This window comes from Paludibacter propionicigenes WB4, from assembly GCF_000183135.1.
In the GTDB taxonomy this organism is placed as follows: Bacteria; Bacteroidota; Bacteroidia; order Bacteroidales; family Paludibacteraceae; genus Paludibacter; species Paludibacter propionicigenes.
In genome coordinates this window covers 2,941,240-2,998,601 of record NC_014734.1, presented here as the reverse complement: position 1 = coordinate 2,998,601, position 57,362 = coordinate 2,941,240, and the positions used below count along the sequence as shown (strand labels likewise).

65 protein-coding genes and 2 tRNA genes (1 of these 67 running past the window's edge) are annotated in these 57,362 nt (G+C 38.7%); 6 read left to right on the top strand and 61 right to left on the bottom strand.

Annotated elements, in window-relative coordinates; genetic code table 11:
* Positions 1-751: the 3' portion of a hypothetical protein gene (locus PALPR_RS12450; protein WP_013445992.1), read on the top strand. The gene continues 392 nt to the left of window position 1, outside the view; 751 of the gene's 1,143 nt are visible here — the last part of the coding sequence; its start codon lies off the left edge, out of view; the stop codon is at positions 749-751.
* Between the two features lie 96 nt (positions 752-847).
* On the opposite strand, the gene PALPR_RS12445 is transcribed toward PALPR_RS12450, so the two are convergent.
* From PALPR_RS12445 to lepA, 53 genes are all read right to left on the bottom strand, one after another.
* Positions 848-1,351, bottom strand: a complete 504-nt coding sequence (locus PALPR_RS12445; protein WP_013445991.1) for an Lrp/AsnC family transcriptional regulator — start codon at positions 1,349-1,351, stop codon at positions 848-850.
* Positions 1,352-1,483: 132 nt separating this feature from the next.
* Positions 1,484-2,407, bottom strand: coding sequence for a ribosome small subunit-dependent GTPase A (rsgA, locus tag PALPR_RS12440; protein WP_013445990.1), 924 nt, complete (start codon positions 2,405-2,407; stop codon positions 1,484-1,486).
* A gap of 77 nt (positions 2,408-2,484) precedes the next feature.
* Positions 2,485-3,045 (bottom strand): ribosome recycling factor, encoded by a 561-nt coding sequence (gene frr / locus PALPR_RS12435; RefSeq protein ID WP_013445989.1) that lies wholly within the window; start codon positions 3,043-3,045, stop codon positions 2,485-2,487.
* 105 nt (positions 3,046-3,150) lie between these two features.
* A complete protein-coding gene (gene pyrH, locus PALPR_RS12430; RefSeq protein WP_013445988.1) occupies positions 3,151-3,861 on the bottom strand; it encodes a UMP kinase in 711 nt (236 codons plus the stop codon).
* A 228-nt stretch (positions 3,862-4,089) separates the two neighbouring features.
* Positions 4,090-5,724 carry an aromatic hydrocarbon degradation membrane protein gene (locus tag PALPR_RS12425; protein ID WP_013445987.1) on the bottom strand — a complete coding sequence of 545 codons (1,635 nt, stop codon included), beginning with the start codon at positions 5,722-5,724 and terminating at the stop codon, positions 4,090-4,092.
* A gap of 232 nt (positions 5,725-5,956) precedes the next feature.
* Positions 5,957-6,463, bottom strand: coding sequence for a 50S ribosomal protein L17 (gene rplQ, locus PALPR_RS12420; protein ID WP_013445986.1), 507 nt, complete (start codon positions 6,461-6,463; stop codon positions 5,957-5,959).
* Positions 6,464-6,467: 4 nt separating this feature from the next.
* Entirely contained in the window at positions 6,468-7,460 is a 993-nt protein-coding gene (locus PALPR_RS12415; protein ID WP_013445985.1) for a DNA-directed RNA polymerase subunit alpha, read from the bottom strand.
* Between the two features lie 11 nt (positions 7,461-7,471).
* Positions 7,472-8,077, bottom strand: coding sequence for a 30S ribosomal protein S4 (gene rpsD, locus PALPR_RS12410; protein ID WP_013445984.1), 606 nt, complete (start codon positions 8,075-8,077; stop codon positions 7,472-7,474).
* Positions 8,078-8,223: 146 nt separating this feature from the next.
* Positions 8,224-8,613: a 30S ribosomal protein S11 gene (rpsK, locus tag PALPR_RS12405; protein WP_013445983.1), complete on the bottom strand. Its 390-nt coding sequence runs from the start codon at positions 8,611-8,613 to the stop codon at positions 8,224-8,226.
* Positions 8,614-8,662: 49 nt separating this feature from the next.
* Positions 8,663-9,043 (bottom strand): 30S ribosomal protein S13, encoded by a 381-nt coding sequence (gene rpsM, locus PALPR_RS12400; RefSeq protein ID WP_013445982.1) that lies wholly within the window; start codon positions 9,041-9,043, stop codon positions 8,663-8,665.
* A gap of 28 nt (positions 9,044-9,071) precedes the next feature.
* Complete coding sequence (gene ykgO / locus PALPR_RS15710) at positions 9,072-9,188, bottom strand: type B 50S ribosomal protein L36 (RefSeq protein WP_013445981.1); 117 nt, start codon at positions 9,186-9,188, stop codon at positions 9,072-9,074.
* A gap of 17 nt (positions 9,189-9,205) precedes the next feature.
* Complete coding sequence (gene infA / locus PALPR_RS12395; RefSeq protein ID WP_013445980.1) at positions 9,206-9,424, bottom strand: translation initiation factor IF-1; 219 nt, start codon at positions 9,422-9,424, stop codon at positions 9,206-9,208.
* A gap of 3 nt (positions 9,425-9,427) precedes the next feature.
* On the bottom strand, positions 9,428-10,213 hold the full coding sequence (gene map, locus PALPR_RS12390) for a type I methionyl aminopeptidase (protein ID WP_013445979.1): 786 nt from the start codon (positions 10,211-10,213) through the stop codon (positions 9,428-9,430).
* Positions 10,214-10,225: 12 nt separating this feature from the next.
* On the bottom strand, positions 10,226-11,566 hold the full coding sequence (secY, locus tag PALPR_RS12385; RefSeq protein WP_013445978.1) for a preprotein translocase subunit SecY: 1,341 nt from the start codon (positions 11,564-11,566) through the stop codon (positions 10,226-10,228).
* A gap of 4 nt (positions 11,567-11,570) precedes the next feature.
* The gene (rplO, locus tag PALPR_RS12380) at positions 11,571-12,017 is read right to left on the bottom strand and encodes a 50S ribosomal protein L15 (protein ID WP_013445977.1); all 447 of its coding nucleotides are present in this window, start codon (positions 12,015-12,017) and stop codon (positions 11,571-11,573) included.
* Positions 12,018-12,048: 31 nt separating this feature from the next.
* Positions 12,049-12,225 carry a 50S ribosomal protein L30 gene (gene rpmD / locus PALPR_RS12375; protein WP_013445976.1) on the bottom strand — a complete coding sequence of 59 codons (177 nt, stop codon included), beginning with the start codon at positions 12,223-12,225 and terminating at the stop codon, positions 12,049-12,051.
* A 10-nt stretch (positions 12,226-12,235) separates the two neighbouring features.
* Complete coding sequence (gene rpsE / locus PALPR_RS12370) at positions 12,236-12,754, bottom strand: 30S ribosomal protein S5 (protein WP_013445975.1); 519 nt, start codon at positions 12,752-12,754, stop codon at positions 12,236-12,238.
* 6 nt (positions 12,755-12,760) lie between these two features.
* On the bottom strand, positions 12,761-13,105 hold the full coding sequence (gene rplR, locus PALPR_RS12365; RefSeq protein WP_013445974.1) for a 50S ribosomal protein L18: 345 nt from the start codon (positions 13,103-13,105) through the stop codon (positions 12,761-12,763).
* Between the two features lie 21 nt (positions 13,106-13,126).
* The gene (gene rplF, locus PALPR_RS12360; protein WP_013445973.1) at positions 13,127-13,678 is read right to left on the bottom strand and encodes a 50S ribosomal protein L6; all 552 of its coding nucleotides are present in this window, start codon (positions 13,676-13,678) and stop codon (positions 13,127-13,129) included.
* Positions 13,679-13,693: 15 nt separating this feature from the next.
* Positions 13,694-14,089, bottom strand: a complete 396-nt coding sequence (rpsH, locus tag PALPR_RS12355) for a 30S ribosomal protein S8 (protein ID WP_013445972.1) — start codon at positions 14,087-14,089, stop codon at positions 13,694-13,696.
* A gap of 71 nt (positions 14,090-14,160) precedes the next feature.
* Positions 14,161-14,430 (bottom strand): 30S ribosomal protein S14, encoded by a 270-nt coding sequence (gene rpsN, locus PALPR_RS12350; RefSeq protein WP_013445971.1) that lies wholly within the window; start codon positions 14,428-14,430, stop codon positions 14,161-14,163.
* Between the two features lie 7 nt (positions 14,431-14,437).
* On the bottom strand, positions 14,438-14,983 hold the full coding sequence (gene rplE, locus PALPR_RS12345) for a 50S ribosomal protein L5 (RefSeq protein WP_013445970.1): 546 nt from the start codon (positions 14,981-14,983) through the stop codon (positions 14,438-14,440).
* Between the two features lie 2 nt (positions 14,984-14,985).
* The gene (gene rplX / locus PALPR_RS12340) at positions 14,986-15,297 is read right to left on the bottom strand and encodes a 50S ribosomal protein L24 (protein WP_013445969.1); all 312 of its coding nucleotides are present in this window, start codon (positions 15,295-15,297) and stop codon (positions 14,986-14,988) included.
* 21 nt (positions 15,298-15,318) lie between these two features.
* Complete coding sequence (rplN, locus tag PALPR_RS12335; RefSeq protein WP_013445968.1) at positions 15,319-15,684, bottom strand: 50S ribosomal protein L14; 366 nt, start codon at positions 15,682-15,684, stop codon at positions 15,319-15,321.
* 2 nt (positions 15,685-15,686) lie between these two features.
* Positions 15,687-15,956 (bottom strand): 30S ribosomal protein S17, encoded by a 270-nt coding sequence (gene rpsQ / locus PALPR_RS12330; RefSeq protein ID WP_272867152.1) that lies wholly within the window; start codon positions 15,954-15,956, stop codon positions 15,687-15,689.
* Complete coding sequence (gene rpmC / locus PALPR_RS12325) at positions 15,957-16,151, bottom strand: 50S ribosomal protein L29 (RefSeq protein ID WP_013445966.1); 195 nt, start codon at positions 16,149-16,151, stop codon at positions 15,957-15,959.
* A gap of 5 nt (positions 16,152-16,156) precedes the next feature.
* A complete protein-coding gene (rplP, locus tag PALPR_RS12320; protein WP_013445965.1) occupies positions 16,157-16,591 on the bottom strand; it encodes a 50S ribosomal protein L16 in 435 nt (144 codons plus the stop codon).
* Positions 16,592-16,622: 31 nt separating this feature from the next.
* Positions 16,623-17,384, bottom strand: coding sequence for a 30S ribosomal protein S3 (gene rpsC, locus PALPR_RS12315; RefSeq protein ID WP_013445964.1), 762 nt, complete (start codon positions 17,382-17,384; stop codon positions 16,623-16,625).
* Positions 17,385-17,391: 7 nt separating this feature from the next.
* Entirely contained in the window at positions 17,392-17,802 is a 411-nt protein-coding gene (gene rplV, locus PALPR_RS12310) for a 50S ribosomal protein L22 (RefSeq protein WP_013445963.1), read from the bottom strand.
* Positions 17,803-17,845: 43 nt separating this feature from the next.
* Positions 17,846-18,112 (bottom strand): 30S ribosomal protein S19, encoded by a 267-nt coding sequence (rpsS, locus tag PALPR_RS12305; RefSeq protein ID WP_013445962.1) that lies wholly within the window; start codon positions 18,110-18,112, stop codon positions 17,846-17,848.
* Between the two features lie 22 nt (positions 18,113-18,134).
* A complete protein-coding gene (rplB, locus tag PALPR_RS12300; RefSeq protein ID WP_013445961.1) occupies positions 18,135-18,959 on the bottom strand; it encodes a 50S ribosomal protein L2 in 825 nt (274 codons plus the stop codon).
* An 8-nt stretch (positions 18,960-18,967) separates the two neighbouring features.
* Positions 18,968-19,258: a 50S ribosomal protein L23 gene (rplW, locus tag PALPR_RS12295; protein ID WP_013445960.1), complete on the bottom strand. Its 291-nt coding sequence runs from the start codon at positions 19,256-19,258 to the stop codon at positions 18,968-18,970.
* Positions 19,259-19,269: 11 nt separating this feature from the next.
* Positions 19,270-19,899 (bottom strand): 50S ribosomal protein L4, encoded by a 630-nt coding sequence (rplD, locus tag PALPR_RS12290; RefSeq protein ID WP_013445959.1) that lies wholly within the window; start codon positions 19,897-19,899, stop codon positions 19,270-19,272.
* A gap of 2 nt (positions 19,900-19,901) precedes the next feature.
* Complete coding sequence (rplC, locus tag PALPR_RS12285) at positions 19,902-20,519, bottom strand: 50S ribosomal protein L3 (RefSeq protein WP_013445958.1); 618 nt, start codon at positions 20,517-20,519, stop codon at positions 19,902-19,904.
* Between the two features lie 159 nt (positions 20,520-20,678).
* The gene (gene rpsJ / locus PALPR_RS12280) at positions 20,679-20,984 is read right to left on the bottom strand and encodes a 30S ribosomal protein S10 (RefSeq protein ID WP_013445957.1); all 306 of its coding nucleotides are present in this window, start codon (positions 20,982-20,984) and stop codon (positions 20,679-20,681) included.
* Positions 20,985-21,090: 106 nt separating this feature from the next.
* Positions 21,091-23,211 carry an elongation factor G gene (gene fusA, locus PALPR_RS12275; protein ID WP_013445956.1) on the bottom strand — a complete coding sequence of 707 codons (2,121 nt, stop codon included), beginning with the start codon at positions 23,209-23,211 and terminating at the stop codon, positions 21,091-21,093.
* Positions 23,212-23,253: 42 nt separating this feature from the next.
* Positions 23,254-23,730 (bottom strand): 30S ribosomal protein S7, encoded by a 477-nt coding sequence (gene rpsG, locus PALPR_RS12270; RefSeq protein ID WP_013445955.1) that lies wholly within the window; start codon positions 23,728-23,730, stop codon positions 23,254-23,256.
* Positions 23,731-23,937: 207 nt separating this feature from the next.
* The gene (gene rpsL, locus PALPR_RS12265; RefSeq protein WP_013445954.1) at positions 23,938-24,357 is read right to left on the bottom strand and encodes a 30S ribosomal protein S12; all 420 of its coding nucleotides are present in this window, start codon (positions 24,355-24,357) and stop codon (positions 23,938-23,940) included.
* A 363-nt stretch (positions 24,358-24,720) separates the two neighbouring features.
* On the bottom strand, positions 24,721-25,554 hold the full coding sequence (locus PALPR_RS12260; protein ID WP_013445953.1) for a BT1926 family outer membrane beta-barrel protein: 834 nt from the start codon (positions 25,552-25,554) through the stop codon (positions 24,721-24,723).
* 93 nt (positions 25,555-25,647) lie between these two features.
* Complete coding sequence (locus PALPR_RS12255) at positions 25,648-26,892, bottom strand: hypothetical protein (protein ID WP_013445952.1); 1,245 nt, start codon at positions 26,890-26,892, stop codon at positions 25,648-25,650.
* A 186-nt stretch (positions 26,893-27,078) separates the two neighbouring features.
* The gene (locus PALPR_RS15830; RefSeq protein WP_148226479.1) at positions 27,079-27,258 is read right to left on the bottom strand and encodes a hypothetical protein; all 180 of its coding nucleotides are present in this window, start codon (positions 27,256-27,258) and stop codon (positions 27,079-27,081) included.
* 638 nt (positions 27,259-27,896) lie between these two features.
* A complete protein-coding gene (locus PALPR_RS12250) occupies positions 27,897-28,661 on the bottom strand; it encodes a LytR/AlgR family response regulator transcription factor (protein WP_013445950.1) in 765 nt (254 codons plus the stop codon).
* A gap of 114 nt (positions 28,662-28,775) precedes the next feature.
* On the bottom strand, positions 28,776-31,226 hold the full coding sequence (locus tag PALPR_RS15525) for a tetratricopeptide repeat protein (protein ID WP_013445949.1): 2,451 nt from the start codon (positions 31,224-31,226) through the stop codon (positions 28,776-28,778).
* A gap of 299 nt (positions 31,227-31,525) precedes the next feature.
* Complete coding sequence (locus PALPR_RS12240; protein WP_013445948.1) at positions 31,526-32,392, bottom strand: F0F1 ATP synthase subunit gamma; 867 nt, start codon at positions 32,390-32,392, stop codon at positions 31,526-31,528.
* A 67-nt stretch (positions 32,393-32,459) separates the two neighbouring features.
* A complete protein-coding gene (atpA, locus tag PALPR_RS12235; RefSeq protein WP_013445947.1) occupies positions 32,460-34,052 on the bottom strand; it encodes a F0F1 ATP synthase subunit alpha in 1,593 nt (530 codons plus the stop codon).
* A gap of 61 nt (positions 34,053-34,113) precedes the next feature.
* Positions 34,114-34,668: a F0F1 ATP synthase subunit delta gene (locus tag PALPR_RS12230; protein WP_013445946.1), complete on the bottom strand. Its 555-nt coding sequence runs from the start codon at positions 34,666-34,668 to the stop codon at positions 34,114-34,116.
* Between the two features lie 94 nt (positions 34,669-34,762).
* Positions 34,763-35,263, bottom strand: coding sequence for a F0F1 ATP synthase subunit B (gene atpF, locus PALPR_RS12225; RefSeq protein ID WP_013445945.1), 501 nt, complete (start codon positions 35,261-35,263; stop codon positions 34,763-34,765).
* A gap of 107 nt (positions 35,264-35,370) precedes the next feature.
* A complete protein-coding gene (atpE, locus tag PALPR_RS12220; RefSeq protein WP_013445944.1) occupies positions 35,371-35,619 on the bottom strand; it encodes an ATP synthase F0 subunit C in 249 nt (82 codons plus the stop codon).
* 119 nt (positions 35,620-35,738) lie between these two features.
* Positions 35,739-36,827, bottom strand: a complete 1,089-nt coding sequence (atpB, locus tag PALPR_RS12215) for a F0F1 ATP synthase subunit A (protein WP_013445943.1) — start codon at positions 36,825-36,827, stop codon at positions 35,739-35,741.
* Positions 36,820-37,224, bottom strand: coding sequence for a hypothetical protein (locus PALPR_RS12210; protein WP_013445942.1), 405 nt, complete (start codon positions 37,222-37,224; stop codon positions 36,820-36,822). Before PALPR_RS12210 ends, atpB begins: the two co-directional genes overlap by 8 nt.
* 3 nt (positions 37,225-37,227) lie before the next feature.
* Entirely contained in the window at positions 37,228-37,473 is a 246-nt protein-coding gene (locus tag PALPR_RS12205; RefSeq protein WP_013445941.1) for a F0F1 ATP synthase subunit delta/epsilon, read from the bottom strand.
* A 72-nt stretch (positions 37,474-37,545) separates the two neighbouring features.
* Positions 37,546-39,066, bottom strand: a complete 1,521-nt coding sequence (atpD, locus tag PALPR_RS12200; RefSeq protein WP_013445940.1) for a F0F1 ATP synthase subunit beta — start codon at positions 39,064-39,066, stop codon at positions 37,546-37,548.
* A 262-nt stretch (positions 39,067-39,328) separates the two neighbouring features.
* Positions 39,329-41,116: a translation elongation factor 4 gene (gene lepA / locus PALPR_RS12195; RefSeq protein ID WP_013445939.1), complete on the bottom strand. Its 1,788-nt coding sequence runs from the start codon at positions 41,114-41,116 to the stop codon at positions 39,329-39,331.
* Between the two features lie 402 nt (positions 41,117-41,518).
* On the opposite strand from lepA, the gene PALPR_RS12190 reads away from it, so the two are divergent.
* Positions 41,519-41,591, top strand: a tRNA-Phe gene (locus PALPR_RS12190).
* A 146-nt stretch (positions 41,592-41,737) separates the two neighbouring features.
* Here PALPR_RS12190 and PALPR_RS12185 read toward each other — a convergent pair.
* Both PALPR_RS12185 and rnr read right to left on the bottom strand, forming a co-directional pair.
* Positions 41,738-41,811, bottom strand: a tRNA-Arg gene (locus tag PALPR_RS12185).
* A gap of 175 nt (positions 41,812-41,986) precedes the next feature.
* Positions 41,987-44,125, bottom strand: a complete 2,139-nt coding sequence (gene rnr, locus PALPR_RS12180) for a ribonuclease R (protein WP_013445938.1) — start codon at positions 44,123-44,125, stop codon at positions 41,987-41,989.
* Between the two features lie 246 nt (positions 44,126-44,371).
* Here rnr and PALPR_RS12175 point away from each other — a divergent pair, with 246 nt between their 5' ends.
* Positions 44,372-45,256, top strand: a complete 885-nt coding sequence (locus PALPR_RS12175; protein ID WP_013445937.1) for a diacylglycerol/lipid kinase family protein — start codon at positions 44,372-44,374, stop codon at positions 45,254-45,256.
* 73 nt (positions 45,257-45,329) lie between these two features.
* On the opposite strand, the gene PALPR_RS15520 is transcribed toward PALPR_RS12175, so the two are convergent.
* The gene (locus PALPR_RS15520; RefSeq protein ID WP_013445936.1) at positions 45,330-46,364 is read right to left on the bottom strand and encodes a DUF4831 family protein; all 1,035 of its coding nucleotides are present in this window, start codon (positions 46,362-46,364) and stop codon (positions 45,330-45,332) included.
* Positions 46,365-46,464: 100 nt separating this feature from the next.
* Positions 46,465-48,876 carry a type I DNA topoisomerase gene (topA, locus tag PALPR_RS12165; protein ID WP_013445935.1) on the bottom strand — a complete coding sequence of 804 codons (2,412 nt, stop codon included), beginning with the start codon at positions 48,874-48,876 and terminating at the stop codon, positions 46,465-46,467.
* Positions 48,877-49,181: 305 nt separating this feature from the next.
* Between topA and PALPR_RS12160 the strand changes: the two genes are divergently transcribed.
* The 3 genes from PALPR_RS12160 to PALPR_RS12150 all read left to right on the top strand — a co-directional run bounded on the left by PALPR_RS12160 (position 49,182) and on the right by PALPR_RS12150 (position 51,558).
* On the top strand, positions 49,182-49,757 hold the full coding sequence (locus PALPR_RS12160) for a Crp/Fnr family transcriptional regulator (RefSeq protein WP_245544416.1): 576 nt from the start codon (positions 49,182-49,184) through the stop codon (positions 49,755-49,757).
* Positions 49,758-49,844: 87 nt separating this feature from the next.
* Complete coding sequence (locus tag PALPR_RS12155; RefSeq protein ID WP_041620405.1) at positions 49,845-50,456, top strand: hypothetical protein; 612 nt, start codon at positions 49,845-49,847, stop codon at positions 50,454-50,456.
* Between the two features lie 10 nt (positions 50,457-50,466).
* Positions 50,467-51,558 (top strand): Acg family FMN-binding oxidoreductase, encoded by a 1,092-nt coding sequence (locus PALPR_RS12150; protein WP_013445932.1) that lies wholly within the window; start codon positions 50,467-50,469, stop codon positions 51,556-51,558.
* Here PALPR_RS12150 and PALPR_RS12145 read toward each other — a convergent pair.
* The 4 genes from PALPR_RS12145 to lpxA form a co-directional block, all read right to left on the bottom strand.
* On the bottom strand, positions 51,548-53,833 hold the full coding sequence (locus tag PALPR_RS12145; RefSeq protein WP_041620947.1) for a patatin-like phospholipase family protein: 2,286 nt from the start codon (positions 53,831-53,833) through the stop codon (positions 51,548-51,550). The genes PALPR_RS12150 and PALPR_RS12145 overlap by 11 nt on opposite strands.
* Before the next feature lie 50 nt (positions 53,834-53,883).
* On the bottom strand, positions 53,884-54,567 hold the full coding sequence (locus tag PALPR_RS12140) for a response regulator transcription factor (protein ID WP_013445930.1): 684 nt from the start codon (positions 54,565-54,567) through the stop codon (positions 53,884-53,886).
* 164 nt (positions 54,568-54,731) lie between these two features.
* The gene (locus PALPR_RS12135; RefSeq protein WP_013445929.1) at positions 54,732-56,420 is read right to left on the bottom strand and encodes a glutamine--tRNA ligase/YqeY domain fusion protein; all 1,689 of its coding nucleotides are present in this window, start codon (positions 56,418-56,420) and stop codon (positions 54,732-54,734) included.
* 101 nt (positions 56,421-56,521) lie between these two features.
* On the bottom strand, positions 56,522-57,301 hold the full coding sequence (lpxA, locus tag PALPR_RS12130; RefSeq protein ID WP_013445928.1) for an acyl-ACP--UDP-N-acetylglucosamine O-acyltransferase: 780 nt from the start codon (positions 57,299-57,301) through the stop codon (positions 56,522-56,524).
* Positions 57,302-57,362 lie beyond the last annotated feature (61 nt).

The following is a 57,362-nucleotide window of genomic DNA, read 5'->3' as shown; positions in this document are numbered from 1 at the left end:
TTATGCGGCAGGCGTGAAAGCACTGAACTACGGCACGCTGGATCAAGCCAGAGCTGCTTATCAATACTTCCAAAACGCCAACAGGTATGTGCCCGGATACAAGGACGTATTGAATAAAATAAGTGATGCACGGTATTTCGCAACACTCAGAGTTATTGTTCAAAAACCATTCACCAACGCAAATTTCCAGTATTCAGCGGATTTCTTTTTCAATAATTTATTGGCTGAAATTCGTCAGAATGCCCAAAACCGATTTATAAGATATTATACACAGGAAGAGGCTCGAAAAGAAAACATGAGAAACCCTCATCAGTACATTGTACTGAATTTCGAAGATTTTTCGGTGGGGAATGTTCGGGAGTCATCCGAAACTACCGAAGAAAAACGGGATAGTGTTATTGTGGGAACTGTAAAAGTAGAAGGTAAAACTTACAATTCGTACAATACGGTTAAAGCCACACTCACTACATTTCGGCGAGAAATTAGCTCCGGAGGCGTTCTAAGCTTGCGAATTATTGACGCTGGAAACAATCAGGAATTACAACGACAGAATTTTGAAGGCACCTATGTTTGGAATACAAGTTGGGCTAACTTCAAAGGTGATGACAGAGCTTTAAATGCCGAGCAAAGGAAAATGTGCAACAGGGAGCCTCAAATGCCTCCTTCGCAACAAGATTTATTTATAGAGTTCACCAAACCTATTTACTCACAAGCCGTTTCATACGTTCGATCTGCTTATAGCAGATATTGATTATCTGGACACAATACTTCTCTTGACAAAAAAACAAAACGTCCAACAGAAATTATCTGTTGGACGTTTTGTTTTTTCGTTTAAACTGAATCTGTTTTACTCTTCCTCATCAATAACATCAATTGTCGATTCAATTTCAAATACAGAAAGCTGGCGACGGAAAATTTCATCCAACGAAATCTGGAATGTTTCGGTGTGCGCTATGCCAGGAATCAATGTCAGATGTTCCAGAATTATTTGCAACAAATGACGATTGTCTTTTGCATAGATTTTCACGAACATAGAGTATTTGCCTGTTGCGTAATGACATTCTACGACTTCAGGAACCTTTTTCAACTCCTCTACCACTGCGTTAAACATTTTAATATCACTCAACGTGATTCCAATATAAGCACAAGTCTGAAAACCTACTTTGTACGTATCTACAACGAATTCAGAACCTTTTATAATACCTGTATTCCGAAGTTTTTGAATGCGTTGATGAATAGCAGCTCCTGAAACATTACATTCGCGTGCCACTTCCAAAAAAGGAATACGTGCATCCTGCGAAATGAGCTGAAGAATTTTTTTGTCTAATCTGTCTATTTGATGTTGTGCCATGATGCGTTATTTTTCTTCAATATTAATCGTTTAGTTTTAATTATAGCTTTTTTTTGCAAATGTATTTAATAATTTCGTATTTCCGTCAAATTTTCCAATAAATTGATAGCAATTAGTGCAAAAATATTCATTTTAACGATATTTTCCTTCATTACAATCTTTCAGCACACTCAGGTAGCTTTGATAACGAGAGGTACTGATATATTGTTTGTCAACTGCATGGAGTACTGCACAATCAGGTTCGTGCACATGGGTGCAATTGGCAAACTTACAATCTTTTGAAAATTCAAATATTTCTTTAAAATAATGCCCAATTTCAGCTACTTCCATATCTATCGTTCCAAAACCTTTAATACCGGGAGTGTCAATAATATGTCCTCCGGACAGAAGCTCAAACATTTCCGAAAAAGTTGTGGTATGCATACCTTTGTTATGATAGGAAGAAATTTCACCCGTTTTGGCCAGAGAATGAGGAGCAATAGCATTTATCAACGTTGATTTTCCAACACCTGAATTACCTGAAAACAATGTAGTCTTTCCACTCAGGAAGGTTATCAGTTCCTCGATGTTCTCAGACAAAAGTGCCGAAATCTTAAACACCGGATATCTCAACAAATGATAAAGATTCTCTAAACCAACGAGATATTCCATTTCCGACTCGGAATACCGGTCAATTTTGTTGAACACGATACAGGCAGGAACTCGATATGCCTCGGCTGTAGCCAAGAACCTGTCAATAAACACAGTGGAAGTTTCAGGATAATTTATCGTAACAACCAAGGTTACCAAATCAAGGTTAGCAGCCAAAATCTGGGAGTGTTTGGATAAGTTGGAGGAACGCCGAACTATATAATTCTTACGGTCGGAAATGGCATGAATCATTGCTGTTCCATCATCATTCTTCTCAAATTCCACATAGTCGCCCACTGCAATAGGATTGGTGCTACGAATCTCCTGCATGCGAAAATGACCTTTGATCTTGCACTCAAACAATTCGCCCATATCAGTTTTTACCTGATACCAACTGCCTGTGTTTTTTACGACTAATCCAACCATGAGAGTTATTAAAAAGCTTCAGTCATCCCAATAATATGAGATGACTGAAATAGTATGAAGTATGAATCACTGTTACCTTAAACGGTCATAATTTCTTTTTCTTTCGCCAAGTATTGGTCTTCAATTCGTTTGATATATTTATCATGAATTTTCTGAACGCTGACTTCTGCGTCTTTTTCCATATCCTCGGGCAATCCTTCTTTAATCATTTTCTTCAGATGTTCAATAGCATCACGACGGGCGTTTCTAACCGAAATCTTAGCATCTTCACATTCTGCTTTTGATTGTTTAGCCAGTTGACGACGACGATCTTCTGTCAGAGGTGGTATCCCCAAACGAATTGTCTCACCATTGTTCATAGGTGTTATACCAATATCTGAGTTCAAAAGAGCTTTCTCAATAATGGGAATTAATGCTTTTTCCCAAGGTTGAATGGTAATAGTCTTTGCATCAGGGGTAGTAACAGTTGCAACACCCGATATCGGTACAATCTGACCATAATATTCTACTCGAACGCCATCAAGGATTCGAGGATTAGCTTTGCCTGCACGGATATGCGCCAATGATTCATCCAAAAATAATAAGGTCGCTTCCATGCTATCTTCGGCTTGTTTCAGAATTGGTTTGATGTCTTGCATAATTTTTATTTTGTTTTCATCCCCTCAATCACGATGATCATAAGGGGCAGTTAATTATATATTTATCTTTAGTTTCTATTGTTTCATTCTATCACGACACCATATCTAGTTTCTTACCAGAGTGCCGATTTTCTCGCCAGTGATAACCTTTTTCAGGTTACCCACCGTATCCATGTCAAAGACATAAATCGGCATATTGTTTTCCTTACACATAGTAGTAGCTGTAAGATCCATCACTTTAAGATTCCTGTTATAAATCTCATCATATGTAATCTCATCAAACTTGGTTGCAGTTTTATCTTTCTCTGGATCGGCAGTATAAATTCCATCAACGCGGGTTCCTTTGAGCATAACATCAGCTTCAATTTCGATAGCACGAAGCGAAGAACCTGTGTCAGTCGTAAAAAACGGATTACCTGTTCCGGCCGAAAGAATTACCACCTCACCCTGCTCTAAGCTGCTTATGGCTTTTTGTTTACTATAAAACTCACCAATCGGCTCCATACGAATCGCTGTAAGAACGCGTGATTTCACTCCTGCCGCCTGCAAAGCCGAATTTAAAGCCAAGCTATTGATAACTGTAGCCAACATGCCCATTTGGTCGCCCTGAACACGATCAAAGCCCTTAGAGGTACCAGTTAATCCGCGAAAGATATTTCCACCGCCTATTACAATACCAACCTGCACGCCCAATGCTGCTATTTCAGCAATTTGAGAAGCGTATTCGCTCAATCTTTTTTCATCTATGCCATATTGCTTTTCGCCCATAAGCGATTCACCGCTCAATTTCAACAAAATGCGTTTAAATGCTGCCATACCATTATTTTTTAGCAAAAGTAGATAATTTGATTTGAATCTGCAAACAATTCGCAATTCTTAATATATACAGAGAGTTGAAAAATAGCGTCTCACTTATGAGAAAATACTCTTCACGCTTACTAACTCCTTTCTCTGAGTTGAAACACGAAAAGAGGAATAAGTATGTCTACTTATTCCTCTTTTCTAAAAATTCATTATCTATGTTTTGGACAATAAGCCATGAAATCAAAACTTATATTCAAGTCCGATACCAAACACTTTGTTAGTTCTGTTATACACATCAGTTCCCGCCAATGTAGTTCCGTTATAATTTGTCGAAGCTTTTGTCCACTTATCATAATTGGTGAAGAAATAAGACAGGTTGAGGCGTAAATCCGGAGTAATCCTGATAGCACCACCAAAACCAATTGAATACGAGTTTAAGCTGTAGCTCATGTCCGTCTGATAAGCATCTGTAACTCCGGTGCGTGTAATTTGTCCTCCTGCACTAATCAGAAATATATCATTCAGTTGATATTCAGAACCCAGAAGATATTCACTTACTCCGCCATTAATATATTGCTGTTTGTTATTAGCCATTTTAGCATCTGAATCGAAGAAATGGTGATAACCCCCTGAAACTTTCCATTTATCACACAACTGATACTCTGCACCCAGTGTCAATAAAGCCGGAATATCATGAGGAGTATTTACACCATCAGCATATAAACCGGTATCATCAATTACAGTATTATTCTGAACGTTCAGGGTACTCTTGAATTCATATTTAGCAGCTAGATTTAAGCCTGCCACGTGATAGTTTAAACTCAATATTGGTGTAACCCCCCACCCGGTTTGTGTACAATCCAATTGTTTGTCAGCAGTAGATCCTGCATTTGTTGTCATAGCAGCGGCTTTTCCTGCAAAAACAGGAGCAGCTGCAGCTAATGTGCCCTGAGCTGTCTGAATATTAACGGCAGCTATTTGCGCTTGAGTTAAACCTGCCGCTCCCAACAATCCCTGAATCTGAGCAATTTGAGTTGTAGTCAAACCAGCAGACGTACCATTTGCCAATAATACTGTGCCGCCACCTCCTGTGACAATCGGCTGTAAGCCGGCTGCATAACTTGTTGCACCTGCAGACCAACCACTTAAAGCTGTTGCGGCATCTGTAAAGAATTTTGGTGCTGAAACCATTGCCGATCCAGTGTATAAAGGTCCAAAAGCAGGTTGATTTGGATTAATCATTATATTCTTCAAGTGACCTACATACGCATTGCTCACAATGTTTAGACGCATACCTAATGCAGCCGACAAAGCATCGTTTATTTTATATGTACCATTCAGCTGAACTCCGAAAATAAACTGTTTACCTTCCATATAACTGTCTACAGTATATTTTGAGGTAGGAACTCCCTTAGACGAAAGCGATAAAGGTAACATCGAAATTGGAGCTTCAAATGACGGCAAACCTTTATTAAAAACAGCTTTTCCACCACCGCCCGAAATGGCAAAACCGGCAGAAATAGCATAGCGGTCTTTCTTGTAAGCGAACTGAAAACTTGGAACCAAAGGCGCTGATGCTGTTCCTTTGAATATTTTAGTTTGATCTCCGTCATTATTTACGGCAAACGGAGCGAAGGTAGAAGTAATTGTACGTGTTTGATATACACTTTGATTACTCAGAGAAAGGTGAAAACCGTTAGTCAGAAAAATTAATCCTGCAGGATTAGTGTACACAGCATCAATTTCAGTAGAAGCATCAAGTGCCGGATTACGCAAAAAATGTGCACTTTGATTGGTATTAGTCAACAAACCACCTGCAAATGCAGAACCTGCTGCCAATGATAAAAGTGTAATGATTAAGAATTTCTTCGTCATAAAGTGTTTTTTAGTTTTTATAAATGAAGTACTTTTTCGAGCTGCAAAATTACACATTTTTTTTATAAATGTGCAATTTCTTCATAAATAATGCACATTTCATTTATAAGTGTGCGATTTTTCACTGACAAATACAACATTTCAGCAGAGTATTATCCATTTTCTTGCACAAAAAAAAGGAACAAGCCGTGGCTTATTCCTCTTTTCAATACAAGTTGTATTTTATTTTGAATTACTCTGCAGACGCTGGAGTTTCTTCAGCTGCAGCAACAGGAGCTTCAACAGCTGGAGCTACTTCAGTAGCAGCTTCGGCTTTCTTGGCAGACCCGGCACGACGAGTACGTGCAGCTTTCTTAGCAACTTTTTCTTTCAACATGTTTTCGTTATAATCAACTAACTCAATAATACACATTTCTGCATTATCACCTAAACGGAAACCTGTACGTAAAATACGGGTATAACCACCTGGACGGTTAGCAATTTTTACTGATACATTTTGAAATAGTTCTGTTACCATTTCTTTATTTTGCAAGTGACTGAATACCATACGACGTGAGTGAGTGGTATCTTCTTTCGATTTTGTCAAAAGCGGTTCTACATAAACTTGTAAAGCTTTAGCTTTAGCAAGCGTAGTAGCAATTCTCTTATGTTGAATAAGAGAAGAAGCCATATTAGACAACATTGCCTTTCTGTGAGATGTTGTACGGCCTAAGTGGTTGAATTTTTTATTATGTCTCATCTCTTTACTCTTTATCTAATTTATATTTGGCAATATCCATTCCGAAGGACAGATTCAAACTTTCTAATTTTTCTTCTAACTCAGTGAGTGATTTTTTACCGAAATTACGGAACTTCAGCAAATCATGCTTATGATAACCGGCCAATTGACCTAATGTATCAACATCAGCTGCTTTCAAGCAATTAAGAGCACGAACAGAAAGTTCGAGATCTGTAAGTTTTGTTTTAAGCAATTGACGCATGTGCAGAATTTCTTCATCAAACTCATCGCTGCCTTCACCTTCTGTTACTTCTAATGAAATTTTTTCATCAGAGAATAGCATAAAGTGGTGAATCAAAATTTTAGCTGATTCTTTCAAAGCCTCTTTCGGGTGAATAGAACCATCGGTACTGATTTCCAACACCAATTTTTCGTAGTCGGTAACCTGTTCTACACGATAATTTTCGATAGAATATTTTACGTTACGAATTGGTGTAAAGATAGCATCAATCGGAATTAATCCTATTTCGGCATTAGCCGGTTTGTTTTCTTCCGAAGGTGCGTAACCACGACCTTTATTCACTGTTATATCAATCTGGAAACTAGCTGAAGGATCAAGTTCACAAATAACCAATTTTGGATTAAGCACCTCAAATCCGGTAAAATACTTTCCTATATCACCAGCTTTGAATGAAGTTGTTCCAGAAACATTAATTGTTACTTTCTCGTTTTCGATATCTTCCACTATTTGTTTGAAACGAACCTGTTTCAAGTTCAAAATAATGTTGGTAACATCGTCAATTACTCCCGGAATTGTAGAATACTCGTGGTCAATTCCTTCAATTTTGATGGAAGTAATAGCGAAACCTTCCAATGAAGATAAAAGGATACGGCGTAAAGCATTACCTATTGTAATACCGTAACCGGGTTCCAACGGACGAAATTCAAACTTTCCTTGAAAAGCGTCAGCTTCCAACATGATTACCTTTTCAGGCTTTTGAAATGCTAATATAGCCATGGTTTCACTTATTATTTAGAGTACAACTCAACGATTAATTGTTCTTTGATATTTTCCGGAATATCTTCACGTTCAGGGATATGTAAATAAACACCTGATAAAGAAGCTGCATTCCATTCAATCCAAGGATATTTGCTGTGATTAAATCCATTCAATGAAGCAGCAATTACTTCCATAGATTTATCTTTTTCGCGTACAGCAATAACCTGACCGGCACGTACATGATAAGAAGCAATGTTCACAACTTTACCATCAACGGTAATGTGCTTGTGGCTAACCAACTGACGAGCACCTGAACGTGTAGGAGCAAATCCTAAACGATAAACGATGTTGTCCAATCTTGATTCCAATAATTGCAACAATACTTCACCGGTAACACCTTTGGTACGTTGAGCTTTCTCGTACATGTTACGGAATTGTTTTTCCAATACACCATAAGTATATTTGGCTTTTTGTTTTTCACGTAACTGAATACCGTATTCCGAAGTTTTTTTACGACGTCCCTGACCATGTTGTCCTGGAGGATAATTCTTTTTAGCCAACACCTTATCTGGTCCGAAAATAGCTTCACCAAATTTACGAGCTATTCTTGACTTTGGTCCAATATATCTTGCCATTTTTTATTATTTAAATTTAAAATTATTTATGTGTTCCACGTACACAAATGGGTCGAAACTTTTTACAGCCGCGATTGCAGAGAGGTTTAAATGCAATCTTTTTCTTTAGTTCACCTATTCGACTACCGAGGAAACCCTTTTAAGAATTACACTCTACGACGTTTAGGAGGACGACAACCGTTGTGTGGAAGTGGAGTAACATCTATAATTTCAGTTACTTCAATACCTGCACCATGTACAGTACGAATAGCTGATTCACGTCCGTTACCTGGTCCTTTTACATAGGCTTTTACTTTTCTTAAACCTAAGTCCAATGCAATTTTTGAGCAATCCTGAGCAGCCATCTGAGCAGCATAAGGAGTGTTTTTCTTTGAGCCACGGAATCCCATCTTACCTGCAGAAGACCAAGAAATTACCTGACCATCGCTGTTTGTAAGAGTAACAATAATGTTATTAAAAGATGAGTGTACATGTAATTGACCTACACCATCAACTTTAACGACTCTTTTCTTGGCTGCAACTGTTTTCTTTGCCATATTATTCTAATATTATTTAGCTTTTCTAAAATTCGCTAACAGTTAAACCTTATTTAGTTGCTTTTTTCTTGTTAGCAACTGTTTTCTTTTTACCTTTACGAGTACGAGCGTTGTTCTTCGTACTTTGACCTCTCAATGGAAGACCAATACGGTGACGTACACCGCGGTAACAACCGATATCCATCAATCGTTTGATGTTGGTTTGTACCTCAGAGCGAAGGTCACCCTCCACTTTGAATCCTGCTCCAATGATTTCGCGGATTTTAGCTGCTTGGTCGTCAGTCCAATCTTTCACCTTGATGTCAATATCAACACCGGCTGATTCTAAAATCTTTTTTGCACTACTGCGACCTATTCCGTAGATATAAGTCAATCCAACTTCCCCTCTTTTGTTTTGGGGTAAATCTACTCCGACAATTCTTATAGCCATAAACTATTCTTTTTCTAAAATAAATTAATTACCCTTGGCGTTGTTTAAACTTAGGATTTTTTTTGTTGATAACATACAAGCGACCTTTTCTACGAACGATTTTACAATCGTCTGTACGCTTTTTTACAGATGCTCTTACTTTCATGTTGAAAATATTTTTTTTTATTTATATCTAAAAGAAATTCTTCCTTTTGACAAATCATAAGGCGACATTTCGACTTTTACTTTATCGCCCGGTAAAATTTTAATATAATGCATGCGCATTTTACCGGAAATATGAGCCGTAATAACGTGACCGTTTTCCAGTTCTACACGAAACATGGCATTAGATAATGCTTCGATTATCTTCCCATCTTGTTCAATTGCTGTTTGTTTGGCCATAAATTATATTGCTTTGTTACCTAAAACTTGTTCTATATATTCAAAACTCGATAAAATATCGGCTTTGCCACGTCGTATTGCCACCGAATGTTCAAAGTGAGCTGATGGTTTCCGATCCAATGTTCGGGTTGTCCAACCGTCTTTTTCAAACACTAAGTGCCGGCTTCCTAAGTTTATCATGGGTTCAATGGCTATGGTCATGCCTGATTTGAGCATTATACCATTACCTTTTCTTCCATAATTGGGAACTTCAGGCGCTTCGTGTAGTTTACGTCCTACTCCGTGTCCGATCATTTCACGTACCACTGAGTATCCGCGATCTTCACAATGACGTTGAATAGCATTCCCAATATCACCTAGCCGACGACCTTCCTCAGCCTGCTCTATACCTTTGTATAAAGATTCCTTTGTAGTTCGCAATAAATCCTTCACTTCCTGTTTTACATCACCTACACAAAAAGTGTAAGCTGAATCTCCATGAAAGCCATTGATCAAAGCTCCACAATCTACCGAAATAATATCACCATCTTCCAAAAATACTTTGTCTGATGGTATTCCGTGAACAACCTGCTCATTCACTGACGCACATATTGAATTTGGGTACCCTCCATAATTAAGAAAATTTGGAACGGCTCCGTGATCCCGGATAAATTCGTCGGCTATTTTATCTAATTGCATCGTGCTTACGCCCGGTGCAATTATTTTAGCAAGTTCGGCTAACGTTTTAGCTACTATTTGATTACTGATACGAAGCAGTTCAATTTCTTCGTCAGATTTCAAGAAAATCATTCGATTCGTTTTTTAATAAGCTGAAGCGCCACCGGTACGTCCTTTAATACGTCCCGATTTTAGCAAACCATCATAGTGACGCATCAATAAATGGCTTTCAATTTGTTGAAGAGTGTCAAGAACAACACCTACTAAAATCAACAAAGATGTACCACCAAAGAATGCTGCAAAAGCCTGATCAATACCTGCAACTTTTGCAAAAGCAGGTAAAATAGCAACTATAGCCAAAAATATAGAACCAGGCAATGTAATGCGCGACATAATCAAGTCTAAATATTCAGCGGTTCTTTTTCCTGGTTTAATACCTGGAATAAAACCGTTATTACGTTTCATTTCCTCTGCCATTTGGGTTGGATTAATTGTGATCGCGGTATAGAAATACGTAAACACAACAATCAAAAGGCCAAATACTAAGTTGTACCAAAATCCGTTATTATCCAGAAATGCACCCATAAATCCCTTTATTGATTCGGATTTAGAATAACTTACCAGTGTCAATGGGATAAACATGATTGCCTGGGCAAAAATGATTGGCATAACACCAGCTGCATTTATTTTCAATGGGATATATTGACGAACACCACCATATTGTTTGTTTCCAACAACTCGTTTCGCATATTGTACAGGAATTTTTCTTGTTCCCTGTACCAATAAGATACTAGCTGCAATAACTATTAATAAGAAGATAAGCTCACCAATAAACATAACCAAACCTCCACCTGCATTTAAGCGAGATGCAAACTCTTTGATAATTGCACCTGGGAAACGAGCGATAATACCTACAAGAATGATAAATGATATACCATTACCAATTCCTTTATCGGTTATACGCTCACCCAACCACATTACAAACATACTTCCACCACACAAAATTATAGTTGAAGAAACTGTAAACCAAAATCCGCTAGGAAATGCAGCTCCTGCGTGTCCTAATTGCACACTTAAATTGATTAAGTATGAAGGACCTTGCAATAGCAGAATAGCAACAGTCAGATAACGGGTTAACTGATTCATTTTGCGTCTTCCACTTTCGCCTTCGCGTTGCATTTTTTGGAAATATGGAACAGCTATGGTCAATAACTGAATAACAATAGATGCAGAAATGTACGGCATGATACCTAATGCAAACACCGAAGCATTTGCAAAAGCACCACCCGAGAACATATCAAGCAAAGCCAAAAGACCGCCACTAGTTTGAGATTTTAATGCAGATAAAGCAGTTGGGTCAATACCGGGAAGAACTATATATGATCCGAACCTATAAATCAACACAAATAAAAATGTTGTCAATAATCTCGAACGGAGATCTTCAATTTTCCAGATATTTTTGATTGTCTCTATGAGTTTCTTCATGGGATTATAGTTTTACTACAGTTCCACCTGCGGCAACGATTGCTTCTTCTGCCGATTTAGAAAATCCATTTGCTTCAACTTCAATTTTTACAGTCAAAACACCATTGCCCAAAATCTTAACTAAGGCTGTTTTAGAAAGAAAACCAGCTTCTCTCAATTCAACTAAACCAATTTTAGACAGTTTTTTTGTTTCTGCAAGAATTTGCAAAGTATCAAGGTTGATAGCTTTATATTCAACACGGTTAACGTTTTTGAAACCAAATTTAGGTAAACGACGTTGAATTGGCATCTGACCACCTTCGAAACCGATTTTTTTAGAATAACCTGAGCGTGATTTCTGTCCTTTGTGCCCTTTTGTAGAAGTTCCACCTAATCCAGAACCGGTACCACGACCGATTCTTTTTCTGGTTTTAACGGAGCCTGCTGCAGGGGTTAAATTACTTAAATTCATATCTTTTTATTTAAAGAGTCTTAGAATAATATTATTTGATCACTTCTACCAAGTGTTTCACTTTAGCCACCATTCCCAAAATTTGAGGAGTGGCTTCGTGTTCAACTACGGCATTCATTTTTTTCAAACCCAATGCCTCTAAAGTAAGTTTTTGAACTTTAGGAGATTTGATTTTACTTCTAACTTGTTTAATTTTTATCGTTGCCATAATTTTCGTTTTATCCGTTAAACACTGTATCAAGTGAAACACCTCTGTTTTGAGCAACAGTGTGCGCATCACGAAGTTCACCCAAAGCCACAATAGTAGCTTTTACCAAGTTGTGAGGATTTGATGAACCTTTAGATTTTGCTAATACGTCGGTTACACCAACACTTTCAAGTACAGCACGCATAGCACCACCGGCTTTTACTCCGGTACCATGCGATGCAGGGCTAATGAATACTTGAGCACCACCAAATTTCGCAATTTGTTCGTGAGGGATAGTTCCATTCAAAACCGGTACCTTAATCAAGTTTTTCTTAGCAGCTTCAGTTCCTTTGGCAATAGCAGCTGTAACTTCACCTGCTTTTCCAAGTCCCCAACCTACAATTCCATCTTCATTCCCAACTACTACGATTGCTGAAAAGCTGAAGGTACGTCCACCTTTAGTAACTTTAGTTACACGGTTAACAGCTACCAATCTATCTTTCAATTCTAAATCGTTAGTTGATTTAACTTTATTCATATTTGTCGCCATACTTGATTAAAATTTAAGACCAGCTTCACGAGCAGCGTCAGCTAATTGTTTAACTCTACCATGATATAAATAACCGTTACGGTCAAATACCACTTCTGTAATTCCGGCTTCCTGAGCAACTTTAGCTACTAACGCGCCTACCTTAGCAGCTTGTTCTATTTTAGTTACTTTTTCTTTAAGACCAAGTGATGAAGCTGAAGCTAAAGTAACACCGTTTACGTCGTCAATAAGCTGAGCGTAAATTTGAGTATTACTTCTGAATACGGTCATACGTGGTTTTTGAGCAGTTCCTGTCACTTTGTGACGGATATGTGCTTTTATTCTTGTTCTTCTATTTAAATTTGTTATCATGATCTCACAAGTTTACGTAAATTATTTACCAGCAGATTTACCTGCTTTGCGACGAAGTACTTCACCCGCGAATTTAACACCTTTCCCTTTGTATGGTTCCGGTTTACGGAATGAACGGATTTTTGCGCAAACTTGCCCAATCAGTTGTTTGTCGCAACTTTCCAAAATAACTACAGGATTCTGGTTACGCTCACTTTTAGTTTCGATTTTGATTTCGGCAGGTAAACTCAAAAAGATATTGTGAGTGTAGCCTAAAGCAAACTCCAATACCTGACCCTGATTGGATACACGGTAACCAACACCAACTAATTCCAATGTTTTCTTGTAACCTTCAGATACACCAACAACCATGTTGCTGATTAATGAACGATACAAACCGTGGAATGCGCGATTTTGTTTTTCATCATTTTGGCGTGTTACAATACATTCGCCACCTTCAACTGTTACAGTAATATTTGGATCAATCTCTTGAGTCAAAACTCCTTTTGGTCCTTTCACAGTAACCAAGGTATCTTGCACGGTGATAGTTACACCTGCAGGTACGCTAATGGGTAATTTTCCTATTCTTGACATTCTTCTTTCCTCCTATTAATAAATGTAACAAATAACTTCACCACCCACTTTCAAGTCGAGTGCTTCTTTGTTGGTCATAACACCTTTAGAAGTAGAAAGAATTGCTATACCCAATCCGTTCAATACGCGTGGCATATCTTTGTAGCCTACATACTGACGAAGACCCGGAGTAGAAACTCTGATCATTTTTTTGATTGAGTTAACTTTATTAACCGAATCGTACTTCAAAGCAATTTTAATTGTACCTTGTGGACCTTCTTCTACAAATTTGTAGTTAAGGATATAGCCTTTCTCATGCAATATCCTGGTCAATTCTTTTTTTAAGTTCGATGCTGGAACTTCAACCACACGGTGGTTTGCCTTAATGGCATTCCGCAGTCTGGTTAGATAATCTGCTATTGGATCTGTCATATAATTGTTTTTAAATTGATCCCGACCATCGGGACAATATTTAATTTTTCTCTATTTTGCATGCCGATTGATTACCAGCTTGCCTTTTTAACTCCGGGGATTAAACCGTTTGATGCCATTTCACGAAATTGAATACGAGAAATTCCGAATTGACGCATATATCCTTTTGGACGTCCTGTGAGTTTGCAACGATTGTGCAAACGTACAGGTGAAGCGTTTTTTGGAATTGCTTGCAGGCCATCATAATTACCTTCGGCTATTAATTTTGCTCTTTTATCTGCAAATTTAGCTACCAGTTTGGCTCTTTTCACCTCGCGGGCTTTCATTGATTCTTTTGCCATATCTTGTTTAGTTTTTCTTAAATGGTAATCCGAATTCTTTCAATAAAGCATAACCTTCTTCGTCGGTTTGGGCAGTAGTTACAAACGTAATGTTCATACCTAACAAACGAGTAATACCATCGATATTGATTTCAGGGAAAATAATCTGCTCGGTGATACCCAGCGTATAGTTTCCGCGTCCATCCAATTTGTTTTCAATACCTTTAAAGTCACGTACACGAGGTAAAGCAACACGGATAAGGCGTTCTAAAAATTCGTACATTCTGTCTCCACGCAACGTAACACGAACACCGATAGGCATTTTCTTACGTAATTTGAAGTTAGAAATATCTTTTTTAGAAATAGTAGCAACGGCTTTCTGACCAGTAATAGTAGTCATTTCGTTGATTGCAACCTCGATAATTTTTTTATCAGCAACTGCAATTCCAAGTCCTTGGTTAAGAACAATTTTTTCGAGTTTTGGCGCTTGCATTACTGAGCTATAACCAAACTCTTTCAGTAAGATAGGAACGATACGTTCTCTGTAATCTTGTTTTAAACTTGCTGTATTCATTCTTAAATCTCTCCTCCTGATTTTTTAGAAATGCGCACCAATTTACCTTCTGCATTTAATTTGCGACCTACGCGAACTGGCTTTCCGCCTTCTACCGGGTTCAAATTTGAGATATGAATTGTAGCTTCTTTCTTGATTATTCCACCCTGAGGGCTTTTCGCGTTAGGCTTGGTACTCTTTGAGACCATATTAACACCTTCTACAATAGCGCGTTGTTCTTTCACAAGAACTTCCAACACGCGACCGGTTTTGCCTTTGTCAACTCCGGTATTAACGTAAACGGTATCACCTTTTTTTATGTGTAATTTACTCATCACTGTTTTATTTTTCGAAGATTAAAGCACTTCAGGTGCAAGTGATATGATTTTCATATTTGTATTACGCAATTCACGTGCTACAGGACCGAAAATACGGCTTCCACGGATTTCACCGGCATTGTTTAACAACACACAGGCGTTATCATCAAAGCGAATATAAGATCCGTCTGCACGACGAACTTCTTTTTTCGTACGAACGACAACTGCTTTTGATACGATACCTTTTTTGATGTCGCTAGAAGGTATTACACTCTTAACGGCAACAACAATGATATCACCCAAGGTGGCGTAACGTTTGCTGGTTCCTCCTAATACACGAATACAAAGAGCTGTTTTCGCTCCACTGTTATCGGCTACTATGAGTCTTGATTCTTGTTGTATCATAATTACTTAACTCTTTCGATAATTTCGGTTAATCTCCATCTTTTTAATTTACTCAGCGGGCGAGTTTCCATAATGCGTACAGTGTCACCAATGTTGCAATCATTTTTCTCGTCATGAGCATGATATTTCTTCGTTTTATTTACGAATTTTCCGTAAATAGGGTGTTTTTCTTTCCATTTTACAGCAATAGTTATGGTTTTATCCATCTTGTTGCTAAAAACGACACCTGTTCTTTCTTTTCTTAAATTTCTTGTTTCCATCAGGGTCATAATTTATTGATTAATTTCTCTCTGACGTAACTCAGTAGCAAAGCGTGCGATAGTTCTACGAACCTCTTTGATTTGCAACGGATTATCAAGAGGAGAAATGGAGTGATTCAATTTTAAACGTACCAAGTGCTCTTTTTCAGCATCCATGCGTTCTTGAATTTCCTTATTGTTTAATTCTTTTATTTCTCTTGTTTTCATTTTCCTTATACATTTAAAGAGGTGAAATCATAATCTCGTCTTACTACAAATTTTGTAGTTACGGGTAGTTTTTGAGCAGCTAAGCGTAATGCTTCTTTTGCAATTTCATAAGAAACGCCTTCTACTTCAAACAACATACGTCCCGGAGTAATTGGGGCAACAAATCCTTCTGGAGCTCCCTTTCCTTTACCCATACGTACTTCAGCAGGTTTCTTAGTGATAGGTTTATCAGGAAACACACGAATCCAGATTTGACCTTGACGTTGCATATAACGGGTTACAGCAATACGGGCGGCTTCAATTTGACGACCAGTTAACCATTTAGACTCTAACGATTTTATTCCAAAAGATCCGAACGCCAACTGATTACCTCTTTGGGCATTTCCTTTCATGCGCCCTTTTTGCTGTCTCCTGAACTTTGTTTTTTTAGGTTGTAACATAACTTTCTTAAATCAAATTCATTTATAACAGTTAATTTTTTCTCTTTTTAAACCCTCCTTTACCACCACGGTCGTTGCGATCTTTGCGATCTCCACGGTCGTTGTTGTAACGGTCACCACCGCGAGAAGCCTCTTTGGTAGCTGTAAAGTTTGGAGCCAAGTCTTTTTTACCGTAGATTTCACCACGACAAATCCATACTTTAATACCGATAAGCCCTACTTTAGTCAAAGCTTCAGCATGAGCATAATCAATATCAGCTCTTAGGGTATGCAGAGGAGTTCTTCCTTCTTTATACATTTCCGAACGTGCCATCTCAGCACCATTCAGACGACCTGAACACATAATTTTGATTCCTTCAGCTCCCATGCGCATAGTAGAGGCAATAGCCATCTTGGTAGCACGACGGTAAGCGATCTTTCCTTCAACCTGACGCGCAACGTTGTTAGCAACGATTACAGCATCCAATTCCGGACGTTTTACTTCGAAGATATTGATTTGTACTTCTTTATCAGTAATTTTTTTCAGTTCTTCTTTCAATTTATCAACTTCTTGTCCACCTTTACCGATAATGATACCGGGACGAGCTGTACAAACAGTGATAGTAACAAGTTTCAACGTACGTTCAATAACGATACGTGAAATACTTGCTTTTGCTAGACGGGCATTGAGATATTTTCTGATTTTGCTGTCCTCAAGAATGGTATCACCATAATTGTTTCCACCATACCAGTTTGAATCCCATCCACGAATGATACCTAAGCGGTTACTTATTGGATTAATTTTTTGTCCCATCGAGCAATTAAATTTGATTATCGTTAGTATTCTTTGTATCGACAAACAATGTAACGTGGTTTGAACGTTTGCGGATACGATAGCCGCGTCCCTGAGGAGCAGTACGTAGTCTTTTTAGCATTGTTGCTGAATCCACTGAAATTCCACTTACATATAAGTTTGCGTTATCGGCTTTTTGCTCTGTTTTATTTTCCCAGTTGGCAATAGCTGATTTTAGCAATTTTTCTAATCTTCCCGAAGCTTCTTTAGACGAAAACTTCAGTACACTCAAAGCTTTGTTTACCTCCATGCCACGAATCATATCGGCCACAAGGCGCATTTTGCGTGGTGATGTTGGTACTCCGTTGAGCTTGGCAAAGTAAAGAGTCTTATTGGCTTCTTTTCTTTCTTCGGCTGATATTTTTTTTCTTGCACCCATTTTTATGAAATGTTTATTTTTTCTGATTTAAAATTTCAATGGATTATTTTTTCTTACCACCGTGACCGCGGAAGTTACGAGTAGGTGAAAATTCGCCTAACTTGTGTCCTACCATATTTTCGGTTATATATACGGGGATAAACTTATTACCATTGTGAACTGCAATTGTGTGACCTACAAAATCAGGTGATATCATTGAAGCGCGAGCCCATGTTTTGATTACGGTTTTTTTACCGCTTTCATTCATGGCTAAAACTTTATTCTCGAGTTTCAGATAGATGTATGGTCCTTTTTTTAATGAACGGCTCATATTATTTACTTAATTTTTTCGATTATTTTTTCTTTCTTTCAATAATATATTGACTTGATTGCTTTTTAGGAGCACGTGTTTTGTATCCCTTAGCTAACAAGCCTTTGCGAGAACGTGGGTGTCCTCCAGAAGCGCGGCCTTCTCCACCACCCATGGGGTGATCAACCGGGTTCATAGCAACACCACGAACGCGTGGGCGACGTCCAAGCCAACGTGAGCGACCTGCTTTTCCTGATCTTTCCAATCCGTGATCAGAGTTTCCTACACTACCAATTGTTGCTTTACAAGTTGCAAGAATCTTGCGAACTTCACCTGAAGGTAATTTGATAATGGCATATTTTTCCTCACGTGAAGTGAGCTGAGCAAATGTTCCGGCCGAACGTACCATCGCGGCACCTTGACCCGGGCGTAATTCAATACTATGAATTATGGTACCCAATGGAATATTTTGCAAAGGTAATGTATTACCAACTTCAGGAGCTGCATCAGCTCCTGAAACAACTGTCTGACCAACTTGCAATCCGTTTGGTGCAAGAATGTATGTTTTTTCCCCATCAGCATAATACAACAATGCAATACGTGCCGAACGATTCGGATCGTATTCAATTGATTTTACTGTTGCGGGAACACCGTCTTTGTTGCGTTTAAAGTCAATTACTCTATATTTCTTCTTGTGTCCGCCACCTAAGTAGCGCATGGTCATTTTACCATCGTGGTTACGACCTCCGGATTTTGATCCGCCTACAACAAGAGATTTCTCTGGTGCACTCGCAGTAATTGTGTCGAATGTACCAATAATCTTGTGTCTTTGCCCCGGTGTTGTGGGTCTTAATTTACGTACAGCCATTTTTCTGTTTAAATATTGCTATAAAAATCAATTTTTTCTCCTTCTTTCACTGTAACGATTGCTTTTTTATAAGCTGAAGTCTTACCTGCGATAACACCACCTTTAGTAAAGCGGCTTTTCTTTTTAGGTGCAACAATCAAGGTATTCACCTCATCTACAGTTACATTATACATAGCTTCTACAGCTTGTTTGATCTCAATCTTGTTAGCATCTTTTTGAACTCTAAAGCCATAGCGATTCAGTTTGTCGCCCAGTTGAGTCATCTTTTCTGTAACGATTGGTTTTATAATAATTCCCATATTCTGCCTCCTTATGCTTTAAAAATTTGTTCTACTGCTACAACAGCATCTTCAGTAAGCACAAGAGATTTCGCATTAAGAACTACATAAGTGCTTAATTCCGAAACCGTTATAACTTTAGACGATGCTAAATTACGAGCCGACAAATATACGTTTTTATTTGCATTTGCTAAAACAATTAACGGCTTTTTATCAGCAACTTGTAAACTTTTTGTCATTGAAACGAAATCTTTCGTTTTTGGTGCTTCAAAGTTGAAGTTTTCTACAACAGTAATCAGGTTGTTCAACGCTTTATACGACAAAGCCGATTTACGTGCCAACTGTTTTACTTTTTTATTTAATTTGAAGCTATAGTCGCGTGGTGTTGGACCAAACATACGACCTCCACCCACACGTACACCAGATTTGATGTCGCCCGGACGAGCGCCGCCGCCGCCTTTTTGCTTACCTAATTTACGTGTACTACCTGACAATTGGCTACGGCCTTTTGACGAGTGAGTTCCCTGACGTTGATTAGCCAAATATTGTTTCACATCTAAATAAATAGCATGGTCATTTGGCTCAATACCGAAGATTGTATCGTTAAGCGATACCACTCTTCCTGTGTCTTCTCCTTTAGTGTTTACTACTTTAACTTCCATGGTTATTTATTGATGATTACGATTGAACCTTTAGCACCCGGAACAGATCCTTTGATCAAAATCAAATTGTGTTCTGGAATAACTTTTAATACTTGCAGGTTTTGCATGGTAACTTTGTCACCACCGGTGCGGCCTGCCATACGCATACCTTTAAATACGCGTGAAGGATACGATGAAGCTCCTAACGAACCCGGTGCACGCAGACGGTTGTGTTGTCCGTGTGTAGCCTGTCCTACCCCACCAAAACCATGACGTTTTACAACGCCCTGAAATCCTTTACCTTTTGAAGTTCCAACTACGTCGACAAACGTATCAGCTTCAAATAATTCTACGGTGATAGCATCACCTAATTTGAATTCAGTTTCGAATCCTTTGAACTCAACCAAGTGTCTTTGAGGTGCTACTCCGGCTGCTTTGAAAATTCCGGCTTCAGCTTTGTTGGTGTGTTTTTCAGTTTTAGTCTGAAAACCTACCTGTACAGCTTCGTAACCGTCAGTTTCTACAGTTTTAATTTGAGTAACAACACAAGGACCTGCTTCGATAACGGTGCATGGTACATTTTTACCATCGGCACTGAAAACGGATGTCATTCCGATTTTTTTTCCTAATAATCCTGGCATTTCAATTGTTGTTTAAAGACCCCTAACCCCAATGCGGGGGATCGGCCTGTTTATTTATTTATTACAAGTTACGAGTTACGAGTTACAAGAACTCTAAAACGCAACAATTTATTTACTTTCCGAATTACTTGTAACTAAATACTCGTAACTCGAACTAAATTAGACTTTGATTTCTACTTCTACTCCACTTGGCAATTCAAGTTTCATCAACGCGTCAACAGTTTTGCTTGTTGAGCTGTAAATGTCGATAAGACGTTTGTAAGATGAAAGTTCGAATTGTTCGCGTGACTTTTTGTTTACGAAAGTAGCACGGTTTACTGTAAAGATACGTTTGTGTGTAGGTAATGGAATTGGACCACTTACTACTGCACCGGTAGCTTTTACTGTCTTTACGATTTTTTCAGCTGACTTGTCAACCAAGTTGTGATCGTAAGATTTTAATTTGATACGGATTTTTTGACTCATTGTCGTTTATTTATTTATAATTTATTAATTGCTTGAGTTTTCGGATAAGAGTCATTCACTATCCGAAAACCCAGCAATTCTCATTTTTATTTTGTCAGTTGACTAATTATAGCAATTCAACTTTACCCTTAGCTTCTGCAACAACCTCTTTCGCGATTGAATTAGTAACTTCAGCATAGTGATCAAACTCCATTGAAGAAGTAGCACGTCCTGAAGAAATAGTACGCAAAGCTGTTACATATCCGAATGTTTCAGATAACGGAACTTTAGCTTTTACGATTCTTGCTCCTGTACGGCTTGATTCCATACCTTCAACCTGTCCGCGACGTTTGTTCAAGTCACCAATTACATCACCCATATTTTCTTCTGGTGTTACCACTTCCATTTTCATGATTGGTTCCAAAAGTACAGGTTTTGCTTTAGCACAAGCCGATTTATATGCAAGTGAAGCACAAATTTCGAATGACAATTGATCCGAGTCAACCGCGTGGAACGAACCATCAATTACAGTTACTTTCAGATTATCCAATGGGAAACCGGCTAAAACACCATTCTTCATAGCATTTTGGAATCCTTTCTGGATAGAAGGAATAAATTCTTTTGGAATGTTACCACCTTTTACCTGATCGATAAATTGTAATGGTCCGCCTTCGAAATCTTTATCCATTGGCTCAACTTTCACAATCATATCAGCAAACTTACCACGTCCACCCGATTGTTTCTTATATGTTTCACGCAATTGAACTGCCTGAGTAATGGCTTCTTTATAGTTTACTTGTGGACGTCCTTGATTACATTCTACTTTAAACTCACGTTTCAAACGATCAATAATGATTTCGAGGTGAAGCTCACCCATACCACTAATAATAGTCTGTCCTGATTGTTCCTGAGTATGCACTGTAAACGTTGGATCTTCTTCAGCAAGTTTTGACAAACCAAGACCTAACTTATCCAAGTCTTTTTGAGTTTTAGGCTCAATAGAGATACCAATAACCGGTGCAGGGAAGTCCATTGATTCCAACGTAATTGGATGAGCTTCGTCACACAATGTATCACCGGTACGAATATCTTTAAAACCAACTCCGGCACCAATATCACCTGCTGAAATCAATTCAACGGCATTTTGTTTGTTAGAGTGCATTTGGAAAATACGCGAAATACGCTCTTTCTTTTCGGAACGTGTATTGTATACGTATGAACCTGCTTCAAGTTTACCTGAATAAACTCTGAAGAAACACAAACGACCTACATAAGGGTCAGTTGCAATCTTAAATGCTAAAGCACACAATGGTTCAGAAGCATTCGGATGACGTACAACTTTCTTTTCAGCGTCACGAGGATCGAAGCCTACAGTTTCGGGAGTATCCAGTGGGCTTGGAAGGTAAGCACAAACAGCATCAAGCATAGTTTGTACACCTTTATTTTTAAATGCCGAACCACAAATCATAGGATTGATCTCCATTGAAAGTGTAGCTTTGCGGATAGCTACCTGAATTTCTTCTATTGTAATAGTAGAAGGATCATCAAAGTATTTTTCCATCAAAACATCATCGTACTCGGCAACAATTTCGAGCATTTTATCTCTCCACTCCTGTGCTTCAGCCAATAAGTCTGCCGGAATCTCTTCCACATCATATTGTGCGCCCATAGTTTCGTCGTGCCACAAAATCGCTTTCATTTTCACTAAATCGATAACGCCTTTGAATTTTTCTTCAGCACCGATAGGAATTTGAATTGGACATGGTTTAGCACCTAAAACATCTTTCACCTGACGAACTACTTCAAAGAAGTCAGCTCCAGAGCGGTCCATTTTATTTACAAAGCCAATACGTGGTACGTTATATTTGTCAGCCTGACGCCAAACAGTTTCAGACTGAGGCTCAACACCACCTACAGCACAAAAAGTAGCAACAGCACCATCAAGAATACGAAGTGAACGCTCAACCTCTACTGTAAAGTCAACGTGTCCCGGAGTGTCAATAAGATTGATTTTATATTTATCACCTAAATAATCCCAAGAAGTTGTTGTTGCAGCAGAAGTGATAGTAATACCACGTTCTTGTTCTTGTTCCATCCAGTCCATGGTAGCAGCACCATCATGTACTTCACCGATTTTATGAGTCAAACCGGTGTAAAACAAAATACGCTCGGAAGTTGTAGTCTTTCCGGCGTCGATATGCGCCATGATACCGATATTTCTATTATAACTTAAATCTCCTTTAGCCATTTGATAACTATGATTTTCTTTTTATAATTGTTTATTGTTCAATTAAAATCTAAAGTGAGCAAATGCGCGGTTAGCTTCAGCCATACGGTGCATATCTTCCTTACGTTTGAAAGCACCACCCTGGTTATTGAATGCGTCAACAATTTCGGCAGCCAATTTATCAGCCATCGAACGTCCTCCGCGTTTGCGAGAGTATAATATAAGATTTTTCATTGAAATGGATTCCTTGCGATCAGCACGGATTTCCGTTGGGACTTGGAATGTAGCACCACCAACACGACGAGATTTTACTTCTACCAGTGGAGTGATATTTTCGAGAGCTTTTTTCCAAACTTCAAGTGGGGATTTTTCTTCGTTCGGAAGTTTAGCTTTCACTGTTTCGAGCGATGAATAGAAAATGTCGAAGGCAGTTGATTTCTTGCCATCATACATCAAGTGGTTAACAAATTTTGTTACCATTGATTCATTGAAAACCGGATCAGGTAATACGACCCTCTTTTTTGGTTTCGATTTTCTCATTTTACTTAAAAATTTCCGTTTTTGTTTTTTTGGTTGCTTTAGTCTTACTTCAACGACTCCACCGAGTCATTTACTCAACCTTTCATCTGCTACCTTAAAACGCAAACAAGTGTTTAAACTTGATTTTGTTAGTTCTTTTTGAAAGGGAATTGAAACTTACAGTTAGCGGGATAAAAAAGAACCACTAATGCTGTTTCAGCATTCTACTTATTTCTTTTTGCCTTTTGCAGGTGCACCTTTAGCGGCTGCTTGTCCTGGTTTTGGGCGTTTTGCTCCATATTTCGAACGACGTTGCGTACGGCCATTAACGCCGGCTGTATCGAGAGTTCCACGAACCACGTGATAACGCACACCTGGAAGGTCTTTTACACGTCCACCACGTACCATTACGATAGAGTGTTCCTGTAAGTTGTGTCCTTCGCCCGGAATGTAAGCATTCACTTCTTTTTGGTTAGTTAAACGTACACGAGCCACTTTACGCATAGCTGAGTTCGGTTTTTTTGGAGTAGTAGTATACACACGAACACAAACACCGCGACGCTGTGGACATGAATCCAATGCAGGCGACTTGCTTTTGTCGATGAGTTCTGCTCTTCCTTTTCTAACTAATTGCTGAATTGTAGGCATTTTACTTTGTTTTTGATAACTTAAATACTTTATTTTTTATCCTTCTGGCTTTTGTCCAAAATGGGTTGCAAAGATAGACATAATATTTTAATGCACAATGCGTCAGATATAAATATTTTTGTTTACTTTAAAAATTATAGTTTCACGTGCTATTTTAGAGGATTAATAGAACATAGTAAGCAGCTAATCAAGCAAATGATTTTCTAAAATTAGAACAGCAGTTTTGGGAAACAATCTAAACTCTCACCTTTGGTTGTGCAAATATGGACTTCGTTTTTAAATAAAAAGCTCCCTCCAAATCGAGTAATTTGGAAGGAGCTTAATTAAGAATAAATTACCAGAGAACTATTTGGCAATTGAGCTTTAGAATCTAAAACCAATTTTGAATACAGGTTGTGTCAGAAATCCCCAGGTATGAGTATCTGCCTTCCTTGATTCCAAACCTGGAGCAGGATATTTAATGTTGTAAGCATATAAATAAGAAACCGGTTTAATTTCCAGCCCAATGAACAAGCTCTCAGTCAAATTGTAGTCGGCACCCGTTACCAATTGGCCTCCAAAACCGATTTGTTCAATATGACGGTTACCTACATCGGTAATTTTTACCGCACTACCTACATCAGACTTTGTCACATCTACTGTGGCAGTAGGATCATACTGCGAACTTCTTCCATAACAAACCGGAACCATAACACCCAGATAGGGAGACAATCTACTTGTATTAACAAAATGGTACTCAGCACCGACACTGACATTCAAATTAATCGTATTATTCATTACAGTAGCTGCATAATTAGGTATCCAACCGGCATTAGGCGATGAAGGGTCTACAGCCCCCGAAGTAGCTGGAGTTACACCCTGAACATTCTCTCTTGCTGGTGTATTCCGAAAAATTCCGCTTCCGTTCAACTTCAATGCAACTTTACCTGACAAGAAGTATCTAAATTCAGCTCCAATCATGTTAGTCAGTTCATTTTGGGTAGAGATTCCTTCAGCATAAGGCGCTTGTCCTGAAACTGTCCAGTCATTTATACCCGGCGAGGCAGGCACAGTAGGTTCAGATAAATAAATCCCTCTTCCAAAGAGTATGGCTCCCGAGAATTTCTTTACTTTGGCATCTCCTTCATCTTGCGCCCTCAGACTACAGACTCCAGCTAAACCAAACAATATAAATAAAGATAATACTTTATATTTCATTTTTAATATCCTCCAATTAGTTGAATATGATGATTACTATAGAAATGAAGACAAATACATTGTCTCCATTCTCTATTTTTTAATTACAGAATATTAAGCTGCTAGATCTTTATCTACAATACCTTTTAAGTAAGCAAGTTGTTTTTCGGCTGCAGTGATTTGGGTATTTAAATCATCTAGCTGCTTAGTTAAACGAACAATCTCTGCATTAGCAAAACCTTTACCATCTGTGGCATTGTTTAAGCTAGTTGTGGCATCAGCAATTTGCTGTGTTATATTAGCTATATTAGCCTTAACTTGCTGAATAGCAACAGTAATACCATTATAATTTACTTGAGAAATTATATTGGTATTTGCAGTAATAAGACGATTCACATCATTCATTTGAGTATTAATTGACGCATAATTTGCATATGCCTTTGCAGCTGTCTGAATGTATTGTGGATATTTTGCAACTGCATCATCATATGCAGGTTTTAAATTATCTCTTTGTTGCTCGTAATACGTCTTGTTAGATGCGGTAATATTCACATCACTCAAAATAACAAGGTAATTATTATAAGTCGTTATAGTATTCTGAAGATTATATACATTTAATTTTGCCATAGAATAAGCATTGTAAGAGTTACTTGAGACACGATTCAAACTATCCATTCTTAAATTAAGAACCGTATTTGCATTATTTAGACTTTTTACAATATCAGAAGATGATGAACTTGAATTCAATGTTGCAAGAGTTACATTAGCTGCTGCCAAGGATGTTTTGTATGAGTCAATGCTTGCTTGAGCATTACTTATTTGATCATCAATGGTATTTAGATTAGTCGCAAGTGTCAACTTAGCTTGATCAATCTGACCTTGAGTGTTTAACCTACTCTGATACAGAGCATACAATTTATTTGCTTCTGTTTGATAATTTTGATAATCTGTTGCGGCTTTAGAAGAATTTAAACCCGCAATAGTATTTGCTGTAATAGCTAATTGTTTCTTTAAATTATCTTGGGCTATAGCTAAATTATTTTGAGCCGTAGCGAGCAAAATATCAAGATTAGCCTTGTTGTAATTATATGTCGCTTCCTGAGTTTTCAAATCCCATGAACGAGAAGCTTCATTAAATGCAGTTTGCTTTGTAAGAGCATCGATTTCAGCCTTTCTATAATCAGCATCAGCAGCTTTCATTGCTGCCAAGGCTGTTTCAGTTGCGGTTTTAGCTTTCATCCATTCTACTTGTTGACCTCTAATAGCTTCGACTTGAGAGGAAACGACATTATCTACACACGATGCTGTACAAAATGCGATAACGATTAATAATACCGGAAAAATTTTCTTTGTTTTCATTTTTTTGTTTGATTAAAAAATTAATTTATTTTTATAAATACTGAGTTTCAAAATTATTGCATATCCAGACATTGGATATTTCGTCATTACTAATAGTATGATGGCAAGAGCTTAAAAAATAATGTACGAAGAAGTGAATTTGCCTGTCAGTTATTCCATCCCTCACACTTAACCCTCCCTCTACATTTATTTCTCTACTTCAGATAAATATCTAGACAGTACTCTGACTCTCATTATAATTCTATCGCAGTCCAATGAGGAATTATCAGCAGTAACTGTATAAACCCATTTTAGTCCATCAGCCGATTGCACTGCAATTCCATGCTCCACCTCCGAACCATCGGCATTATAAATAGCTACACTCAATTCGGCACATTAAAGTCGTCGGTAGCTTTTTTTTTGCAGGAACCTTATCCTATATTAATTCCGCGCTTCATTTAACTGTTTTCAACTACGTTTCTCATTATCGCAATAATGACAAAATGCTTGATAAAAAATCAAAGTCGAGATTAAACAGATTCATAATCAATTCAGAATTAGTGTATATCACGCTTCAAAATTATAACTCAAATTTTAAACAAACAAATGTGATTTTTCTTAAAAAAGTGTTCTCGGTCGAAAAACAAGGTTATGTTGCAAATACCGTGACTATGTGGTAAAAATTAGTGACTAAATTTTCTTGTTGGAAAAGAAAGAAAACAAAAAAGGCCACCCACCTTCCCTTAGAAATGGAAAGATGGGTAGCCCTGTAAAAAAATTAAAAACAAAACGTAAATAGATAAACTAAACTGAGGTTATGCGAATAGTATTTTTTAAATTCATCACCCTATTAATCGCGTGCAAAAGTACATGAAGAAATCTGCTACAACAAAAATGAAGCAGGACAGCTAGAACGTTTCAATCGAAAAACGCAGATAAGATACAAATAGCGCGGATAAGTGGTCGAAATTAATAACTAAGTTTTTTAGAGGCAAGGATCAAAATTCGAAATATCAGTATTCTTTTCAAATTAATTCAAATTTTTCCTGAAGCCCTTTCATATACTTACGCGATATTTCCAACGGCATTGCCTGAAAAGGTGGTAATAAAAGGCAACTTTTGCCCTCAATAAAAGATAAGTAATCAAGGTTAATGATCTGATGTTGATTTATCTGAACAAATGACGTTGAGTATTTTAAAATATCGTCACCAGTAGTCGTTCGTTTCAACGGCAACTGGGTTTGGTCAGTCAAAACTGCTTCCCATTGTTTTTTATCTTTTTGATGTTGGAAGTATCCTATTTGTTTTAAGCCCAGTTTCTGATAACCTGTAGGAGTAGCAATCATAAACGATTCGTTGATAGGCAAAAGTTGAGCTAATGTTTCGTGAAAATAATTATGCACCTGTGCTTGCGTAGCTGATTTAAAGAACCGATTCATTACAAGCCTGAGCTCACTTTCTTGATACGGTTTTAGTAGGAAATCGAATGCTGAAGCCCGCAAAGCATCCAACAGGTATTTTTCATAAGCCGTATAAAAAACCACCTGCATAGGCCAGCTTATCCTTTCCTGTAATTCGTCTAACAACTCCAAGCCCGATTGCTCGGGCATCTCCACATCCAGAAACAGTAGATCAGGCTGCTGTTCTACAATTAGTTTTTTACCTGTATCGGTTGATTGGGTAGTCCCAACGAGCAACAATTCGGGAAACTCCTTAAGCGAATGTCGGATATTCGCGATACAATTTTTTTCATCATCGATAATTACTACAGTATATTTCTGATCTTTCATGTGTAAATAATTGTTTTTATAAGGTCACATGGAACTTGCATTTGATTTTCATGCTCGTTGGTTTACACCAAATTAAATGCTCGTTTCATAATCAATTTAGTTGGCTTGTATTATCTATATTTCAAAATTATATTCCTCTGGTACTGTTATTTTCACTCGGGTTCCACTCATCGCCCTATCTTTCACATCCTCTATATTGAAACTAATCTTTTCTTCATTTTTGGAGTTCAATACATCGATAGTTTGATACAGAACTTTCAGTCCGGTACCGGTGCCTCTTGTATTTACTATATTTTCGGGATGGTATCCTGCACCATTATCCTGAATCGTAATTTGCGTACCAACATCATGTTTCGAGATTGAGATACTCAGCAGCTTCTCCCCCTCTTTAGCGCGTAGAGCATGTTTCATAGCGTTTTCGATAGGAATTTGCATAATCATAGCCGGGACTTTCAAAAGTCGGGAATCAATGCTTTCGTCAACACTCCACTGAACGCGAAAATCATTATTTAAACTTCGCTTCTCCATTTGGATGTAATTTTTCACAAAGTCTAATTCTTCCTCAAGCGAAACGGATGTCTTTTCTGTAATTTCCAGACTTCGTCGTAGAAAGGTTACCAAACCAATCATCTCCTGATATTTATCTTTGTCCGCTTCCGAACTAATTTCGCGGTTGAGCACATTAAATATAAAATGTGGTGATATCCGATTGCGAATATTTTGAAGGCGAAGCATGGAGATGCGCGACAATTGCTTTTGCTGTATAATCTCACGTTGCTTGTACCTGTACAGCCAATATAATCCTCCAATGATGATGATTAAAACAAATATAAAAATCAAACCAATAACAACAAAACGATGCCGTTTGGCTTCGGCTAACTTTTTAGCCGAAATAGCTGCATTGAGTTTTTCCAAACCGGCAATTTGCTGTTGCTTCTTTTCATTATTCCATCGAGCTTCGGCAAAAGTCAATGCTTCCGTTTTCGATGTATTGAAAATGCTGTCGTTCGTCTTTCTATTTATTTCAAGAAAATGATAGGCCTTAGAATAATCATTGAGTTCTTTATAAATGTTCGACAAATCGTTGCTAACCTCTGAAATCAACTGTGGTATCTTTTGTTCTTCAGCTATTTTCCATGCAGTCAAACCATAATCAAGCGCAATCCTCAAATTATGTTTCTTCTCCGCACCGATTGCAGGTTTGCTTGTATACAATTCGGCCAATTGAGAATAAATTGTTGCCAGACTTTCCTGGTCATTTATGATCTTTTTCTGCGCAAGTGCTTGCAGATAACATGACTCAGCCCGGCTGTAGTTCTTTTGTTTAAAATAAAATCCGCCCAATGTCCTTATGTCCTCTGAAACTCCGAATTTATCATCAATCTGTTGAGCCAATTTCACGGCTTTATTACAATAAGCTATAGCTTTATCCAATTGTTTCTGTTCCCCATAAACTACAGATACATTAGCATAATCTTTAGCTTGTTCCTTAACCAATTGGAGAGCATTATCAATTTGCAAGGCTTTTTCATAATAAAATGAAGACTTACTGTAGTTCTTTTGGGTAAAATATAACTCGCCCAACGAACGGTATCCATAGGCTGCACTCGCTTTTTCACCTATCGCTTCTTTTATCTTCAGCGAGCCAATAAAGGCATTGCTTGCTTGTACATAATCTCCAATAAGCATATAGACCTCACCAATATTGTGGTAGGCTTTGGCTACACCTATTTTGTTATCAAGCCTTTTGGCCAACTCCAACGATTTCTGATACCAATCAATAGCATCATCATATTTTTCGAGCATATAATATACGCTACCCAAATTTTGGTAACATAACATCAAATCCTGTTGCTGGTTGTTCTTCTTATAATAATCAATAACTGTGAGGTAACATTGCCGGGCACGTTTATAATCCATTTGGTTCATATATACAACACCCAGATTAATATACGCATCAGAAATCAATCCCTGATTTCCCGATTTCTTAGCAAACTCTAATGCTTTATTGAAGTAGTCGACAGCCATTTTTGTATTTCCCTGCTGGTAACTAATAATGGCTATGTTGGAGAATATTTTTATCTGGACGGGTGGATTATTTACTTTTCTTTCAATCTCCTGCGCTTGCTCGTACAATTTCAACGCGTCTTCAAAACGGCTTTGATGGTAGCAGCTCACCCCCTCTTGCATCAACACCTTGGCTTTAATATCCAGATCTGTTTCACCGGCTACTTTCAGCGCCTTGAGACGAAACTCATTTGCCTTGTCATATTTGCCTTGCGGAACATAAACACACGACAAATCAACGTAAGTATTCGCTAATAAATGCCGAGTTTTATTGTCGGAAGAAATGGATTCGAGCTTTTTAATCGCTTTAGTGTACCATAGAATAGCCAAATTCGGTTTGTTTTGAACGTATGCTTTTGCTGAATCACTATATAGTTTTGCTGAAATAGTGTCGTTATGCAACTTTGAAGCGGAGGAAGAGTGGTGGTAAAATGTAATACTATAAACTAAGAATCCTATTAAAACTACAGATAAAAATGTAATCACTATTTTTTTCATCACGCCATGGACTTTAATTGATAATGACCACAAAAATAACAATAAAGATTAACTTTTAAAACGTTTATACGACTTATTTTTATATAAACGTCAATATTTTTTATTGCTATGTGATAAAATATCAGCAAAACATTAATATTTATAGAAAATATCTTCAAATTAAATGAAAATCCATCTCATTTAATAGCAAATCTCTAATTTTGATTTATAAATCGCATTTACAAAGAAGAATATTGCTATTTAGCAACAAAAAAAAAGGTTGCAAAACTTGCAACCTTTTTCATATAAAAATTCATATCTCAATTTTGTCCAAACGATCCACCGACAATATCAAGCAGCTCGTTGGTAATGGCTTGTTGACGCGATTTATTGTACTGAAGCGATAGCTCTTGTAACAGATCCGTTGCATTATCAGTAGCCATTTGCATTGCAATAGTTCTTGCAGCATGCTCAGAAGCATTTGAATCCAACAAAGCGGTATAAATCTTCAATCGCAACACTTTAGGAATAAGTTCCGACATGATAGTTGCACGATCGGGCTCTACGATATAGTCGAGTGCAACTGCACCTCTTTCAGCCGGCTTCAATTGAATGGGCAGAAAAGTTTCTTCTGTCAATACCTGAGAACTTTTACTTTTAAAGTGATGATAAATCAACTCTACTTTGTCAATTTCCTTATTATTAAACAAGGTCATGACTTTGTCTGCTAATTCCAAAGCAGCTAAATAAGTCGGCTTATCCGCCATGGCTTCAAAGTTATCCTGAGGTTCAAAACCCAGCCTATGGCAGGCTTTGGCTATCTTTTTACCAACCGGAAAAATCAGTATATTTTCTTTTCCTAAAGACTTATTATTCTCAACGGCAGTTTGCAGGTGCTTTATTACATTACTATTATAGCTACCGCAAAGACTTGTGTTCGATGAGAAAGCAATAATTGCAACACGCTTCACCTCGCGCACGTCGGCAAAAACAGAAACGTTGCCTTCTTCTGCACTCAAGAAGTTATTCAGTAAGCCATTTAATCGTTGCTCATACGGGAAAAAATTCTCGATGGTCTTTTGCGCTTTGCGCAATTTTGCAGAAGACACCATTTTCATTGCTGAGGTAATCTTCTGAGTCGATTGTACTGACTGAATACGTGATTTTATTTCCTTTAATGTAGCCATTTTTATAATTAGTAATTCACAACTGAAAATTGAGAATTAATCCTTTGAAAGATTGGACTGATAACAATTAGTTTTTCAAAGAAATACGTTTTGCAACTTCGCCGGCAACCTGTTCGATTATTGCCGAAACTTCATCGTTGATATTTCCTTTTTTAAGAACATCAAGTACATCCGCCTGATGAGATAATTCTAACACCATCAAAAATTCCTTCTGAAAATCCTGAACTTTATCCAGCGGAACATTGCTTAGCAACCCATGTGTACCACAATACAGCACAGCTACCTGTTTTTCTACCGGTAACGGTTCGTGCAAAGCCTGCACCAGCAAACGTGTATTCTTTTGTCCTTTGTCAATGGTCATAGCTGTTACAGCATCCATATCTCCACCAAACTTGGTAAAAGCTTCCAGTTCGCGGAACTGAGCCTGATCTATTTTCAGTGTACCGGCCACTTTCTTCATGGCTTTAATCTGAGCATTACCACCTACACGCGAAACTGAAATACCCACATTGATAGCGGGGCGATTACCCTGGTTGAACAAATCTGTATCGAGGAATATCTGACCATCAGTAATAGAAATTACGTTGGTTGGAATATAAGCAGATACGTCACCTGCCTGAGTTTCGATGATAGGCAAAGCGGTTAATGATCCACCACCTTTTACTTTGCCTTTAAGACTGTCCGGCAAATCATTCATTTGCTCAGCTACTTCCTGCTGAGAAATAACACGTGCAGCACGTTCAAGCAAGCGAGAGTGCAAATAGAAAATATCTCCGGGATAAGCTTCACGTCCTGATGGGCGACGAAGAATCAACGAAACCTCACGATATGCAACAGCTTGTTTTGACAAATCATCATAAACAACTAAAGCGTGACGACCAGTATCTCTGAAAAATTCGCCGATGGATGCACCGGCAAACGGAGCGTAATATTGTAATGCAGCAGGGTCTGAAGCAGTAGCTGAAACGATTACCGTGTAATCCATAGCTCCATGCTCCTGAAGTGTATTTAGTATTGAAGCTACAGTAGAACCTTTCTGTCCAATAGCCACATAGATACAATACACCGGATCACCAGCATCATAATTAGATCTCTGATTAATGATGGTATCGATAGCCACACTGGTTTTTCCGGTCTGACGGTCACCAATAATTAACTCGCGTTGTCCGCGACCGATTGGAATCATTGCATCCACGGCTTTCAAACCGGTTTGGAGCGGCTGATTAACCGGCTGTCTGTAGATAACACCGGGAGCTTTTCGTTCAAGAGGCATTTCAACCATTTCGCCGGAAATTTTACCTTTACCATCAAGCGGTTCACCCAGCGGATTGATTACACGACCCAACATTCCTTCTCCAACATTGATAGAAGCAACGCGTTTGGTTCGTTTTACCGTAAAGCCCTCTTTGATCTGGCTGGTAGGTCCAAGCAAAACCGCTCCGACATTATCTTCTTCCAGGTTCATTACGATGGCTTTGATACCGTTTTCAAACTCCAACAGTTCATTGGCTTCGGCATTGCGCAGACCATAAATACGTACCACACCGTCGCTAACTTGTAGCACAGTACCTACTTCGTCAAACTGAACACTGGTGTCAATTCCTTCGAGTTGCATCCGAAGAATTTCAGATACTTCGCTCACCTTTATCTTATCAGACATCTTATTACTATTAATAATTCACAATCAATAATTCACAATCAAATTATCAACTGCCTATTGTTTAAACGATTTTTTTGTTTCTCTCGATATAATCTTTCTTAATTCTACGCAGCTGACCTGAAATACTGGCATCCCAACGAACAAAATCCACTTCGAACATAAATCCGCCTAAGATATCCGGATCAATTATTTTCTCCATTTCAACGGTTCCTCCGGTTGTATTTTCCACCAAGCTCATCAATCGGGTTTCAACAGCCTTATCAACAGCCGAAGCAGTGGTCAGTTTGCCATAATGAATGTTCTTCTGCTTACGAAACAGGTCGATATATTTCAGAACAACGGAGTGTAAATGATATTCACGATCATTCTCTAACAGCAAATCAAGAAAACGTTCAAATGATTTGCTTACTTGTCCACCCGCAGCTAGAATTATAATTTTACGTTTTTCGGCTTTAGCCAACACCGGATTATCAAGCACCGTCCTCAATTCACTAAACTGAAAATAGCTTTGAATAATGGCTTTTGCTTCGGTATACACACGATCCTGCTCATTGCTGACACTGGCAAAATCCAAAAGTGCTGTGGCATAACGAGCTGGTATGAGTCCTGTATTCATCTTTGATTTACGATTTTAAATTATAACTGACGATTGGAGCTTACTTTAGAATTCAGACCAATCAACCAATTTACAAATCAACTAGCTAAGCAATTTACGATTTAGAGATATTAATTTCGTCGAGCAAGCGGTCAATCATAGCCATTTGCTGATCCTTCTCTGCCAATTGTCCCCGAAGTATTTTTTCAGCGATATCAACTGACAACTCAGCAACCTGACGACGAATATCGCGAATGGCATCTTCCTTTTCAATCAGAATTTGTTTTCTGGCATCCTCAATCAGTTTATCTGCTTCGATTCCGGCTTTTTCTTTGGCATCTTTTATCAACATGTCACGAGTCTGAGCGGCTTCGTTCATGATTTTCACCTGTTCGCGTCTGGCATTATCCACTATGGCTTCGCCTTCCGCTCTAACATTAGCCAATTCTTCGTGTGCCTGTATGGCAACATTCAATGAATTATCGATGTAAGCTTTACGTTCTTCCACCATTTTTATAATGACAGGAAAACCATATTTTACAAGGATAAAAGCAACTATTCCGAATGACAATAGCATCCAGAACAAGAGACCGGAATCAGGCAATAATAAAGACATAATAATTCAGGATTAAAAATTCATAATTCAATATTGACACAGACAAGCTTTGTCAACCGATAAAATGCAATGACCATTTATAACCGGTCATTGACTTTAGATTTTTATTAAAGAATAAATCCGCAAACTACGATAGCAAACAAAGCAGCACCTTCAACAAGAGCAGCAGCGATAATCATAGACATACGAATATCTGAACCAGCTTCTGGTTGACGCGCAATACCATCCATGGCAGATCCACCAATACGACCAATACCCAGACCGGCACCGATAGCAGCAAGTCCTGCTCCAAGTCCTGCACCTAATTTAGCTAAACCTGCACCTGCGGCAGCTTGTAATAAAATTGTCAGTAACATAATTTTTAAATTTTTAGCCCCCAACCCCTGAAATGAAGATTAAAGACAAGTTTATAATTTTTATTTTCTATATTTCTTTTTTAATTCTCAAGCATTTTAAAGCTCTCCATTGAGACCTTTTATTTATGCGCTTCCTTTGTGTGGTGTGGTTCAACCAACGCCAATCCAATGAATACAGCAGAAAGCATGGTGAAAACGTAAGCCTGAATGTAGGCTACCAAAAGTTCAACCATATTGATAAACACACTAAACAATACCGAAACAATACTCATACTTGTATTCATCGCAACGCCGAGTTTAACCGTTACGAAAACCAGACAGGTTAATCCCAACACAATAGAGTGACCGGCAAGAATGTTAGCAAAAAGACGAATCATCAAAGCGAACGGCTTGGTAAAAACACCTACTATTTCGATTGCCGGCATTAACGGAACAGGCACCTTTAACCACAACGGTACATCCGGCCAAAAAATCTCTTTATAATACTCCTTAGTTCCCGACAGATTTACAACCAAGAAGGTAATAATAGCCAACACAAAGGTGATAGCGATATTGCCTGTTACATTGGCTCCTCCAGGGAAAATCGGAATCAATCCCATCAAGTTATTGATAAAAATAAAAAAGAATACAGTTAACAAATAAGGAGCAAACCGTCGGTATTCTTTACCGATACAAGGTTTTATGACATCATCATTGACATTCATGATGAACATTTCCATAAATCCTACAAATCCTTTTTTTGATTGAAGAGCATCTTTCTTGTATGAACGAGCCACCAACATAATGATAATTATAAGCAGCAAACTATTAAACAGAACTGAGAATACAACTTTGGTAATAGAGAAATCGAAAGGCTTCACATCATTGCCCTGTGCATCTTTTTCAACGATTTTTCCTTTATATTTTCCTTCGGTAGCAATGGACAAACCTTCATGCTGAGCACCTTCGTGGAAAGCTGAAGACAGAAACACATGCCAACCGGTAGTTTGGCTATATACAATTACAGGAAGCGGAATAGCAATGTCTGTTTCACCAACTTTTGTTATATGCCAAGTGTAAGAGTCAGCCAAATGTTCAAGAATCAACTCTTTGACATTTACATCCTCCTTTGGGTTTTCGGCCGATGCAGACTCACTGGCAAAGGCAGTAGCCCCCGACATAAATATCAATAATGCAATCAGACCTAATATCTTACGTAAATTATTCATCTACTTTCTTTTTTTTGATTATTTCCTCCACCCTGTAGAAGAAATAAGTTTCTAAACCCAGATACATTAAATAATAGCCAATAAAAACGATACTAAAATCGCGTAACTGCTCTTTTACAAATAACAAATAAGATCCGCCAAATAATATGCTGGCACCGACTTTGGTAAGTCGTATCAACATATACAGATTCACTAACTTGAGCTGGCTCTCTTTTCTATCCCTGGTTATTACATTAATCAGTACCAGTCCCATTATGTAGAAAAAACTTGGAATAGCCGGATAAGCCCAAAAATAACTTGCTGGAAGAACGTTTTTCAACAACAACCAAACACCCCAACCGCAGACCAACATGACAGCAGTAAGAATAATTACAAGATGTTTTCTTAGTTTTTGCATTAATCAGGTCTTCACTAATTCAAGACACACCGTAACTACATTTTTACTTATCTCTGCAAAACCACCATCAACAGATAGTTCGGTTACATTCTTATCAATTTCGTAACTCAGTTTACCCTTTGCCAAAGAAGAAATAAGCGGGGCATGATTTTCCCACACCGTAAAGAGTCCGATTGTTCCGGGTAAAGTTACAGAAGTTACTTCGCCGGAAAAGAAAATTTGCTCAGGGGTAATTATTTCTAATTTCATTATTGGTTGATTAGTTCATAAAGTTCATGGGCTACTGATCATATCGTCAAGACAGATAAACCATCTCTCAACTTATTTCTTTGATTGCTCGATTAGTTTTTGTCCTTTTGCAATCGCATCATCAATAGTACCAACACTTAGGAATGCCATCTCAGGAAGATAATCCAATTCACCATCGAGAATCATTTTGAATCCACGAATAGTTTCATCTATTGACACCATCACTCCCGGAAGACCAGTAAACTGAGATGCCATGTACATCGGTTGAGACAGGAAGCGCTGAACTTTACGTGCACGAGTCACTACCAAACGATCTTCTTCCGATAATTCCTCCATACCTAAAATGGAGATAATATCCTGTAATTCTTTGTTGCGCTGAAGAATTTGTTTTACACGTTGAGCAGTATTATAGTGATCTTCGCCTACTACCAACGGATCAAGGATACGTGAGGTTGATTCTAGCGGATCAACAGCAGGGAAGATACCAAGTTCGGAAATTTTACGACTCAATACCGTGGTTGCATCCAAGTGCGAGAACGTAGTTGCAGGAGCAGGGTCAGTCAAGTCATCAGCAGGCACATAAACAGCCTGAACAGAAGTAATAGATCCGTTTTTAGTAGAAGTAATACGTTCTTGCATCACACCCATCTCGGTAGCCAGCGTAGGTTGATAACCAACCGCTGAAGGCATACGTCCCAAAAGAGCCGAAACCTCAGAACCAGCTTGTGTAAAACGGAAAATGTTATCGATAAAGAAAAGAATATCACGTCCGCCACCGGTACCATCACCATCGCGGAAAGATTCTGCAACCGTTAAGCCCGAAAGTGCCACTGATGAACGAGCTCCAGGGGGTTCATTCATTTGTCCGAACACTAAGGTTACCTGTGATTTTTCTACTTCGGAATAGTCAATTTTGGATAAATCCCAATTGCCTTCTTCCATGCTTTTTTTAAACTCTTCGCCGTATCGGATTACGTTTGATTCAATCATTTCCCGAAGCAAATCATTACCCTCACGAGTACGCTCACCCACACCGGCAAATACAGAGAAACCATTGTGACCTTTGGCGATATTATTGATAAGCTCTTGAATTAAAACGGTTTTACCAACACCCGCACCACCAAAAAGACCAATTTTACCTCCTTTTGAATATGGTTCAAGCAAGTCAATCACCTTGATACCTGTAAAAAGAACTTCCTGACTTGTGGTCAGATCTTCAAATTTAGGAGGTTCGCGGTGAATAGGATAAGCTCCTTTTTTATCTAACGCTTTCATGCCATCAATGGAATCACCGATTACATTCATTAAGCGACCCTTAACCTGACTTCCGATTGGCATTGAAATAGCAGTACCCAAAGCCACTGCACTCAGACCACGACGTAATCCGTCGGTTGAGTCCATTGCCACCGTACGTACAGTGTTTTCACCAATGTGTTGTTGAACTTCAACGATCAGTTCTTTCCCATTTCCACGGTCGATGCTCAAAGCATCATGAATGGCCGGTAATCTCACTTCATCTTTTCCTTTTAAATCGAAAAAAACATCGACCACAGGTCCGATGATTTGTGAAATATGTCCAATTAACTCTGACATAGATTTATAGCGTTTTGATAATTGATTATTCGTTATTTATTTTTTCCAAACAAGTCGCAAATTTACAGATTAATTCGCATTTCGACCCAAAGCAATATATAAAAAAATCTAATAAAAACTAGATTCGTTTAAATAAAAAAAAACATAGATCAATGAAACAAATTAATAAATTGTTGAGCAAATTATGATTAAGCCGAGAATATGATATTTACACATATCAACTTTCTCTGTTATGCAACTATCGACCCAATTTACAAACCGTTTAATCAAGCTTTAGCACTTCCAGGAAAGCCTTCTGCGGAACTTCCACATTACCGATTTGTTTCATTCGTTTCTTTCCTTTCTTTTGCTTTTCCAACAGCTTTCGTTTACGACTGATATCACCTCCGTAACACTTGGCAGTCACGTCTTTTCTAACAGCTTTGATTGTTTCACGCGAGATTATCTTAGCTCCAATGGCCGCCTGAACAGCAATATCAAATTGCTGACGAGGAATCAACTCCTTTAGTTTCTCGCACATACGCTTACCCAGCGAAACCGCATTATCCACGTGAATAAGGCAAGATAACGCATCCACAGACTCTCCGTTAAGCAGGATGTCCAGTTTGATTAATTTCGACGGACGAAATCCGTTCATATGATAATCAAACGAAGCATAACCCTTAGAAATACTCTTCAGTCTATCATAAAAATCGAAAACAATCTCTCCTAAAGGCAAATCGTAGATCAACTCCATACGATTTCCGGAGATATAATTTTGTTTCACCAACTCGCCACGTTTACCCAGACAAAGCGTCATAATCTGACCGATATAATCGGTGCGGGTTATTATTGACGCGCGAATGTAAGGCTCCTCAATACGATCAATTGCCATAATATCAGGCAATCCCGAAGGATTATGCACCTCAATTAATCCGCCTTTATTTGTATAAACCTTATACGAAACGTTGGGCACTGTGGTTATCACATTCATATCAAACTCGCGATCGAGCCGCTCCTGAATGATTTCCATATGTAGCATACCAAGAAATCCGCAACGAAAACCAAAGCCCAGCGCAACAGAAGATTCAGCCTCGAAAGTCAGCGAAGCATCATTTAATTGCAATTTCTCTATCGAAGATCGTAAATCTTCAAAGTCTTCGGTTTCGATAGGATAAACCCCGGCAAAAACCATAGGCTTCACTTCCTGAAAACCCTCGATTGACTTTGGACAAGGTCGTTTGACATGCGTAATCGTATCACCCACTTTTACTTCTTTGGAAGTTTTGATACCGGAAATGATATATCCCACGTTGCCAGCGCTCAAGCTTTTGGTTGGCGACATATCCAGTTTAAGAATACCTATTTCTTCGGCAGAATATTCTTTCTCTGTATTTACGAATTTAACCAGATCACCTTTGTTTATCGTACCGTTCACAATTTTGAAGTAGGCAATAATTCCACGAAACGAATTAAAAACCGAATCAAAAATCAAACACTGAAGAGGAGCTTCCGGATCGCCTTTTGGCGCAGGAATACGATTGACGATTGCTTCCAGAATTTCATCCACTCCCATACCTGTTTTTCCACTGGCACGTATAATCTCTTCCGGTTTACAACCAATCAATTCTACAATTTGATCCTCAACCTCTTCGGGCATAGCGTTATCCATATCCATTTTGTTCATAATAGGGATTATCTCCAAATCATGTTCCAACGCCATATATAAATTCGATATAGTCTGAGCCTGAATGCCTTGCGTAGCATCAACAATAAGTAACGCACCTTCACAAGCCGCAATAGAACGTGACACTTCATACGAAAAATCGACATGCCCAGGAGTATCAATCAAATTAAAAACATACTCTTCGCCATTGAGCTTATATCCCATTTGTATGGCGTGACTTTTAATCGTAATCCCACGTTCGCGCTCCAGATCCATATTATCGAGCACCTGCGCTTGCATTTCTTTTCCGGCAACTGTGTTAGTATATTCCAACAAACGGTCGGCTAAGGTACTTTTCCCATGATCAATGTGGGCTATAATGCAGAAATTGCGTATATTATTCATTCGTAAATTACTTCAATTTTAGTTTGGTTCGCAAAAATACACAAAAAACACGAATAATAAAAGCACTTCATCCAATAGATATAACGCATTGAATAATTGTAACTTAAAACCATTTTACAGCCAAAAACCAATACAAACATCCACAAGACACCTTATGGCGTTCTGCACATCCCTTAATTAAGAACAAAAAAGAAGTCAGACACAAAGAAAAGTCGGAGAAATAAGAAAAAATATAAAATTTATCAGCAATTCTCTTAGCTGCATATTTAAATAAGATTCAGCATTTTAAAAGTAGAAAAAATGTACACAACTACACAAACACTCAATATTTTTTCCGGTTTTTGAATATCACCCCTTGCAGATTCGGAAAATCGCCGTATATTTGCACCCGCTAAGCCGAAAGGTACCATAGCTCAGTTGGTAGAGCAAAGGACTGAAAATCCTTGTGTCCCCGGTTCGATTCCTGGTGGTACCACGCTAAAAAAGACAGTTACTTGAAAAAGTGACTGTCTTTTTTTATCTATACACCGCGACATCCCCAAGACAAAAACGACAGAACATCTCAAACGTATAAACAAGAAAAAGCCTCAATAAACTTTCGTTTATTGAGGCTTTTTCTTGTGACCGCGACAGGATTCAAACCTGTAACCCCCACATCCGTAGTGTGGTACTCTATTCAGTTGAGCTACGCAGCCATTATTTTTCTTTAGCGAGTGCAAAGATAAGGCTATTTTTTATTCTGACAAAGCGAAAATTCATTTTTTTGAACAGAAATAGCGTAATCAAACAACAAGCGATTCCACAAAACCTTAGAATAAATCCGTACAAGTCTAGCAATGTGACTGTTGCTTGCTCACGAAAAAGTTTCGGTTATGCCAGAACAAAATCTAATTGTTTTTTATCCAGGTTTGCTTTTGCTACTTTTACAGTGAGCGCATCGCCCAATTGGTACTTTTTATGGTACCGACGACCAATTAAACAATAGTTTTTATCATCAAAAGTATAGTAATCATCGTCCAAATCGCGAATAGGAATCATGCCTTCACACTTATTTTCGATTAATTCGACATAAATTCCCCATTCGGTAACTCCCGAAATAACCCCATCGAACACTTGCCCCAAACGTTCTGACATAAACTCTACCTGCTTATATTTTATAGATGCCCGTTCGGCATTGGATGCCAGCTGTTCCATATTAGAACTATGCTCGCAATATTCTTCCCATTCAGAAGCGTTGACACTACGTCCACCGTCCGCATATTTTTCCAACAAGCGATGTACCATCATATCGGGATAACGACGAATAGGCGAGGTAAAGTGTGTATAAAAATCAAACGCCAGCCCGTAATGCCCCATGTTGGAAGTAGAATAAATGGCTTTTGCCATGGAACGAATAGCAAGCGTTTCGATCAGATTTTGCTCTTTCTTACCCTGAACTTCGTCCAGCAATGCATTAATTGAACTCGAAATGGCTGTTTGTTTTCCGGAAGTTTTCAGATTATATCCAAAGCGTTTGATGAATACCGCAAAATTATTCAACTTATCAGGATTAGGAACATCGTGAATACGATAAACAAAAGTCTTGGCCTTTTGACCCTTACCCGGCTTTCCAATATGAGTTGCGACAGTTTTATTGGCCAACAACATAAACTCTTCAATCATTTTATTGGAGTCCTTTTGTTCTTTGAAAAACACTGATACAGGTTTCCCTTTTTCATCTATTTCAAACCGAACCTCTACCCTATCGAACGCTATTGCACCATTTTCGAACCTTTTTTTACGGAGAATCTTTGCCAACCGATCCATTGTCAGTATTTCATCCTTGTATTCACCTTCCCCGGTCTCAATGATAGCTTGAGCTTCTTCGTACGTAAACCGGCGATTACTCCGGGTTACTGTTTTAGCAATTTTATAATGCTGAATTTCGGCTTTATCATTCATTTTGAAAATAACCGAGTAAGTCAATTTATCTTCATCAGGTCGCAGAGAGCAAATTCCATTGGACAAATGTTCGGGCAACATCGGAATAGTTCTGTCAACCAAATAAACCGATGTAGCACGCTCACGACCTTCCTGCTCTATAATACTGTCGGGGCGAACATAATGAGTAACATCTGCAATGTGCACTCCAACTTCCCAAAGACCATCATCAAGTTTCCTGAGCGATAATGCATCATCAAAGTCCTTGGCATCACGTGGATCAACGGTGAAGGTAGTAATACTCCGCATATCGATACGTTTTGCCACTTCATCGGGCGTAATTCCGGCATCAATCTTTTCTGCCGCAGCCTCAACATCAGCCGGATACTTATAAGGCAAACCAAATTCCGCCAAAATTGCATGCATTTCAGCCGTATTATCGCCTTTATCACCCAACACATCAATTACCTCACCTACCGGATTTTTAGCATTAGGTTCCCAGCCAAGCAATTTCACTACGGCTTTTTGACCCGATTTGCCACCGTTCAGTTTATTTTTGGGAATAAAAATATCATTGGTCATTATCCGATTATCCAAGGTCAAAAATGCATAACTATCGGACACATCCAAAATGCCAACAAAGGTATCCTGAGCCCTTTTTATAATTTCAACCACCTCACCTTCGGGCTGTTGACCTTTTCTACTGGCATAAAGAAACACCTTCACTCTATCCTTCAGTAAAGCATGATTGGTCTTTCGTTCCGGAATGAAAACAAGTTCACCACCATCATCCGGCACAAGGAATGTTTTCACACCCTGTCGGTCAATTACGCCTTCGATATATCCGCCACGCGAGTTGACTTTAAACTTTCCACGTGAAATTTCCACTAAAAAATCCTCGTCTAACAATTCATACAATAACTGATTGACAAAAACCCGCTGCGATTCGGATTTCACATCCAGTAATGTAGATATTTGCTTATAATTAAATGTCTTTTCGGGATTTTCGTTGAACACATTAATAATGTTGCGTATCAGTTCTTTTTTGTTAACGCGGGTGCTCTGGGTTTTTCTTTTCTTTCTAGGCATGGTATGGAGGTTTAAAGTGTTGTCATTCCATTTTTCGATTCAAAATCGGAGTCATATTTTGCAAATATACAACAAAGTGTTAAGTTGAATAGTGTTTTCATAGTTTATAACATCATTTTATTATAAAGCTCTCTAGCTATTGCAGAAAACATTCAATGAAACACAAGACTTTGTCTTAATAGATTGAAAATTCATAAATTATTTGTACTTTCGCCCACCGTTTTGAAAAACCCTGAAAAAAGACTTATGAAGACCAGAATCGCATTTATAATAAACCCTAATTCCGGCACAGGGAAGAAAGAAAGTCTTCCTACTATGATACAAGAAGGATTAGATGCGAAAAAGTTTGAACCTGAGATTGTTTTTACTCAATATCGGGGTCATGGAACAGAATTAGCAAAAGACTTTGCAGCCAAAGGTTATGAAGTCATCGTGGCAGTAGGCGGCGATGGAACAGTGAATGAAATAGCGAGTTCTATAATCCACACAAATTCTACTTTAGGCATTATTCCTATAGGTTCGGGCAATGGGCTGGCACGCCACCTGAACATACCCATGAACGTCAAAAAAGCCATTCAACAAATAAACGAGTCTGAATCCATTTTGATGGACTATGGCGTTGTAAACGGTCGACCTTTCTTTTGTACTTGCGGAACAGGTTTTGACGCCTATGTCAGCACTGAATTTGCTAAAGGAACAAAAAGAGGCTTAATGCGCTACGTAGAAAAGATAATTACCGGTTACTTCAGCTACAAATCTCAAAACTGTCATCTGATTGGAGATGGGATTGATCTAAAAGCAAAGGCTTTTGTTTTGACATTTGCCAATGCATCTCAATGGGGTAACAACGCATATATTGCACCACAAGCAAGCGTTCAGGATGGAAAAATGGACATATCCATTATGAGTAATTTCCCGATTATTGCTCTTCCGAGTCTGGCACTACAACTGTTTGCCAAAACAATTGACAAAGATTTATTTATGACCACGCTTCGCTCCGATGAAATAACCCTGTTACGCGAAGAGGCCGGTCCTTTCCACTACGATGGCGAACCTTACGAAGAAGGGAAAGAAGTACACGTAAAGACTGTTGCCGATGGACTAAGAGTGTTGGTAAAGAAACGGTTTTGAAATTAACATAACAATTAAAATAATAAAGCCCTGATAGAATCTATCGGGGCTTTTATTTTATAACAAGAACGGCTTACTCTACACCCAGCAATCTTCCTGTTTGGACATCCACACGCACCTTTATATTTGCTTGCTTAAACAAGCTTTCTGGCAACGAAACAGTTTTTCCAAACTGAGACACTAAGAACTGATTACTAAAGACTGTATTCACACCATCACCTATCGTGAACAGTGTAGCGACCGGTATTACTGTATACAACGCACCACTCTCAGATTTTGATTTTGAACCGGATGTTAGAACTTTCTCAACCGGAACTAAGCTGATATAATAAGGCACTCCACTCAAATCATCCGCAGCAACGACCCCTTTCAAGGCTGAAAATCGGAACAACACATCGTTATTAATCGTTGTCATAGGAGTTAGATACAACGTTTTAGTTTGGGTCTCAGTTGTTGTTTCACCTACAAAAAGCTCGGTCAGCTTTTTTTCCAGTTTATTCATACCTTCCAACATTGCTTTCAACGACTCACCATCGGCAGGCATTTTTTCAACATCAGCGGTCAATAGTCCCATTCTGCTTTCTCTTATTCTGTATATTTGCTTAGCAGCTCCTTCGGCCAATTTAGCTTCGGAACCAGCCATCATATACTCTTCTCCTAACGGTAAAAGAGCATCCAGAACAGAGTTTTCATTTTTTGGAGTATCAATACTTTTCACAAAGCTCGTTTGTGGCTCCGGAGTAAGGTTCACTCCACGCAAAAGACCATCAGCATTAACCGACAAACGGCTTGTTTGCAAATTACCACTCGGAGTTACAGAATATGTTCTGCCCAGATCCGCCACAGCCTTGGTTTTGACTGAGATATTCTTTATTTTATAGATTGTTTTTTCTTCTGTTATTACTTTATTTGTTGCCAAATAGCGTTCAGAGTAACGATAAAACTTACCGGGTTTCTGACTAATCTTTTCAGTCTCTATCTCAATACAAAAAACAGTTTTTGGCAATGAATAAACCAGAACAGATTCTCCATCGACTGAAGAAAATGGAACTTGCGCTTTAACCATTAAAGCGAATGCAAGCAGTGTAAATAATAATAGTTTTTTCATCTGAAATTGGGTTTTATTCTTAAAACGTGGGATTCAGCTTTAAATTGCGATACAACAATTGAGTAAAACTACTTTTAGCGACTAAACAATGCAAGAAAACTTATTTCTTTGCTTTTGTAGCTTTAGCCTTAGTAGTTTTTGCCTTTGTTTGTGCTTTTTCTTTCTTATCGGATTTAGCCGCGGCTTTTCGTCCGAAAGGTTTCTTTTTATTAGCCGCTTCGGGCTGAGCTGCAATCAATTCCTGACAGCGCTCGAAGGTAAGTGTTGCAGGATCAGTCCCTTTAGGGAATATTTTATAATTAACTCCATCGAAAGTAAAATAAGCTCCGAAACGACCATTCAACACCTGAATTTCATTATTCTCGCCTAGTGTTTTGATAATTCGATTCTTCTCTACCTCACGCTTAGCTTCAATGATTTCAATAGCTCGTTCAGTGGACACTTCCATCGGATCATCGGTTTTGGGCAAAGAGTAAAAAGAAGAATCATGACGAATATAAGGTCCAAATCGACCAATAGCAACGGTCATAACTTTGCCTTCGAACTCTCCAACCTGACGAGGCAGTTTGAACAACTCAAGTGCTTCTTCGAACGAGATACTCTCTATTGATTGCTCCTTTCTTAGCGAAGCAAACACAGGTTTTTCTTCTTCATCAACTGTGCCAATCTGTGCCAACGGACCGTACTTTCCAATTTTTACCGAAAGCTGTCTACCACTTTTTGGATCAACTCCCAGAATACGCTCTCCGACCTTACGTTCGGAGTTTTTCATGGTATCTTCAACAATCGGATGAAATTTTTTGTAGAATTTATCAATCGATTTAGTCCATTTTATTTTTCCGTCAGCAATGTTATCAAATTCTTTTTCTACATCGGCGGTGAAATTATAATTCAGGATTTCAGGGAAATACTCTATCAGAAAATCGTTTACAACCGTGCCAATATCCGTAGGGAAAAGTTTTGATTTTTCAGCTCCCGTATTTTCTTCTTTTATTTTATCCGAAATTTTTCCGGCTTTAAGTTTCAATAAGTTGTACTCGCGTTTTTCAGGTGCACGATCTCCTTTTTCTACATAAGATCTGTTCTGAATGGTAGAAATAGTCGGCGCGTAGGTTGATGGTCGACCAATTCCCAGTTCCTCCATCTTACGCACTAAACTTGCTTCACCATAACGCGGAGGTTTTTGAGTAAAACGTTCTTGTGCTATTATTTCAACAGAAGAAAGCTTTTCACCTTTCTTCATAGACGGCAACAAGGATTCATTTTCAGTATCCTGCTCATCATCTGTCGATTCCATATAAACTTTCAGGAATCCATCAAATACAATCACCTCACCAGAGGCAACAAACTGAAGATTACTTCCTGAAACACTGATAAAAATGGACGTTTTTTCTAATTCAGCATCAGACATTTGCGAAGCAATTGTCCGTTTCCAAATCAATTCGTAGAGTTTCTTTTCCTGAGCAGTTCCTTCCACCGTATGAGCATTCATATAGGTTGGACGAATGGCCTCGTGGGCTTCTTGAGCTCCTTTAGTTTTTGTATTGAACTTACGAATGTGTACGTATTTTTCGCCGGCCATGCTGATTATTTCTGCCTTGGAAGTACCCAAAGCCAGATCCGACAGATTTACGGAGTCGGTACGCATATAGGTAATCTTACCAGCTTCATAAAGACGCTGCGCTATCTGCATGGTTTGAGCCACCGAATAACCCAGTTTACGGGCAGCTTCCTGTTGTAAGGTGGAAGTAGTAAAAGGTGGAGCCGGAGATTTTTTGGCAGGTTTCTTTACGATATCATCAACACTGAATTCAGCTTTTATACAAGTTTCGAGGAATGCCAGCGCCTCAACTTTAGTTGCAAATCGTTGGGGTAATTCGGCTTTTAATTCTACCGGTTTGCCTTTGCTATCAACTGACGAGAAAATTGCATTAACACGGTACGATGCCTCCGGAACAAACTGACTAATTTCGCGTTCTCTCTCCACAATAAGGCGCACAGCTACCGACTGTACACGACCTGCCGAAAGCGATGGACGAACCTTGCGCCACAAAATGGGCGATAATTCAAAACCTACAATACGATCTAACACGCGTCGGGCCTGTTGAGCATCAACCAGATTAACATCTATATCTCTTGGAGTTTCAATGGCATGAAGTATGGCATCTTTGGTTATCTCATGAAAAACAATGCGGCGGGTACTGTCTTTTTTAAGTTTTAGCTCTTCATACAAGTGCCATGCAATAGCTTCTCCCTCGCGGTCTTCATCGGAAGCTAACCAAACCGTTTCAGCATCCTTACTTGCTTTTTTCAGCTCCGAAACCAGTTTTTTCTTATCAGTAGAAACCACGTATTGAGGTTCATAATTATTCTCAAAATCGATACCGATGCCCTTATCAGCCAGATCCCGGATATGACCGAAACTAGACATGACATGATAATCGGTTCCGAGAAATTTCTCAATCGTTTTGGCTTTGGCCGGTGACTCTACTATGACAAGATTTTTAGACATACTTTCTTTAGTTATGTGTATGATGGTTTAAATCGGGTGCAAAATAACAAAAACAAGTAGGTACGAGCCAAATTTTCAACGCATTATTTTTGTTTTTTATTGATTTTGGTTGTAAAAGGGACATATAAACTGTAAATTTCATCCCATTTACAGGTTAATCATGTGTAAAATTATAGGAATGTCTGATAATAACAGCCCGAAATACATCGAAAAAGAAGAAACGAGGAAAAGATTCAATATAAATCTTTAAATTTGTCTGGCGATATTCAAAATAAACTAATACGTTAGTCTACAAAACAATTTCTATGATGAACTTTGAATTAACAAAGCGATATTTTCAAAAGTATACTTCCTTTTCTGAAAATGAGTGGAAAACTATATCATCATATATTCACTTTAAAACGATTGCAAGGGGAGAAATTTTACTTCAACAAGATCATATCTGCAAATCAATTTATTTGATACTCTCCGGAGCGCTCATCTATTATAAAATAACAGATAAAGGCGAGGAAGCCACCACCGACTTTGCTTTTGAAGGAGATTGGGTAACCGATAACCGAAGCCGGCTGAGTGAAACTCCGGCACATTTGAATATCAAAGCATGGGAAGATACTGAAGTGGCATTTATACAACAAAAGGATTTGGAGGTCTTATTTAATGAAGTTCCCCGAATGGAACGCTTGGGACGTATACTGGTTGAAGGTGCTTATGTGAAACTGGTACAACGCAGTGTCGATCTACAAATCTTATCGGCTGAAGAGCGATACCAAAAACTGTCGGCAGAATACCCACAAGCATTTTTACGTTTACCGCTCTATCATCTGGCCAACTATCTGGGAATTGCACCTAAATCACTTAGCCGTATCCGCAATAAAAAATAGTTTCCCGATTCATTTGGTAACAAATGCGGAGTAAACTTCTTTTTTCAATGCCGAACTTTGCAGCATCAAAATTCAAAGTTTATTGGTATGAAAAAGAAAATTCTCTTTATTATGTGTGTGTTTAGCTCGTTTGGATGTGTATTGGCACAAAACGATTCGTTGCGGGTAAAGGAACCGGCCAGGGCGCATGCTAAAAGTTACGAAGTAAAGTCGGCTGTGGAAGTGGAAAGTCTGGTGCCTATGTTTCTCACGGGCGGTTTCCATATTGGAGTGGGATATAGGTACGAACGTTTTCGCGTAAGAGTGAGTGTTATCAATGGTGGAAGCTACGATGCGGAGACTGCGGGAGTGAATAACTCGTCGGCCGACTTTAAGCGGTTTTATAAAACTTCACCGGGATTATTTTTGGGTTATAACCTGTGGCGTAACCTGGAACTTTATAGCTATCTGGAGGCTCATACTTTTGAGATAGAACAAAAGAGTACCGGCATTCGTAAAGATATGCATAGTCTTGATACAGGGTTGGGGCTGAGTTATCAGTTTTTTATTGGTCGATACTTTTACATTCAGCCCGGTATGCATGTGTATCTGAGGGGCGACAAAACTGTCAACTTCGAAACAGCGAGCTATTCTGTTCCAAACGTAGACCTTTCGCCGGTTGTCCGGTTGGGAGTGCGGCTGTGGAGCAAAGATAAATAACGATACGTAAATGAAAGCACCAAAACTTATCTTTATAATGATGTTGTCGATGTGGGGTCTCTTTTGCTCCTGTTCTGTTGGATCTCATGGCCAGCGATCTTTGGAGCCTAATGGTAAAAATGATGTCTATCAAATGCTCTATTTTGCATCGCTGGCCGGCAGTTCGCATAATTCGCAACCCTGGCGGGTAGAGGTTTATAATAATAGTATTATCCGCTTGTATGCCGATATTACGCGGGCTTTGGCAGTGGTTGATCCCGACCACAGAGAACTTTTTATTTCGTTGGGTGCTTTTATTGAAAATCTGACTTTGTCCGCCGGTAGTTTAGGGTATGACTGCAAGCTTATTCTTGCTGATAATTATTCCAAGGCTAAGCCGGTGGCTGAAATAGTCCTGAATAAAGCTTCAGCAACACCCTACAACCTGAAGCTGATAGAAACTCGTATGACACTGCGCACTCCATTTGATACGAACGCTATTAAAGAAAATGATGTAAGACGATTGACTAAACCCGACGCCGAACGGATTCATTTTTTCGAAGCCTCCGATGGCGAAGGAAAATTCATTGCGCAACAAACAATTGAAGCTTACACGCAGCAGGCTTATAATAAAGCAGCTCAGGATGAGCTGGCCAACTGGTTGCGGTTTTCGAACAAAGAAGTGGATGCAAAAAGAGACGGGCTTACTACTGCCGGCATGCAGATAACAGGCATAAGCGGCTTTTTTGTTCGTCATTTTATGAAGCCGCAAGATTCAAAAAAGGAATCGTTTATCAAAGCCGGGATAGATAAAACCAAAAAGCAGGCTTTGAGTTGCGGCGGTTGGATAGTGATTACCAGCAGCGGAAATACGGTTGCCGGCTGGATAAATACAGGACGGTTATACCAACAAATTCATTTGACCTGCACGGAACTGGGACTTGGATTTCAACCCATGAATCAGGCTGTAGAAGAACGCAATTATAAAACTCAGGTTGTAAAGCGTTTGGGAATAAAAGATGAATTGGTTTTCATTGCTCGTGTTGGATACGTATCTGTCGTTCCGGCTCCAGTCAGTCCGCGCAGATCAGTGGCGGACTTCACCCGGTTCATCATTCGGTAAACTTTGGATTGAAAAGCAAAATGCCGATATTGAGCCCGAAATTCCAATTGGCATTATTGTAATTGGCAAAAATCCCTGCTGAAGCTAACTTGAAATTAAAGACCAACGTACTTTCTGTCATAAACTTTACAGAAGAAAATGGTTTAGAATAGTAGGCCAAATTTTCACTATCTGCATTAATTGCCTTGTAGGGTAGAAAACAATAGAACTCAGTTCTTAAGTGCAGTTGATCCGTAAAGTTTACAATCGGTTTTATTCCCATTGCAAAAAACTGATTGGCGCTGAATTTCGGATTGAAAATAGTGCGACTATAAGGTGTCGGCTGAAAAGCGGGAGCCTGAATGACCGTAGAAGTATAGTTCTGCAACATCTTGCGGGAAGAGTAGCACAAATCTGCGCTCGTGCCTAAAGTCAAATAATTTGTAAGTGGAATATAGTAATCCGATTTAGCTCTGAACTGAAACCATGAATCGGCTTTATCCGATAAATTTGAAACCGGATTGTTTACTGATTCAAATTTCTGAGTTCCATCAAAAAATTGAAATGAAGCGGAATAACTAAACCCCTTTGTTGAGTACATCAAATCGTTAAGGGCATAGCTTTCGATGCGGGCAAATGCACTTCCGAGAGAAAAAGAACTCTTATCGTTTCCTGCAGTTGGACTGAGGGAGGTATTATTTTGATTGTAATTATCCGTCAATGCCCCATAACCGATTCCAAGTTCCAAACGACTTTTAGTTGCAACCAGAAAACCAACACTTAACTTACTGTAAAATTCATTCTGATTCAAATTCGAATTTCTATTATTCTGGTAAAACAGGTTGTTCCCATCAAAATAATCGAATTTGTGCAACACGAAAGCCAGTTTTAAATACCAATTATTATTCGACGGCATTTCTAAACGGGTACCAAGTCCTAAACCATTGTACATTTTACCGAACTGAGCGTCGATATAAGCGGTTTGCGCGTAGTTATTCAGATTCTGGTACGTCAGCCCCAGAAACGCCTGATTGGACGTAGAAGAAGATATATTACCCCCAATTGTCAACTTCAATTGATCTTCGGTTTTCACCTTCAGATGCAAATCAAACAATCCTGTAACCGAATCGAAAACCGCGTGTGGAATTACTTCCGAGATTGCTTCATCCGAAATGAGTTTAAAATACGATTGCTTAAACTCCTTCAGATCAAATTCCTCATCACCGTGATGAAAAATTCGGTTTACATACTCCCGTTGCAAGCTGTCTACTCCTTCAACATCAACATCTTGAAATTTCAAAATGGGTAATCTACGCTGAAAATCCATTCTGTGCTGAGCAACTTCGTCGGTTGAAGCCCTTCGGTTAACCCGCGCTTTAATTTCAGCCATATGCTTCATGGTGGAATCGTATCCCAGTTTTACCAACTCATCTACTTTTGAAAAATCGAATAAATTGATTTTTCCTAAATCGAATTTCAGCACCAAACCGTCCGACGCAGGAACTGAATAATCGGTCGGGTTCATAATCATGTTTTGCAATTGCGTCACAATATCGTCATCATCAGGCTTTGGCGGATTATAAGCCACCACACTTCCCAAAATAAAGTCAGGCTTAAAATCGGCTTTCATAACATCCACGGGGAAATTATTATAAATTCCACCATCAAACAGCAACTGACTATCAACTACAATAGGCTTAAACATGAATGGGTAGGTAAGCGAAGCGCGAATAGCGTCGCCCAAATCGGCATGACGAAAAACAACCGATTTCTTTTTATGAACATCAGAAGCTACACACCGAAAAGGCACAAAAAGCTTATCGAAATTACCCGCTGAGGCCGCAGTCACACTGGCACAAAGCGGTATAAAAGCATAATTCATTTGGCCGGGAGGAACAATATTAGCCGGTAAAATCTTCGTTTTTAAATTAATGGCTTTCTGTTTACTTATTTGGACACGCAGATTTATTACTCCTGCGTTAGGGTTGGCACTGCGATAAAAATACATGTTCTCAGGTTCTACTTCACCGTTCAACCAATGTTTAAAGTCCTCTGACTTCAGCACTTTTATCATCTCGTCGGGAGTCATACCCATAGCATACATCCCTCCCAGCATAGCGCCTATAGAAGTTCCGGTTACGTAGTCTATCGGTATATTATTCTCTTCTAACGCTTTAATAATGCCAATATGAGCTATGCCCGGAGCACCACCACCACTCAATACAAGTCCAACCTTCTGAGCATGCAATGCAGAAAAGGCAACAATCGTAAAACAAATCAGTAATATTTTTTTCATTAAATTCATCGTAAATGCAGGTCTGTCCGGTAATGTAAAGTGGCTAAAGTCTACCCTTCGAAACAGTAGCCAAGCCCGAGCTTAGTTACAATATTTCTCTCGTAACGGCCTATTTTTCTTCGGATACGGGTAATGTTTACATCTATCGTCCGACTAAGGACAAAAGCTTCATCAGACCATATACGTTTGAGTAATTCTTCTCGGGTAAACAATCGGTTTCTGTTTTCTAAAAACAGTTTTAGAATTTCAAATTCCTTTTTCGTAAATCGTATTTCCTTTTCTTCCAACAAAACTTGTTTTTTCTCAAGATTAATTGTCAGCTTATCGTAAGAGAGTATTTGAAGCCCGATTTTCATTTTTGAATCAAAACGACCAATTATGGCTTTCACTCTGGCCAACATCTCCCTGATTGAAAAAGGCTTTGTTATATAGTCGTCAGCGCCAAGACTAAAGGCTGTGAGCCGGTCATTTTCGGTATCTTTGGCAGAAATAAAGACGATAGGAGTATGAGCGGTTTTAGGATCATTTCGAATCATATGTGCCATTCTGAAACCCGAAATCTCGCCCATCATCACATCGAGCAATAACAGATTATAATCAGTTATATTCATTTTCAAAGCCTCTTCTGCAGAATAAACCACATCCACCGAATAACCCTCAACTTCCAATGCAAACCGAATAATCTCGCACAGATCTTCTTCGTCATCGACTACCAAAACACGATATTTACTCATAACCTCTTGATTTTAAATTAATCGTCAAAGTTATGGTGGTCGTGTTACGACTTCATGATATAACTATTACAAAACTGTGTTTTCGTGCCTGCCAATGTAAAACAAAAGCAAAAAAACCGTTACAAATTTCATGCAACGGTTTTTATCTCAATATATAAAAATTCTTATTTCCCTTGCTCTTTAGCCCAACTATCTTTCAACGAGGCAGTTCGGTTGAAAATCAGTTTATCGCTTGTAGAGTCCAAATCGACATTGAAGTAACCAATACGTTGGAATTGGAATTGATCCAGTGGTTTGGCATCACCCAAAGAAACTTCAACTTTGCAGTCGTTCAATACTCTCAACGAATTTGGATTCAATAAATCTCTGAAATCACGCTCGTCTGCCGATGGATTTTCGACACTAAATAACCTGTCATACAAGCGAACTTCAGCGCTTAGGCAATGCGCTGCCGAAACCCAGTGAAGTGTTCCCTTAACCTTACGATTACTCTCCGGCATTCCACTTTTGGTTTGCAAGTCATACTCGCAGTATATTTCTTCAACATTGCCTTCAGCATCTTTCTTGCAGCCTGTACACTTAACTATATAGGCGCTTTTCAAACGAACTTCCTGACCCGGCGTCATACGGAAATACTTCTTGGGAGCATCTTCCATAAAATCATCACGTTCAATATAAAGCTCTTTAGAGAATGCCAACGTACGCGTACCGGCCGATTCATCTTCCGGATTATTGACGGTTTCCAACATATCTACCTGATCTTCAGGATAATTTGTTATAATCAGTTTCACAGGATCAAGTACCGCATTAACACGCGTTGCTGTTTTGTTCAGACTTTCACGCACGCTGTGTTCCAAGAGTCCGACATCATTCATTGCTTCAAATTTGGTATAACCAATTTTATCAATGAAATTATGAATCGATTCAGGAGAATAACCCCGACGACGCAAACCACAAATAGTAGGCATGCGCGGATCATCCCAACCACTTACCAATCCTTCTTGTACCAATTGAAGCATTTTACGCTTACTCATTACAGTATAAGTGATGTTCAACCGGTTGAATTCTATTTGTCGTGGACGGTAATCGGAATCTTTAAACTGATCGATAAACCAATCATAAAGAGGACGATGAACCTCAAATTCCAATGTACAAAGTGAATGTGTAACTCCTTCAAAATAATCGGATTGTCCGTGAGCATAATCGTACATAGGATATGCTTTCCATGTCCAGCCGGTACGATGATGAGGGTGTGAATTGATAACACGATACATCAACGGATCGCGAAAATGCATGTTAGGCGATGCCATATCAATCTTAGCACGTAAGACCATAGCACCTTCAGGAACTTCTCCGGTGTTCATTTTTTTGAACAACTCAAGATTTTCTTCTATAGGACGATTCCTGTAAGGACTTTCGGTACCCGGTATTGTAGGTGTACCTTTCTGTTTGGCTATAGTTTCTGCAGATTGTTCATCTACATAAGCTTTACCTTGTTTTATAAGCTCAATGGCTAAATCCCACAATTGCTGGAAATAATCTGAGGCGTAATAAACATCTTTCCACTTGTACCCAAGCCATTGAATGTCTTCCTGAATAGAATCAACATATTCAACGTCTTCTTTAACCGGATTGGTGTCGTCAAAACGAAGATTACAAGCCCCACCATAGTTTTCTGCTATCCCAAAATCAAGGCAAATAGCCTTTGCGTGACCTATGTGCAGATAACCGTTAGGCTCTGGCGGGAAACGTGTTTGAATTCGTCCGTCATTTTTACCATCTTTCAAGTCTTGCTCTACAAAAGCTTCTATAAAATTCAAGCTTTTCTTTTGTGCTTCATCAATATTTTCCATAAATGTTACGAATTTCGTTTTATAAGAAGCGTAGGGAAAGTATGCAATTTTTATTTTTACAGGATATATACCCTGCAATTACATCGCATATTCCTATGATATCAATCAAAATAACCTTTGATAATTCCGCGGGGTGAATTGCGTACAAAGAGTAAAATCTCGTCGCGCTCTTTTGTTGCAGGAAGTTCTGCCTGAATTCTCTCTACAGCGTGAGAAGTGTTCATTCCCGACTGATAAAGATAGCGATAAACATCCTGTATATCACGTATCTGTTCATTTGTAAATCCTCTACGACGCAAACCGATTGAGTTTATTCCGGCATACGAAATAGGATCGCGTCCGGCGGTTACAAAAGGAGGAACATCTTTATTTATCTTAGAACCACCCTGAATCATTACGTGCGATCCGATATGCGAAAACTGATGAACCAGAATTGCAGCACTTAAGATAGCGTGGTCTTCAATTACCACTTCGCCTGCCAGCTGGGTTGAATTACCCATTATGATATTATTACCTACAATACAGTCGTGAGCTACGTGACAATAAGCCATTATTAAACAGTTATCACCTACCACGGTTTTGCCCTTCGAGGCTGTACCTCTGTTGATAGTGACAAACTCACGTATTGTTGTATTATCTCCAATAATAGCTAACGTATCCTCTCCCTTAAATTTAAGATCCTGAGGGACAGCCCCGATAACAGCACCAGGGAAGATATTGCAATTTTTTCCAATCCGCACACCTTCCAAAATGGTTACGTTTGAACCAATACGAGTGCCATCTCCGATTACCACGTTTTTATCGATAGTAACAAATGGTTCAATTACAACTGTTGGTGCAATCTTAGCATCGGGATGAATGTAAGCTAAAGGTTGTTTCATTCTATTTATTTTTCAGTTTTATTACTTTGAATATCTTGATCTTACAAATCAAGTTTATGTT

Excerpts from the sequence above, each read along its gene's own strand:
- PALPR_RS12445 (WP_013445991.1), bottom strand. The coding sequence starts at position 1,351 with ATGGCACAACATCAAATAGACAGATTAGACAAAAAAATTCTTCAGCTC.
- rsgA (WP_013445990.1), bottom strand. The coding sequence starts at position 2,407 with ATGGTTGGATTAGTCGTAAAAAACACAGGCAGTTGGTATCAGGTAAAA.
- frr (WP_013445989.1), bottom strand. The coding sequence starts at position 3,045 with ATGCAAGACATCAAACCAATTCTGAAACAAGCCGAAGATAGCATGGAA.
- pyrH (WP_013445988.1), bottom strand. The coding sequence starts at position 3,861 with ATGGCAGCATTTAAACGCATTTTGTTGAAATTGAGCGGTGAATCGCTT.
- PALPR_RS12425 (WP_013445987.1), bottom strand. The coding sequence starts at position 5,724 with ATGACGAAGAAATTCTTAATCATTACACTTTTATCATTGGCAGCAGGT.
- rplQ (WP_013445986.1), bottom strand. The coding sequence starts at position 6,463 with ATGAGACATAATAAAAAATTCAACCACTTAGGCCGTACAACATCTCAC.
- PALPR_RS12415 (WP_013445985.1), bottom strand. The coding sequence starts at position 7,460 with ATGGCTATATTAGCATTTCAAAAGCCTGAAAAGGTAATCATGTTGGAA.
- rpsD (WP_013445984.1), bottom strand. The coding sequence starts at position 8,077 with ATGGCAAGATATATTGGACCAAAGTCAAGAATAGCTCGTAAATTTGGT.
- rpsK (WP_013445983.1), bottom strand. The coding sequence starts at position 8,613 with ATGGCAAAGAAAACAGTTGCAGCCAAGAAAAGAGTCGTTAAAGTTGAT.
- rpsM (WP_013445982.1), bottom strand. The coding sequence starts at position 9,043 with ATGGCTATAAGAATTGTCGGAGTAGATTTACCCCAAAACAAAAGAGGG.
- ykgO (WP_013445981.1), bottom strand. The coding sequence starts at position 9,188 with ATGAAAGTAAGAGCATCTGTAAAAAAGCGTACAGACGATTGTAAAATC.
- infA (WP_013445980.1), bottom strand. The coding sequence starts at position 9,424 with ATGGCCAAACAAACAGCAATTGAACAAGATGGGAAGATAATCGAAGCA.
- map (WP_013445979.1), bottom strand. The coding sequence starts at position 10,213 with ATGATTTTCTTGAAATCTGACGAAGAAATTGAACTGCTTCGTATCAGT.
- secY (WP_013445978.1), bottom strand. The coding sequence starts at position 11,566 with ATGAAGAAACTCATAGAGACAATCAAAAATATCTGGAAAATTGAAGAT.
- rplO (WP_013445977.1), bottom strand. The coding sequence starts at position 12,017 with ATGAATTTAAGTAATTTAACCCCTGCAGCAGGCTCCGTTAAAACCAGA.
- rpmD (WP_013445976.1), bottom strand. The coding sequence starts at position 12,225 with ATGGCAACGATAAAAATTAAACAAGTTAGAAGTAAAATCAAATCTCCT.
- rpsE (WP_013445975.1), bottom strand. The coding sequence starts at position 12,754 with ATGGCGACAAATATGAATAAAGTTAAATCAACTAACGATTTAGAATTG.
- rplR (WP_013445974.1), bottom strand. The coding sequence starts at position 13,105 with ATGATAACAAATTTAAATAGAAGAACAAGAATAAAAGCACATATCCGT.
- rplF (WP_013445973.1), bottom strand. The coding sequence starts at position 13,678 with ATGTCAAGAATAGGAAAATTACCCATTAGCGTACCTGCAGGTGTAACT.
- rpsH (WP_013445972.1), bottom strand. The coding sequence starts at position 14,089 with ATGACAGATCCAATAGCAGATTATCTAACCAGACTGCGGAATGCCATT.
- rpsN (WP_013445971.1), bottom strand. The coding sequence starts at position 14,430 with ATGGCAAAAGAATCAATGAAAGCCCGCGAGGTGAAAAGAGCCAAACTG.
- rplE (WP_013445970.1), bottom strand. The coding sequence starts at position 14,983 with ATGAATACAGCAAGTTTAAAACAAGATTACAGAGAACGTATCGTTCCT.
- rplX (WP_013445969.1), bottom strand. The coding sequence starts at position 15,297 with ATGAGTAAATTACACATAAAAAAAGGTGATACCGTTTACGTTAATACC.
- rplN (WP_013445968.1), bottom strand. The coding sequence starts at position 15,684 with ATGATACAACAAGAATCAAGACTCATAGTAGCCGATAACAGTGGAGCG.
- rpmC (WP_013445966.1), bottom strand. The coding sequence starts at position 16,151 with ATGAAAACAAGAGAAATAAAAGAATTAAACAATAAGGAAATTCAAGAA.
- rplP (WP_013445965.1), bottom strand. The coding sequence starts at position 16,591 with ATGTTACAACCTAAAAAAACAAAGTTCAGGAGACAGCAAAAAGGGCGC.
- rpsC (WP_013445964.1), bottom strand. The coding sequence starts at position 17,384 with ATGGGACAAAAAATTAATCCAATAAGTAACCGCTTAGGTATCATTCGT.
- rplV (WP_013445963.1), bottom strand. The coding sequence starts at position 17,802 with ATGGGTGCAAGAAAAAAAATATCAGCCGAAGAAAGAAAAGAAGCCAAT.
- rpsS (WP_013445962.1), bottom strand. The coding sequence starts at position 18,112 with ATGAGCCGTTCATTAAAAAAAGGACCATACATCTATCTGAAACTCGAG.
- rplB (WP_013445961.1), bottom strand. The coding sequence starts at position 18,959 with ATGGCTGTACGTAAATTAAGACCCACAACACCGGGGCAAAGACACAAG.
- rplW (WP_013445960.1), bottom strand. The coding sequence starts at position 19,258 with ATGGGAATTATTATAAAACCAATCGTTACAGAAAAGATGACTCAACTG.
- rplD (WP_013445959.1), bottom strand. The coding sequence starts at position 19,899 with ATGGAAGTTAAAGTAGTAAACACTAAAGGAGAAGACACAGGAAGAGTG.
- rplC (WP_013445958.1), bottom strand. The coding sequence starts at position 20,519 with ATGCCAGGATTATTAGGAAAAAAAATCGGAATGACATCCGTTTTCAGT.
- rpsJ (WP_013445957.1), bottom strand. The coding sequence starts at position 20,984 with ATGAGTCAAAAAATCCGTATCAAATTAAAATCTTACGATCACAACTTG.
- fusA (WP_013445956.1), bottom strand. The coding sequence starts at position 23,211 with ATGGCTAAAGGAGATTTAAGTTATAATAGAAATATCGGTATCATGGCG.
- rpsG (WP_013445955.1), bottom strand. The coding sequence starts at position 23,730 with ATGAGAAAATCGAAACCAAAAAAGAGGGTCGTATTACCTGATCCGGTT.
- rpsL (WP_013445954.1), bottom strand. The coding sequence starts at position 24,357 with ATGCCTACAATTCAGCAATTAGTTAGAAAAGGAAGAGCAGAACTCATC.
- PALPR_RS12260 (WP_013445953.1), bottom strand. The coding sequence starts at position 25,554 with ATGAAATATAAAGTATTATCTTTATTTATATTGTTTGGTTTAGCTGGA.
- PALPR_RS12255 (WP_013445952.1), bottom strand. The coding sequence starts at position 26,892 with ATGAAAACAAAGAAAATTTTTCCGGTATTATTAATCGTTATCGCATTT.
- PALPR_RS12250 (WP_013445950.1), bottom strand. The coding sequence starts at position 28,661 with ATGAAAGATCAGAAATATACTGTAGTAATTATCGATGATGAAAAAAAT.
- PALPR_RS15525 (WP_013445949.1), bottom strand. The coding sequence starts at position 31,226 with ATGAAAAAAATAGTGATTACATTTTTATCTGTAGTTTTAATAGGATTC.
- PALPR_RS12240 (WP_013445948.1), bottom strand. The coding sequence starts at position 32,392 with ATGGCTACATTAAAGGAAATAAAATCACGTATTCAGTCAGTACAATCG.
- atpA (WP_013445947.1), bottom strand. The coding sequence starts at position 34,052 with ATGTCTGATAAGATAAAGGTGAGCGAAGTATCTGAAATTCTTCGGATG.
- PALPR_RS12230 (WP_013445946.1), bottom strand. The coding sequence starts at position 34,668 with ATGAATACAGGACTCATACCAGCTCGTTATGCCACAGCACTTTTGGAT.
- atpF (WP_013445945.1), bottom strand. The coding sequence starts at position 35,263 with ATGTCTTTATTATTGCCTGATTCCGGTCTCTTGTTCTGGATGCTATTG.
- atpE (WP_013445944.1), bottom strand. The coding sequence starts at position 35,619 with ATGTTACTGACAATTTTATTACAAGCTGCCGCAGGTGCAGGTTTAGCT.
- atpB (WP_013445943.1), bottom strand. The coding sequence starts at position 36,827 with ATGAATAATTTACGTAAGATATTAGGTCTGATTGCATTATTGATATTT.
- PALPR_RS12210 (WP_013445942.1), bottom strand. The coding sequence starts at position 37,224 with ATGCAAAAACTAAGAAAACATCTTGTAATTATTCTTACTGCTGTCATG.
- PALPR_RS12205 (WP_013445941.1), bottom strand. The coding sequence starts at position 37,473 with ATGAAATTAGAAATAATTACCCCTGAGCAAATTTTCTTTTCCGGCGAA.
- atpD (WP_013445940.1), bottom strand. The coding sequence starts at position 39,066 with ATGTCAGAGTTAATTGGACATATTTCACAAATCATCGGACCTGTGGTC.
- lepA (WP_013445939.1), bottom strand. The coding sequence starts at position 41,116 with ATGAATAATATACGCAATTTCTGCATTATAGCCCACATTGATCATGGG.
- rnr (WP_013445938.1), bottom strand. The coding sequence starts at position 44,125 with ATGCCTAGAAAGAAAAGAAAAACCCAGAGCACCCGCGTTAACAAAAAA.
- PALPR_RS12175 (WP_013445937.1), top strand. The coding sequence starts at position 44,372 with ATGAAGACCAGAATCGCATTTATAATAAACCCTAATTCCGGCACAGGG.
- PALPR_RS15520 (WP_013445936.1), bottom strand. The coding sequence starts at position 46,364 with ATGAAAAAACTATTATTATTTACACTGCTTGCATTCGCTTTAATGGTT.
- topA (WP_013445935.1), bottom strand. The coding sequence starts at position 48,876 with ATGTCTAAAAATCTTGTCATAGTAGAGTCACCGGCCAAAGCCAAAACG.
- PALPR_RS12160 (WP_245544416.1), top strand. The coding sequence starts at position 49,182 with ATGATGAACTTTGAATTAACAAAGCGATATTTTCAAAAGTATACTTCC.
- PALPR_RS12155 (WP_041620405.1), top strand. The coding sequence starts at position 49,845 with ATGAAAAAGAAAATTCTCTTTATTATGTGTGTGTTTAGCTCGTTTGGA.
- PALPR_RS12150 (WP_013445932.1), top strand. The coding sequence starts at position 50,467 with ATGAAAGCACCAAAACTTATCTTTATAATGATGTTGTCGATGTGGGGT.
- PALPR_RS12145 (WP_041620947.1), bottom strand. The coding sequence starts at position 53,833 with ATGAAAAAAATATTACTGATTTGTTTTACGATTGTTGCCTTTTCTGCA.
- PALPR_RS12140 (WP_013445930.1), bottom strand. The coding sequence starts at position 54,567 with ATGAGTAAATATCGTGTTTTGGTAGTCGATGACGAAGAAGATCTGTGC.
- PALPR_RS12135 (WP_013445929.1), bottom strand. The coding sequence starts at position 56,420 with ATGGAAAATATTGATGAAGCACAAAAGAAAAGCTTGAATTTTATAGAA.
- lpxA (WP_013445928.1), bottom strand. The coding sequence starts at position 57,301 with ATGAAACAACCTTTAGCTTACATTCATCCCGATGCTAAGATTGCACCA.